Origin of the sequence: Bombilactobacillus bombi, assembly GCF_013607485.1 — a bacterium.
Lineage (GTDB): Bacteria > Bacillota > Bacilli > Lactobacillales > Lactobacillaceae > Bombilactobacillus > Bombilactobacillus bombi_A.
Window position 1 is genome coordinate 57672 of sequence record NZ_SCHP01000001.1, and the last position, 57671, is coordinate 115342.

Sequence of the window (57671 nt, forward strand, 5' to 3'; positions counted from 1 at the left end):
GGCCCTGCCAACTTCGAGGCCTCCCAAGAACCGAACAGCCAACCGGAACCAATTAAGGCACTTAAAGCCATCATAACAATCGAAAACAAACTCATCTTTTTTTGAATATGCATGGTTTACCTCATTAATTTTAATAGTATAGTTATGTATTACACTATATTGTGCCCAAACAACCACTTAAGGTCAAGGTGTTTATCTGCCCAGAAGAATAATTAACTTTAATAAATAAAAAAGACCAGAACCAAATTCTCGTTCTGATCTTGATGTCTAACTAACCACTGGCTAGTTTGTAATAGCACTACTATTAAGCGGCTTGTTTTACTGGTGTCGGATTACTATTATGTCCCCGAACCAAGAAAATTGCAGCAAAGAGGGCAAAACAGCCACAAATAATACCAAGAATTAAATAAGTTGAATGAAAACCTAACTTATCATAGCTGGAGCCAATTACGCCTGAAAAAATCGTTTGGGAAATCTGGACAGCTGAAACCGTACTTAAAGACTGGATAGTGGCAAATTCATTTTTGTTAAAGACTGAGAAAATGTAACCCATTGGGCAAATAAACCATAATGGTGTATATAAGCCACCAAGAAGTTGGGCAAAGGCTACAACTACCCAGTTTGTAGCAAAGGAAAAGAGTAACAATCTAATCGCCATAATAAAGGCCATAATTACTAAACCATTACGATAGCCAATTTTTTTGATGACAGCTGGAATTACTAACATCCCTATAAAGGCTAAAATCTGTTGCAAAGTTGTGGAATAAGAAAAGAGCATTACACCTTGATTATTATTAAAGAAAGTCTGAAAATAATTAGACACTTGCTGATCAGCAATTTGAGACAAAGGCACAGTTCCCAATAAAAAAACTACAAATACAATAAAGGCCTTAGAAAACATACTTTTTAAAATACCATGAAAATTAATTTTTTCATGTTCTTCATCTTGTAATACGCCCAAATTACTTTCATCATGTTTAACAAAAAACACTACCATAATCAAGAAAATTAATCCACTAACGGATAAGCTCCAAAAGAACTGTCTAGGAACGGTCAGTAATAAATAACCACAAATTAGAGGACCAATAAACCCAATGATAGTCACACCTGAGCGGACCCAACTGTATTCAAACCCGTTAACAAAACTAATTCTTTGTTCATAAGTTTCAATCGCACCGGTACCACCATTCATAACTAAGCCAAAAACCAGTCCCATGATAATTGACATTGCATAGGTATTGCCACCCCGCATTGGCAAAATGAACAATTCCATAAATGGTCCCATCAAAACTGATAAAACCGCGATAAATTGAATTAAATACTTTTTTTCCAGAATTTTGTCGCCAATATAACCGAAGATCGGCGCCGAAATCAATCCCATTAAAGACATCATTGAAAAAGATAAACCAACATTGGCGTGCGAAAATCCGGCATATTTTACCAACCACAGTGAAGAAAAGGTCCCCATTACTGGCCACATAAAGTTATAAGACATTTCAGAAATAATATATGACCAAAATTTATTGAAAGAATTATAGGGGCTTTTAATATTTTTTAAAACACCCATGTGTTACCCTCCTCATATTTAATGCAGTCTTACTTTAAAGTGATGGAAACAACACTTTTAGCAGGCAATTTAACTTGTAGCTTACCATCATTGACAGTTGCACCTTGGAAGTCTTGCAAAGTTACTGCATTAGGATTATCAAAGGTATTATGAGCATCCATTGTTTCACCAGTAATAATACTTGCTTCCGTAATCTTATTAAGTGGAGAAGCAAATGTGAAATCAAGATCTTGATCTTGACTGAGATCATAATTACCCAAACTAATAGTTAATTGACCATCTTTTTGCGAAGCAGTATAAGTAATATGATCTGGCAAAGTACCTTCGGCTTCGACTAAGTCAGCATCCATATGCTTTTGATACATATCAAATAGGTAGTAAGTTGGTGTTTTAAGCATTTGGTCATCTTTAGTTAAAATCATTGCTTGCAACACATTAACCATTTGCGCAATATTGGCCATGTGTACTCGATCAGCATGCTTGTGGAAAACATTCAAAGTGATAGCTGCTGATAAGACATCACGAATTGTATTTTGCTGATATAAAAATCCAGGATTGGTGCCCTTCTCAACGTCATACCAGGTTCCCCACTCGTCAACGATTAAGTCTACCTTCTTTTGTGGGTCATATTGGTCCATAATGGCTGAATGCTTAGTAACTAATCGATCCATAAATTGAGCTTTATTCATTGTGGAATACCATAAATCTTTGGTAAAGCCTGTTGCACTGCCCTTACTATGCTCCCAATCACCTGTTGGCAAAGTGTAATAATGTAGGCTAATTCCATCTAAAAATTGACCAGCATTCTTCATAACTACATCTGTCCAATGATAATCATCTTCATTTGGTCCACAAGCCACTTTATATATAGGATCATCAGGATTATATTGTGGTAAGAAGGTTTGATATTGACGATAGACATCGGCATAATATTCTGGCCGCATATTACCGCCGCCACCCCATGACTCGTTACCAATTCCAAAGAACTTAACTTTCCAAGGTTCTTTTTGACCATTTTGCCGCCGCAAATTCGACATTGGTGATTCACCAGACATGGTCATATATTCAATCCATTCTGACATTTCTTGCACAGTACCACTACCAATATTGGCATTAATATATGCATCAGCACCTAATTGTCTCAATAATTCAAAATATTCATGAGTTCCAAAAGAATTATCTTCAGTAACTGAGCCCCAATTAGTGTTTACAATTTTTTTACGTTGATCCTTAGGACCGATACCTTGTTGCCAATGATAAGTATCTGCAAACAAACCACCTGGCCAACGTAAAACTGGTACATGAATCGCTTTCAAAGCGTCCACAACATCTTTACGCATTCCGTTAACATTAGGGATCTTAGAATTTTCACCTACATAAATACTTCCATAAATACCGCGACCCAAATGTTCAGAAAATTGGCCATAAATATACTTACTAATTTTTGGTCCTTTTTGATCTGTGAGTAATTTAATTGTCATGATTAAACCAACCTTTTTAAATAAATTTGTTTAAATATAATTGCAATTATATTTGTCCAACGGTGTTTTTTTAATTATTTATCCGCTTAACAACTTTAGTATATCGCTTACATCCGCCATAAAAACCCCTCTAAAAATTAAACGTTATCCTTGATTTAGAAAAGGATTGGCGTTATTTTTAACCAAAAGGTTAAATGAGGTGAACAAATGGATTTAGATATTTCCGCGAAATCGCTAGCAGTTTTCACGGCTCTAGATAGTGACGTCCGACTGAAAATTATCCAACTATTAGCCCAGCAAAAAATGAACGTCACCCAAATTGCTTTAGCATTAAATTTAAGTAATGCTATTACAACAAAACATTTAGATAAACTTGAAGCTGCCAAAGTTATTAGAACAGAAAAAAAAGGAAAACAGCGCCTGTCTTCCTTAAATGTAGATACCATTAATATTAGATTTCCTAAAAAAATCTATTCTAAATTAAACCATTGGGAGTTAGAATTACCAATCGGTCAATATACTAACTTTAAAGTAGCCCCTACTTGTGGCTTGGCAGGCCCAAAGGGCTTTATTGGCAAAGTTGATGATCCCAGCCATTTTATGAATCCTCTCCGCTATCAAGCAGGAATGCTCTGGTTTGCCCAAGGCTTTGTTGAATATCAAGTCCCTAATTATTTAAAAGCACATAAAGAACTAGTCATGATTGAACTAAGTGCTGAATTAAGTTCTGAGTTTCCCTTTTCTAACAATCGCTGGCCTTCAGACATTACCGTTTCTTTAGATAATTACGAAATTGGTACGTGGACAAGCCCGGGAGATTTTTCCGACGTCCGCGGTCTTTATACTCCAAAATGGGTTTATAACGATATGAATCAATATGGAATGTTAAAATCGTTTCGCATTTCACGGCACGGTTCTTTTATTGATGGTCACCATTCGGCAGATACAACCATTGCCGATATTAATCTATCTAAGCCTAGCTGGACCTTGCGTTTTGAAGTAAAAGATGACAGTAAAAATCGCGGTGGCTGTACAATTTTCGGCAACAAATTTGGTAATCATGACCAGGGGATTAAAGGAACTTTTTACTATAGTCATAACTAATTTAACTTTGGCCCCTTTGAAACTGGCGGGGAGTCAAGTGATTATGCTCCCGAAACAGTTTAATAAAGTGCGATACATCTTCAAAGCCAGTAGCGGCAGCAATTTCTTGAATTTGCAATTCTGGTTTTGAAAGCATTAGGGCTTTAGCTTGGCGTAAGCGATAATCTGTTAAATATTGTAAGGGCGTCATGTTAAAGTAGTTCTTAAAAACTTTATTAGTATGCGAAACAGAAAATTGGGTTACGGCTTGCAATTGCTGATTAGTAATCTTCTGTGAATAATGGCGATGAATATAAGCCACTAAAGGCTGCACAATTGCCTTTTGCGAAAAAGTTAGCGGCGTTTGGGGAACTCTTTGTTGCAACAACAATAAAAAATTATAAATAATCTGAGATTGTAAAATAGTGGCGGCAGCATCATCTTGTTGAAAACAGTCATAATGCTCTTGCAAATATCCTGTGGTGGAAGCATCTAAATGAAAACGAGCAAAGGGTTGAGGAAATAGATAATTAACTATCGGTGCCGCCAAAGCCCCTGAAAAAGTTAAAAAGGCGGTCTGCCACGTTTGATTTGCCCACGGATAATATTGGTGAGCAACAAAGGGTGCTAACAATACACCTTCATGCGCTTTTAACAAAAAATGCTGTTGACCAATAATTATTTTTCCAACACCAGCTTCTGTCTGCAGCCAATGATAAAAAGGATAACCGTGACTGCGTCTAACGGGCGTTTGGGTCCAATGATAGCCGACAGTTTCGCCGGACAATGGTAAAGTAGTATTTAAGCGAGTTACAATCCGCATAGAATTTTTGCTCCTTTTATATAATCAACTAGACATATTTAAAATTTAGCAAAGACTAATTAAATAGTATTTAATACGCTATCATTAAATTGCTTTTATGAATTAAAATCACCTATTTTAAGCGAAAATTATCATATTAAATTGCCAAATAGTCTTCTATAATTTACCTTAAAAATTAGGGAGGACAATCATGCAGCCTAAATTATCTTGGCTAGATGACCCTGAAGTCTTTCGGGTTGGCCAACTAGAGGCCCACAGCGACCATCAATTTTTTCAGAATATAACCGAATGTCAGCAAAATCAGAGCAGCTTCGTGCAATCATTAAATGGCACTTGGCAGTTTAAGTTTTCACCTAATCCCCAAGTGCGTCCAAGTAATTTTTACCAAGAAAGTTTTCAGGCCGATAATTTTGATACCATACAAGTTCCGCAACATATTGAATTAGCTGGCTTCAGCCAAATTCACTATATCAACACGTTTTATCCTTGGGAAGGTAAGCAATTTCGGCGGCCGCCTTATACATTGGAAAATGAGCAGCTAGAAGCAGGATTATTCAGCCAAAGCGCTGATAATCACGTGGGTTCATACTTAAAGCGCTTTGACTTAAAACCTTCATTACAAAACAAAAAAATTCGTTTACGTTTTGAGGGGGTTGAAAGAGCTTTTTATGTGTGGCTAAACGGACATTTCTTAGGCTATGCCGAAGACAGTTTTACTCCGGCAGAATTTGATTTGACCCCGTATATAAAAAATAAAAATAACAAATTAGCCGTGGAAGTCTATAAATATAGTACCGCAGCTTTCATTGAAGACCAGGATTTTTTCCGCTTTTTCGGAATCTTTCGCGATGTTCAATTAATCGCCCAACCTTCAGTACACGTTGAAGATTTAACTATTAAGCCCACAGTAGACGCTGATGGAACTACCGGTAAAGTTCAGCTACAATTTAAAATTGCTCAATCGGACCCAGCAGAAATCAAAGTAGTTATTAAAGATCAGCAAGGTCAAGAAATTTTTAATACTCAAGCCAAGACCAACTCTCAACTTACTTTACCAGCGATTACTGTCAATGACCTTCATCTCTGGTCCCATAACCAACCCTATTTATACCAACTAGAGTTATCCATACTTAAAGATAATACCGTTCAAGAAGTTGTACCTTACCAATTTGGATTTCGCAAAATTGAAATTAAAAATAAAGTAATTTATTTAAATAACAAACGTCTCATTATTAAGGGAGTTAACCGCCACGAATGGAACGCTCATAGTGGCCGAGTAATTTCTAAAAATGATATGTTGGAAGATTTGGCAATTATGCAAGCCAATAATATTAATGCTGTTCGTACTTCGCATTATCCTAATCAAATCTACTGGTATCATCTATGCGATCAAAAAGGCATTTACGTCATGGCCGAAAACAATCTCGAATCACATGGATCTTGGCAAAAAAACAACGAGATTGAACCCTCTTATAATGTACCTGGATCCTTACCGCAATGGAAAATGGCTGTTTTAGATCGTGCCCGCAATAATTATGAATTACTGAAAAATCACCCTAGTATTATTTTTTGGTCATTGGGTAATGAATCCTTTGCTGGAACCAACCTCGTAGCGATGCAGCAGTACTATCAAAGTGTTGATGATAGTCGACTCATTCACTATGAAGGAGTGGTTAATAACCGCAAATATGAAAAGGAACTTTCCGATGTTGAAAGCCGGATGTATGCATCTCCGCAAGATATCGTGGACTATTTAGAAAATAATCCAACTAAACCCTTTATCCTTTGCGAATATATGCATAGTATGGGCAATTCCGTCGGCGGACTGCAGTCATACATGGATCTATTGGAAAAATATCCTCAATTTCAAGGAGGATTTATCTGGGATTTCATTGATCAAGCCTTATGGGTAAAAGATGAAGCCACCGGTAAGATGGTTTTACGCTACGGAGGCGATTTTGACGATCGCGTCTCCGATTATGAATTTTCCGGTGATGGCCTATTATTTGCGAATCGCCAACCCAAACCCGCTTTACAGGAGGTTAAATATTACTATGGCAAAGAATAATTTGCGGATTATTTATGGAGACGGTACTTTAGGGCTAAGCGGCAAGAACTTCCGCTATATCTTTAATTATGCGCGGGGCGGATTGGAATCTTTAGTTATAAACCAACGAGAATGGCTTTATCGCGAACCCTTACCGACCTTCTGGCGAGCAACGACCGATAATGATCGGGGCAATGGCTTTTCTAAAAAAGCTTTGCAATGGCTTGGAGCGGACCAATTTATCAATGTTAAAGATATTGCCATACAAGTCAATCATCAACCGATTTCCCTACCATTACCCCCGCAAAATAATGGTTATTCCAATCAAGAATGGGCGCAAGAAGTTAAAATTATTTTTACGTATCAAACTCTTACCATCCCATCTACTTATGTTACTGTCAGCTATCAAGTTGACGCAGGCGGTGAATTAGATGTTGACGTACATTATTATGGCAACTCCAAATTACCTGAATTGCCCGTTTTTGGTTTACGTTTTTTGATCCCAACAACTGCTTTATGGTACGAATATGATGGCTTAGCCGGCGAAACTTATCCCGACCGGATGGCTGGCGGCAAACATGGGACTTATCATATCAGCGGTCTACCCGTAACACCTTATTTAGTCCCACAAGACTGTGGTGTTCATATGCAGACAACCCGACTAACAATAGCCCGCAACACTGTTAAAAATAACATTCATACCAAAATTGAGCCTTTTTACCTTTCAATAATCAATCAAAAAACTCCTTTTGCTTTTAGCTGTTTGCCCTATACTGCTGAAGAATTAGAAAATGCCACCCATCAAGAAGAACTGCCACCAATTCGCCGAACAGTCCTCAATATCTTCGGCGCTGTCCGTGGCGTCGGTGGTATTGACAGTTGGGGTAGTGATGTCGAAGAAGCTTATCATATCTCCGCAGCTAAAGATATTCAATTTTCCTTTAAAATTATTGGTAAAAATATTAATTAATATTTCTAAAACAATTCTACTATTTAGTTAATCTTGAAAAAGAGTTGGAACTAGTTTTTCCCAGCTCTTTTTTTAGTATTTAATTTTGCCAGCTCTTCTTAATAAACTTTAGTTGTAATAACTTTTTATGTCTTTAAAAAAGTACTAGTATTTGTAAGTAAAGGAGGATTCCAATGAAAAATGTGACTATTAATCAACAAATACTGCCAGCTTTGGGCATTGGCACCTGGGAAATGGGTGAAAATCCCCAAACTTTCAATACCGAAATTGCTGCTATTCGAACGGCTCTAGATGCAGGCTTACGGGTTATCGACACTGCTGAAATGTACGGCAACGGACAAGCAGAACGCTTAGTCGGTCAGGCCATTCAGTCATATGAGCGTTCCCAGCTCTTTATTATTTCCAAAGTATTGCCACAAAATGCTTCCGCCCGCAAAATGCGCCGTAGTTTAGCCGCCAGCTTAAAGCGATTAAGAACTGATTATCTTGATCTGTACCTTTACCATTGGCGGGGATCAGTGCCTTTAGCAGAAACCATCGCTACTCTGCAAGCCCTCCAAGACGAAGGGAAAATCCGCGCCTGGGGTGTATCTAACTTTGATCTAGAAGATATGCAAGAGCTTTGGCAGTTACCCCAAGGAAATAATGTAGCAGTTAATGAAGACTTATACAATTTAGAGACTCGCGGAATTGAATATAGCCTCTTGCCTTGGCAAAAGCAACATCAAATACCCTTAATTGCTTATAGTCCATTAGGCCGTGGCCCGATTTTAGGCAATAAAATGGCCCAAAATCCTGCTGTTATCAAAGTTGCTCAGAAACATCAAGCCACCGTCTACCAAATCTTATTAGCCTGGGTAATCCAACAGCCACAAATATTAGCGATTCCTAAAAGCAGCAGCCCTAAACATTGGCAGGATAACCTCCAAGCTTTACAAATCAAATTAGCTCCTGCTGATTTAAAAATTCTAGAGCAAGCTTATCCTAAACCTGAACATAAAGAACCCTTAGCTATTTATTAATGAATTCAAAAAAGAGCGAAGACAATGATTGTCTTCGCTCTTTTAAAACTGTGCTATAACTTTGATACTATGCCAAATTACTCAAATAAATTAAAATTTTATTTAGATAATGCTCCCTATACTTTACGCCAATTTCCGCAAGTTGGAAATTGTCAACATAACAATAAAGCTCAAAACATATAAGGCCGCCAAGAATCCCATGACCACAATTAAAGTATAATGGTCCATCAAAAATCCAATCACCACTGAAGAAAAACCACCAATGGCTCGACCGACATTGACAATGACATTATTGGCTGTGGAGCGAATTTCTGTTGGATATAAGCGACTGATAATTGCTCCGTAGCCCCCGAACATTCCATTAGAAAAGAACCCTAAAACTGCCCCAGCAAATAGCATTGTCACTTCATTAAAGACTAAAGTAATTCCAAAAACTGATAAAGCAGAAGCAATAAGAAAAATGCCAAAAGCTTTACGTGGACCAAAGTAGTCTAAAATTCGGCCAAAAGTCATCATTCCCACGCTCATGCCGATAATAGTAGCAATCATCCATAAGGAAGAACCTGCTACGCTTAAGCCCAATTTTTTCTGCATAATTGTTGGCAGCCAATTCATCAAGCCAAAATAACCCGCTATTTGCACAACCACCATAAACATTAAAGAAACAGTCTGAACCCCTAAAGTCCAAGATTGGAAAAGTGTTTTGACTTTAACCTTTTTCTTAGCCGCAGGCTGGGTTTTTTGTAAAGCAATATATTCATCACTTTCATGCACATGTTTACGAATAAAATATGTTAATACCACCGGAATAACACCTAGTAAAAACAAGGCCCGCCAGCCTAGCGCTGGAATAATCATGGCGGCACCAATAGCGGCTAAAATTGAGCCAATCTGGCCGCCAATGGCAGCTATTGATGTCATCGTCCCAATATGGCGCTGATCAAAATTTTCAGCAATGAGGGTAATTCCCACTCCATATTCGCCCCCAGCACCAATCCCGGCTAAAAAGCGAAAAATATAAATCATTGTAATGTTATGTGCCCAATACATGGCAGCTGTCGCCACTGCAAAAATAAAGATAGTGTAAGAAAAAGTTTTAACGCGGCCATAGCGATCGCCAATAAGGCCAAATAAAACACCACCCGCTAACATTCCCAAATTAGTGATTGACGAAATCAAACCTGCTTGAGCTCCCTGCAAATGTAGGCTAGCAGCAATTGAAGAAAGCGCAAAGGATAGAAACATCACATCCATATTCTCCAAGGCAAAACCTGCCGAGGTTGAAGCAATCGTCCATTTTTGGTTAGAAGTTAGCGCGTGGCTTTTTGTTTGTGTTTGCTGTGTTACTACTGATTCCATAATTTCCCTCCAAAATGAATGCTCGCAGACATTCGTTATTTTTTCTGGCACTGCAATTAAATTGTTTGTATTATTACACAAAGTTAAAAAAATAGCAACGCTAATTTAAAAAAACAATTTATTATTCGTATTTGACGAATTATCAAAAATAGTTTAAGCTGACTCCAGCAAATTTGAAGAAGGGTGGTTAATTATGGGTCCTGTTTTTATTGCTTTAGATTTTGGAGAATTAAAGGCAGTTCAAAAATTTTTAGATTTGTTTCCTAATACTGACCAATTAGCAGTTAAAGTGGGCATGGAGTTATATTATTCTCAAGGTCCAGCCATTATAAAATATTTACAAGCGCAAAAAGTACAAATATTTTTGGATTTAAAATTGTACGACATTCCTAACACCGTGGAACAAGCGGCTTATCAATTAGCACTCCAAAAAATTGATTACTTGACTATTCATGCTGCGGGTGGCTCCAAAATGATTCAAAGTGCCAAGGCCGGCCTAATTCGCGGCAGCCAAGAACAACATCAAGCTGTCCCCAAATTATTGGCAATCACCAAGTTAACTTCATTTTCTCAAACTCAAATGCAAAAAGAACAACAAATTGCTGCCACTTTACCCCAAGCGGTCAGTCATCTAGCCCAGTTAGCCCAACAAAATGGTGCTGATGGGGTCATTTGTTCTGCTCAAGAAAATCAAATTATTCACCAAGTAACACAGCCAAACTTTTTATGCATCAATCCTGGCATTCGGCTGGCGGATAATTCTGCTGATGATCAGGAGCGGATTGCAACTCCCAGCAAGGCTAAAGCTTGGGGAAGTAACGGTTTGGTTATAGGCCGGCCTATTACTAAAGCTAATGATCCTGTAGCCGTTTATCAGCAAATTTTAAAACAATGGAGGAACTAATTATGACAACTATGGCAGAACAAATCGCTCAAGATTTACTCAAAATTAAGGCCGTTACACTTAGCCCACAAGCACCTTTTACCTGGGCCAGTGGCTTAAAAGCTCCAATTTATACAGATAATCGCCAAACAATTGCTTTTCCAGAAGTGCGCAATCACATTGCTAACGGTTTAGCACAACTTATCCAGCAATTTTACCCGCAAGCCACTGTCATTGCCGGGGTAGCCACAGCCGGCATCCCGCATGCCGCTTTAGTAGCAGACCGCTTAAATTTACCCTTGAGCTATGTGCGCCCTAAACCTAAGGATCATGGAGCAGGCAAGCAAGTAGAAGGCCAACTAAAAGAAGATGATCAAGTAGTCTTAATTGATGACTTGATATCAACTGGTGGCAGTGTCTTAAACGCGGCCAAGGCTATTCCTAAAAAAGCTCACATTCTTGGTGTAGCGGCAATTTTTAGTTACGATTTGCCGGACAGCCAAGCCAACTTTCAACAAGCCCAAGTTCCCCTAAAGACGCTCACCGATTATCCAACCTTGATTGCCACAGCACAACAACAAAATCAGATTACACAACAAGAATTAGAATTATTACAAAAATGGCATCAAGATCCGCATAATTGGCATTAACGCAAGAAAAACTCCGCCGGTGCTACACGGTTGTAATACCGCAAAAAGGCTTTGCCGGTCTGTTCTTCAGCAGCCAAGCTAATCACTCCAGCATTGCGGACTTGCATAACTTGACTAATATCCGGAATTCCCAAAACTGTTTGAACTAAGGAACGGGACACTGTACCATGACAGACTACTAAAATTGAATTATCACGGTTATTAGTCACTAAATCCTGCCAAAAATTACTTAGACGCAGGGATAAATGCTGGTAAGATTCACCATTGCAAAAATCACTATAGTTATCCCGTAAGTATCCTTGATCATCAAAAGCCTGAGGATATTGGGCTTGTACTTGATCTGCCAGTAATCCATCCCAATCGCCGTAGTCGATTTCTTGCAGACGCTCGTCTACTTCAATTTTACAATGACCATCATTGACAATTTGAGCAGTTTGAAAAGCTCGCTTCATGGGACTAGAGTAAACTCGAGCAATCTTGGACATGTCAAAACTTTCATGTAAAGCCTGCGCTTGAAGTTGCCCCGTTTGATTTAAAGGCAAATCAGTTGAAGCCCCATTAATTTTGCCGTCTTTATTTGTATCAGTTTCTCCATGGCGCACGATGTACACATTAATCATTCAATCCACTCCTAAAATATTTTATTGACAACTTACACAATTAGTTTTATTATAGCAAAAATACATCCTTTAACGATAGTTCTGTGAAACTATGAAGGAATTGCTAAGAGAAGATATTAGTGAACCCTCAAAGTCACAGACTTTGGGGGTTTTTATTATGGAGGGTAAAATGCCGACAGAAAGAGATATTTTAATGGACATTCCACAACGTCCCAGTTGGGGCCATTGGTTGGGGTTATCAGTGCAACATTTATTTGCCATGTTTGGTTCGACAGTTTTGGTTCCCATTTTAGTGGGACTTAATCCTGGGATTGCTCTATTTAGTTCTGGAGTCGGGACGTTGTTATATATACTGATTACCAAAGGCAAAATTCCCGCTTACATGAGTTCCAGTTTTTCTTTTATTGTACCCATGGTAGCTTTAATGAAAACTGTGGGCTACCCCGGAATTGCCCAAGGCACCGTTGCAGTCGGCTTAGTTTATCTTATCACTGCCTTAATTGTTGGTCTGATTGGTTCAAATTGGATTGATAAGGCTTTACCGCCTATTGTAGTCGGCCCTATCATTATGGTCATTGGCCTTTCTCTAGCGGGGACGGCCGCAAAAGATGCCACAATGAACGGCAGCCATTACGATATTAAATATTTCATCGTTGCGTTAGCCACAGCGTTAATTACAGTGTTCTTTAATATGTATCTCAAGGGTTTTTGGAGTCAAGTAGCTATTTTATTAGGCATTATCGTTGGTTATTTTATTGCTGTTTTATGCGGATTAGTTGATTTCAAGCCCATTGCTCAAACGCCTTGGTTTCAAGTGCCGAATTTTCAAATCCCTGGTATTAGCTATCATCTACACTTTTATTGGGGCGCTATCTTGAGTCTAGCACCGATTGCCTTTGTAACTATGACAGAACACATGGGCCACATCATGGTTCTTGATGGTTTGACTCATCGCAACTTTTTTAAAGATCCGGGCTTGAATCATACTCTGGCCGGCGATGGAACTGCTTCAATTATTGCAGGATTAATTGGTGGACCTGCTATCACTAGTTATGGCGAAAATATTGGCGTGATGGCCATTACCAAAATCTATAGTGTCTGGGTAATTGGAGGAGCGGCGGCTTTAGCAATGATTTTTGGATTTATTGGCAAATTAAGTGCATTAATCCAAAGTATCCCTTCTCCAGTTATTGGTGGCATTAGCTTCTTATTATTTGGAGTGATTGCTTCTAGTGGACTGAGAATTTTAATTGATAATCACATTGATTTTAACCAAAAACGTAATCTAATGATTGGTTCTCTTATTTTAGTCATTGGAATCGGCAACGCCTACCTACAGCTGGGACAATATCAATTTTCCGGCCTAGCTGTAGCAACTGTTTTAGGAATTGTCTTAAATCTGATTTTGCCACAAAAAGCTGCTAGCGAGAAATAAGCTTTTAATATTAACAAGGGGGTGAAGACATAATATTGTCTTCACCCCTATTCTTTCGGTGGTTTTTTAAATAAGCAAGGTTGGGCTTAGTTTATTTTACGTTTAGGATTTAAAATTCCTAAAGGATCAAACAGATTCTTTATTTGATGTTGGATTTGGTCAACATCATTACCTAATTCTTCAACTGTCCACTGATTTTTAGACATACCTACAGCATGTTCACCGGAGATCGTTCCCCCAAGACTCAAGGCTTTTCTAAACAACATTCTCACAGCTTCCTTCACACTTTCTGGAGCCTCTGGCTGCTCATTCCATAATAAACTTGGATGCAAATTGCTATCACCGACATGACCAGCAGTATAAATATCAACTTGCTGTTTTTGTGAAACTTCATCAATATAATCAACCATTTCTGCTAATTTAGATAAAGGCACTGCCATATATTCCATAATATGATATTTAGATTGTGCAAATACTGCCGGAAGCATATCTTGCCGCAATTTCATAATTGCTGGGCTTCTTTGTCATCAACATGAACTTGGGCATGGGGTACCTGCGCTTTTAAGTATGCTAAGATTTGTTCTTTAGTATAGGCTGTAAATACCGTCATTGCATACGCTTCCTTTCACATTATGAGCTTATTGTAGCATATACCTCATTATAAATATATTTTCACATCCATTACCATAAAGATATTTAAATACTGACAATTTTGTTAAAGCTTTGAGATAATAATTATTTCACAAGCATTAGTTGCATTAGCCACTTTTACTATTATATTCCGAATTTGAGTTACCTTAACTTTGTGCGTTGTGCTTGACTTATGGAATTATATTTAGTATCTTAAAGACGGTAAGCGATTTCAAACTGCATGAGTCTTTACTGCTCTTGAAAAGATGGAAACTTTGGAAAAATTAATCTCGCTTATGCTTTTAGTAAATTAATACTGTTTCAGCCTAATTGGTAGCCAAGTTTTGCTTGTATTAGAATTTTTGTAAGCGATTGCATTGGACTGAGGGCAAAATAAGTGAACTCTACTTAGTACTGAATGTTAAGTCCACAGTCCTTGAGTAACCGCCTTATGAGGATAAATAGGAGTTGGTTATTGGCAAAAATTAAAATGACTACCAAAACTGGATTTTGCCGTCTAAAACAGGTTCACAAAAGAATATTCACAGCTAATCAAAAGTAGCCAGCGGAACTTGTTTCTTTAAATAAACTTGGAGGCTATAGCATGACTTTTTCTCAAGCAACTCGTAGTGACATTTTAGAACATTTAAAAAAAGATCACTTAGATGTCTTAGCAATTGGTGGTGGTATTACAGGGGCGGGAGTCGCTTTGCAGGCCGCTGCCGCCCAATTAAAAACTGGTCTCATTGAAATGCAGGATTTTGCGGAAGGAACCTCTTCGCGTTCCACTAAACTAGTTCATGGCGGTATTCGTTATTTAAAAACTTTTGATGTGGAAGTAGTGGCTGACACCGTTCAAGAAAGAGCTGTTGTCCAAGGCATTGCTCCTCATATCCCACGTCCTAAACAAATGATTCTCCCTATTTATGATGAACCAGATGCCACCTTTAATATGTTTTCAGTTAAAATTGCCATGGATTTATATGATCGCTTGGCTCATGTCACTGGTAAATACGCTAATAAAGTGATTCCCAAAGAAGAAGTCTTACAGCTAGAACCAGATTTGAATCCACATAATTTATTGGGGGCTGGGGTTTACTTAGACTTTGAAAATAATGATGCCCGCTTAGTTATTGAAAACATTAAAGAAGCTGCTGCTAGTGGCGGACTCATGGCAAGTCATGTACAGGCCTTACAAATTAATCATGATGAACATGGAAAAGTCAACGGCGTCCGTGCTCGTGATTTATTAAATGGTGAAGAATTTGATATTCATGCCAAAATTGTTATCAATACGGCTGGTCCTTGGTCTGATCAAGTTCGAAATTTAGACAATAAATATCACGAAGCCGACCATATTCGCCCTACTAAAGGGGTTCATCTAGTAATATCTGATACGAGACTCAAAGTACCAACAGCGACTTATTTTGATACCGGTAAACACGATGGACGTATGATTTTTGTCATTCCACGCTTTAATAAAACTTACTTTGGTACCACCGATACTGACTATCAAGGTGATTTTAAACACCCAGAAGTCACCCAAGCAGATGTTGATTATCTATTAGAAATTATGAATCGCCGTTATCCTCAAGCACATCTAACACTCGCTGATATCGAAGCAAGTTGGGCGGGCTTACGGCCGTTATTGTCTTCTAATGGTAGTTCGGATTATAATGGTGGTTCTAAAAAGGTATTATCTGATAAAAGCTTCAATGAGCTCGTTACAGCCGTCACCCAATACAACGCTGGTAAAATTACCCGTAGTGATATTGAAAAAGTACTCTCGCAGCTGCAAACTGCTCAATCTGAAAAAAGTGCAAGCGCATCTTCAATTTCACGGGGCAGCTCCTTAACTGTTGACGCGGATGGATTAATGAATTTAGCAGGAGGCAAAATTACTGATTATCGCAAGATGGCTGCAGGAGCTATGAAAAAGATTAAAAAAATTTTGGATCCACAACTATCACAGCCTCTTCAACTGCCAGATTCAAAAAACCTACAGGTTTCGGGGGGACATTTTGATCCTGCTAAAGTGGACGAGACTATTAACGAATATGCCCAAGTTGGAATCAATCAGGGAATAAGCGCTGATGAAGCTTTTAAACTGGCCAATCTATTCGGCTCCAATGCACCTCAAATATTTGCGTTGGCTGACCGGCTGCCGGCTGCTCCCGGCTTGAGTTTAGGTGAAACACTAGCTTTGCATTATTCTTTAGATAATGAAATGACCTTAACTGCCGTTGATTATCTTTTGCGACGCACTAATCATTTGTTATTTGAAGCTGATAGCATCAATAAAATTAAAGAGCCAATTATTGACGAAATGGCACGCTACTTTAATTGGGATGCTGAGCAAAAACAACTACAGACACAAGCCTTGGATAAAGCTATTGCCAATTCTCAATTGCACTATCTTAAAAATGAAGTTCATTAAAAAAAGTTGCAAATACTAGAAAATTTACAAAAATAATCGTTGGTTTTTTCATTAGAATATAATACTCATGCTATTAATAGAATAACAACTAAAAATGACCTCGTAAGTCAGCTTAAATCTAACTTGCAAGGTCATTTTATTATTCTTCATTAACCCGGTAAGCTAAAGCAAAGTTGCCTAAAGTTGCAGAACCATTCTCTTTAACTCGCGGCATTTGTAAATACTTGTTCAGATCAGGTACATGAACATAACTATTTAACAATTGCTCAAATTGTTGCCTTACTTTATTCAAAAATTCCTCACTCATCACACCGCCGCCAAAGACGATATTATCCGGGCGCAAAATCATTGTCTGCTGGATAGCAGCTTGAGCTACATAATAAGCCATAATATCCCAAACATGATGATCCTTAGGAACTTGCGGTCCAGGGATGCCTAAGCGGGCTTCAAAAGTCGGCCCTGCAACTAATCCTTCCAAACAATCTTTATGATAAGGGCAAATGCCGGCAAATTCTAAATCATCGGGATGCCGTTTTAAAAATGTATGTCCCATTTCAGGATGACCAATTCCTTGCAGAATTTTACCATCTAAAACAGCTCCGCCACCTACTCCTGTGCCGATTGTATAATAAACTAATGAGTCAATTTTTTCATTATACAATTGAGAAGTGACATATTCCCCATAGGCTGATGCATTAACATCCGTTGTAAAATATATAGGAATATTTAATGCCTTTTTGATAGGCCCTACTAAATCTGTCTGACGCCATTTAATCTTAGGAGTATCAGTAATATAACCATAATGCGGATTGTTTTTTTGCAATTCCAGCGGCCCAAAGGATGCAATGGATAAAGCTGCTAAATCTGGAAATTGCTGAAAAAATTCAATAGTTTTTTTAATAGTGGTTTGTGGATCCGTGGTGGGAAATTGCGTTTTGTGCAAGACCCGGTAATCTTCATTACCGACTGCACAAACAAACTTAGTTCCGCCGCCTTCAACACTTCCTAATAACATAATCTCTGCCTCACTTTTTAATCTATTCACAAATTGATTATATTATTCAAACCCTTAATTGCAAGCTATTTTTGCTCAGAAGCAGTACCGTTTAACAAAAGATTCATCACTACCGCTGTCATACTGCCAATAACCATCCCGTTACTTAAAATAGTCTGTACCGAAGCGGGTAAAAAGTGAAATAGTTGCGGCTGAGATGTCACTCCTAAACCAATCCCCACTGAAACAGCAATTACTAATAAGTTTTTAGTGGTCATCTCAACACTTGCTAACATCTTAATACCTTGAGCACCGACCATACCAAACATTACTAACATCGCTCCGCCTAAAACTGAGGTAGGAATTAGGTTAGCAATTGCGCCTACTTTAGGAATCATACCTAAAATAATTAAGAAGAAAGCTGAATAATAAACTGGTTTTAATGTTTTAATACCTGAAAGCTGCACAATACCCACATTTTGGGAAAAAGTAGAATAAGGAAAAGTATTAAATAACCCACCTAAAATAGCCGCTAGCCCTTCTGAACGATAACCCTCGGCCAAATCCTTTTCATCAAGTTCAGCGCCTACAACTTCACTTAAGGCAAAATAAACCCCGGTTGATTCAATCATACAAGTTAAAGCCGCCAAAATCATCGTAGCAATCGAAGACCATTCAAATTTAGGCGTTGCAAAATAGAACAATTGCGGAATTTGAAACCAGTGAGCCGCACTGACTGGAGCAAAACCTACTTGCCCTAGTAACATCGCAACAACAGTTCCTACAATAATACCAATTAATACAGAAATTTGTTGGATAAATCCATGTGTCCAAATATTAATACAAATAATAACTAGCGCTGTAACTAAACCTAAAATCAAATTAATAGGCGCCCCAAAATCCTTAGCAGTACTATTGCCACCACCAATATTCTGAAAGGCTACTGGAATTAAAGTAAAACCCACTAAAGTGATTAATGAACCAGTTACCAAAGTTGGGAAAAAACGCCGTAATTTTGCAAAAATTCCCGAAATTAAAAATATAAATATTCCCGCGGCAATAATGCCTCCGTACATATATCCCGGTCCTAAAGTTTTGCCAATTTGCTGCAATGGTGCTACATACTCCACTGCACATCCCAAAACTACTGGTAAACCAATTCCGGTCCATGGCGTACGTTTAATCTGCAACAGTGTTGCCACACCACACATGAAAATATCAGCAGAAACCAGATAGGTCATTTGTTGAGCATTAAAGCCCAGTGCTCCCCCCACTAACAGTGGTACTAAAATATCGCCTGAATACATTGCCAACAAATGCTGCAGCCCTAATACGGCAGTCTTCATCACTGATTGCTGCTTTTCCAAAACATAATCCTCCTCAAGTTTAAAATTATGTTTACTAGAATAACATGTAAAAGCAGAATTTTAAAGAGGAAAATTAAAAAAATGTTCGTGTTTTGTCACAATCAAACTTTCATTAGTTTCCTATAAAATTATGGTAAACTGAAGTTAATAATCTTAAGGAGGATTTTTACTGTGCCACAGAAAAAATTATCAGCCTGTACTACTATTTTAGTAGGTAAAAAAGCGTCGCTTGACGGCTCTACAATGATTGCCCGCAATGACGATACTTTTCATGCAGTTGCTCCCCATAAATTTGAATATCATCAACCAACCACTAATGCCAAAGATCAAGTAGTTAAATCTTGGCTTAATGGCTTTCAAGCACCAGTGCCTGCTGAGAGCTATGGTTGGCCGGGAGTACCTAATGTTGACTACCAGCACGAAGGTTATTATGACGAAAGTGGTATTAATACCAAAAATGTTGCCATGTCAGCTACTGAAAGCACTTATGGTAATGAGCGTGCCTTAGCATATGATCCATTGGTTAAAGATGGCCTCGATGAAGATTGTATTGTACGGATGGTCTTACCTTATGTAGATTCTGCCAGAGCTGCCGTTCAAAGAACTGGTGAACTCATTCAAAAATATGGTTCGCCGGCAGGCAATTCAGTGTTATTTAGTGACAAAGATGACGTCTGGTATATGGAAATCGTAACGGGTCATCACTGGGTAGCCCAGCGTATCCCTGATGATGCTTATGTAATAGCTGCCAACCGGGTTTCCATTCAGCAGGTTGATTTTGACAATCCTCAAGATTTCATGTGGTCTGACAATATTCAAGAATTTGTTAGTGAACATCACCTCAATACAGACGCTGAAGGCTGGAACTTCCGTCATATCTTTGGTACTGATAACCAAAAAGACCGCCATTATAATAATCCTCGGGTTTGGTTCGGACAAAGATACTTTAACCCCGAAATTTCTCAAACTCCTGAAGATGGTGAACTGCCTTTTATCTGTCGGACTACTCATAAAATTTCTGTCGATGATATTGAGTATGTTTTGGGCTCACATTATAATGAGACTCCATATGATCCCTTGCAGTCTGCCGACAATCATACAAAATACCTATATCGACCGATTGGATTAAATCGGACGCAAAATTCCCATGTTTTACAAATTCGCAATGACGTGCCCGCGGAATTCGCCGCGATTATGTGGCTCTGCTTGGGTTATCCAACATTTTCACCTTATTTACCTTTTTACACTAATATGAATGAGACAGATCCGTCCTTTAATGATACAAGCATGACTTTTAACTTAAAAGATGCTTATTGGTTGTATAAAGGTATGTCAGTTTTGGTAGAATCCCACTACAAAGACTTTATCCAAGGAAATATTGATTTTCTAACAGAATGCCGGCGCAGTTTTCGCCAAGCAGTAGCTAAAACTGATAAAGCAGCAACTAAATATCAAGGCCCAGCATTAACTCAGTTTTTAACTGCCCAAAACCAAAAATTAGTCCAAGAAAATCGCCAGCAAACTTTACAATATATGAGTGATTTAATGACTCAAGGCATTAACTTATCACATCTGACTTTTAATATGGACAAGAATTTGTAGGAAAAAATTAATATAAATAAATCTTATTGGTATTACTATAAGTTTTTAGTTTTATTGTTCATCGAGATTTAATATTTTAAACATCAATATAAAGCCCCATAATATTAGGAAAATTCAACTAATATTATGGGGTTTTATAAGTAAATAGTATCCCAAATTAAAATTTTTATTGAGATTATTACAAGAAATCCATAGTGATCAATTTTAAAAAGGTTAGAAAAAATTGTTCTACATTTAACGTCTTAATTTTTGTAAGAAATACAAAAGTCTTACCATCAAAGCTCATACTAACTCCTTAATATGATTAGGTGTAGAAATACCTAGTCATATTGTCTTAAAAATTCTGAAAGTTTTGCCAATCCTATCTTTAAAGTATCCTCATCTGTACAATACCCTAAACGCGCATGGCCTGGCAAATCAAAGCGCTCGCCGGGAACCAAAAGGACACCCGTTTGTTTTAGCAAGCGTAAGCAAAATTCTTCTGTTGAAATAGGAATATCTAATTTGATACAAGAAGTAGAAACTGCTTGAGGAAAAACACAGCTTACACGTGGCTCTTGATCTACCCATTTTTTTAAAATTTGAAGATTATTTAATACTATTTTTCGATTACGATTCCATACTTGATTTCGATGCTGTAATATATATGTAGCTAACAAATCATTAAACACACCCCCACAAATCATTGTATAATCACGATATTTTCTAAAGTTATCACTCAATTCTTCATTCGCTACTACCCATCCAATTCTTATGCCTGGAAAAGAATAGCTTTTCGATAAAGAATTTGTTGAAATCCCCTTTTCGTACAAATCGACAATCGAAGTAAAACTATCAGTATCATCTAACGGTAAATAAACCTCATCAACTAAAACATATGCACCCACTGATCGTGCAATTTCAACTACCTTTTGTAAAAACTCATGGTCTAATAATGTTCCTGTAGGATTGTTAGCATTATTCAAACAAATTAATTTAGTATTGGGACGGATTAATTGTTTTAATTCATTAATATTAGGATACCAATTATCAGCTTCATTAATATTCCAAAAATCAATTTTAGCTCCTAACGATTTTGGTATATCATATAATTGTTGGTAGGACGGATATTCACTTATCACATGATCACCTGGTTCAATTAAGGAATACAAAGCCAAGTAATTAGCACCCGTAGCTCCATTTGTCTGTAATACCTGCGTGGGCTGAACATTATCATATAATTCACAAACTTGCTCTTTAAATTTAGGAGACCCCTCAATCCAACCATAATTCATTTTAGACTGTCCTAAATCTTTCAGAAATGTTTGATAATCATCATTATTATCAGCAAATAATTCATTTATTGTCATAGAAGATATTGTACTTTGCGAAATATCATATTTTGCAGATTTTTCCCATTCATTCAACCATGATTCAACGCCAAATTCGGCAATCTTCATAATAATCGCCCTCCTTTTTATTATATGATAGCTACATGCAAGCGAAAATTGCAAGCCTTTTCTTATAAACATTAATATTTGTGAATGCTTGCACAACATATTAAATGTTCTCATTAGGTTCTTGATGAAATCAAAACAAAAATCAACTATAAGAATAGTGGTTTATTTTATCCCTCATTTTTATATTATCTGACATTATGTAGAATACTTAGATTCTCGATACAAGGTTTTTAAAACATTTATTTTTTTTTTTTTATAAATCCTTTTTATCTTAAATCACATAATAATTAGCTACTCAAAACATGTTAATTATTACAATGTACTATAAAAATTAATTTTATATAATAAACAATTTTACTATTGAAAACGTTTTATGCATATTGTATACTTACAGTGGATTAAATAAAAAGGAAAAGGGGAATTTAAATGTTTAAAAATGTAATTGTTCGTATCCCATCCAAACATGTTTCTGATGGTATTACTAGTGCTAATGAGGGTAAACCTATATATGAAAAAGCGTTAGTTCAACATGAAAACTATGTTAGTGCTTTAACTAAGGCAGGAGTAGATGTTACTGTATTAAAACCAGAAGATGAATTTCCTGACTCCTGTTTTGTAGAAGACGTAGCATTATGTACGAAAAAATGTGCAATTATCACTCGACCGGGGGCTTCTAGCCGTCGAGAAGAAGCAGCTTTGCCTGATATGATTAAAACCTTACATCATTTTTATACTCATGTAGAACAAATTAAGGAACCTGGAACTATTGAAGCCGGAGACATCATGATGGTAGGTGATCATTTTTATATTGGTTTATCTGCAAGAACAAATCAAGAAGGCGCTAATCAAATGATTAGTATATTAGAAAAGTACGGCTTATCAGGAGAAACAGTGCCATTAAAAGAAGTATTACATTTAAAAACAGGATTGGCATATTTAGAAAATAATAATCTTTTAGTAGCGGGTGAATTTAAAAACGATCCACGCTTTGCTGATTTTAATAAAGTTGAGATTGATCCTGATGAAGCATATGGAGCAAATTGTATTTGGGTTAATGACTACGTGTTAGTTCCTGAAGGCTACCCAAAAGTTCAGAAGAAAATTGAAGCATTAGGCTATAAAGTATTAATTGTCGATACTTCAGAATTTAGAAAAATTGATGGTGGATTAAGCTGTCTATCTTTAAGATTTTAATCCATATGTGCTTAGTTAAATAGTTCATTGAATATTGGAATGCTGACATATTTTTATGTGTTGAGTATTCCAATTTTGTTAGGAAGTGAAAAAAATGAGTGACAATCAAAAAATTGGAGTCATTCCTTTAGTAGGTTTGATTATTGGTGCAATTGTCGGTGCTGGAATATTTAATTTAATGAAAGAAATGGCACTTACTGCTTCAGTCGGAGTCACAATCCTTGGGTGGACTATTACTGGAATAGGAATGGGATCCCTGGCTTTATGCATGCAGAATTTAAGTAACAAGCGGCCTGATCTTAATGCAGGCATCTTTAGTTATGCCCAAGAAGGGTTCGGAGATTATATGGGATTTAACTCCGTATGGGGATATTGGGTCTCTGTAATTATTGGTAATGTTGCTTACGGAACATTGCTATTTAGCGCGTTAGGCTATTTTTTCCCGATTTTTGGTAACGGTCAAAATGTTGCATCTATTATTGGAGCATCAATTGTTTTATGGATAATTCATTATTTAATTATACGTGGTTTAAATAAAGTTACTCTACTTAATACCGTTGTAATGATTGCGAAATTAGTGCCGATAATTTTATTTATTGTATGCATTTTATTAGTATTTAATAGTCATATATTTTTTTATGATTTTTGGGGAACATTTAAGCAAAGTCATCCATTTTCAAGTGTGTTAAAACAATTAAAAGGTACTGTTTTATCAACTGTCTGGGTCTTCATTGGTGTAGAAGGAGCTGTTGTTTTCTCTGGAAGAGCTAAAAAAGCTAGTGACGTTGGAAAAGCTACTATTTTAGGATTTGGTACAGTAGCTTTAATCTATGCATTGGTAACAGTTCTCTCGTTTGGAGTAATGACTCGGACTCAGTTGCAACATTTGCCTAATCCTGCTATGGGATATGTTCTTGAAAAGATCATTGGTAAACCTGGTGCTTTTATTATTAATTTAGGAGTTATTATTACAATATTTGGGGCATGGATATCCAATACTTTATTAGCAGAAGAAGTCTCTTATCAGGCAGGAACACGCAAGTTATTTCCAAAAACTTTTACTAAAGAAAACAAACATGGAATGCCAAATAACGCAACATTTATCACTAATTTATTAGTTCAACTTTTATTAATAAGTTTCTTATTTACAGATCAAGCATACTCACTTTTATCTAAAATATCATCTGCAACTATTCTTCTATCTTATATTTGTGTGGCATTATACCAATGCAAATTTACATGGTATGAAAAAAAAGATAAAAAAAGAACAAAAAATTTATTTATTGGAACTATTTCCATTTTATATTTTATTTGGTTAATCTATGCTTCAGGAATTTTTTATTTTCTGTTAACCATTTTATGTATTTTATTAGGAGCTATCATGTTTATTTATGTTAAACATAGCAATCGCGAAATTATTTTTAAACCATTTGAAAAGATAATCTTTGCCGTTATTATGTTATTTTCTGTTTACGCAATAATTAGAATAATAAGCAATGTATAATACCTCTAAAAATGAAAGTAATAAATTCAATACAGCGATTTTTATAAGCTAATAAAAGTGCTACTACACTGTAATTAGCTATATTAAAAATATAATTAATCTAAAAATGATTCCTATTAATGTCTATTGCAATAATTATCATTTTTCTAGGAATCATTTTTGTTTTCTTAGATTAATGCTATTAGAGTTAATTATAGAGTATATATATAGTAAGCTTAATCATCAACTAGTATATTTTTAACTTCCCCAAAGAAGTTTTTTTAATGCAAGCCTTCACAAATTGTAATAAAATGATTAACTGGAGGTATTTTATGAATTCAAAACAAATGCGCCGCAAGGGCGCACTTTTAGCGCTTATTGCATCAATGCTTTGGGGTATTTCTGGTACAGTAATGCAATTTGTAGCACAATCCACTACTGTACCGGCAACTTGGTTTATTGGTACTAGAACTTTAATTACGGGGATTATTCTGTTGTTAATTGTCGCTGGCAAAAAAGGCTGGCGTAATTTATTTCAGATTTTTCATAATGGAAAAAGTATTTTTCTATTGCTTTTATTTGTCTTTTTAGGTCTATTAGGCAATATGTATACCTTTTTTTATAGTGTACAGCTAGGAAATTCTGCTGCCGCCACAATTTTGCAATATTTAAGTCCACTTTTCATTTTGCTGGGAACTTTGATTTTTATGCGTCAAATTCCTAGTAAAATTGACATTATCAGTTTTGGAATTGCTTTAATTGGAGTTTTTTTACTCATTACTAGGGGTGACATACACCACTTAGTAATCCCTTTTGACGCTTTCATTTGGGGTATTCTTTCAGGTCTCACCGCCGCTTTATATATCATTTTCCCCAAACTCTTAGTGGGGATGGATTATTCTCCTTTAGAAGTGACAGGCTGGGGTATGTTTTTAAGCGGCATTATTTCCCAATTTGTAAGACCCATTTGGCAGCTACCGCCGCACTTTAACTTACAAGCGGCTTTAGGTGTAGGAACAATTATTCTTTTGGGTACTCTATTAGCATTTTTAATTATGATTGCTGCGACCCAATATGTGTCTTCAGCAATTGTCAGCATTACTGATGCTGTCCAGCCTTTTGTCACTTTCGTTTTAAGTGTAATCTTTTTTCAAGCACACTTTTCATTTACAGAAATTCTAGGTGCCTGTTTGGTAGTGCTATCAATCTATCTATTAAACCGCTTTTCCGATAAATAAGCCCCTGAGGCCATCTTTTTATTTCAAGTAAATGTTGAACTCGTTTTCAGATAGTATTAAAATAAAGAGTGGTGTTACGAGATTATTTTTACTTTAGGAGGAAACAGTATGAAAATTGTTAGTTATAGCATTCGTGATGACGAAATGCCTGCTTTAAAAAATTGGGAACAAGCTCATCCCGAAGTTGAGGTTCAGATAGAACATGAACTTTTAACTCCAGAATCTGCTCAAAAAGCTCAGGGTGCTGATGGTGTAGTTGTTTACCAACAAAAACCATATACTCGTGAAACTTTGCAAGCTTTACATGATGCTGGCATCAATAAAATGTCCTTACGTAATGTTGGTGTTGACAATATTGACATGGAAGCTGCTAAAGAATTAGATTTCCAAATTACTAACGTTCCTGTTTATTCTCCAAATGCCATTGCTGAACACGTGATTTGGACAATGGGACGGCTTTTACGTCGGGAACCTGAATATACTGCCAAAATTGCTAAACGTGATTTACGCTGGGCTCCAGAAATTGGTCAAGAAATGCGGATGCAAACTGTCGGTGTTATTGGTACAGGTCATATTGGCCGTGTTATTATCGACATTCTTAAGGGCTTTGGTGCTAAAGTTGTTTGTTATGATATTTACCCTAATGCTCAATTACAAAAAGAAGGTTTATATGTTGATAGCTTAGATGAATTATATGCAAAAGCTGACATCATTACCTTGCATGTACCTTCTGTCAAAGAAAACATTCATATGATTAATGACGACTCCATTAGCAAGATGAAAGATGGCGTTATTATTGTAAATGCTGCTCGTGGTGACTTAATTGATACCGATGCACTTATTCGCGGCCTAGATAGTGGTAAAGTTGGAGCTGCCGGATTAGATGTTTACGAAAACGAAGTAGGTGTTTTCAATGAAAACTGGGAAGGCAAACAATTCCCTGACAAACGTTTAGAAAACCTCTTAGAGCGTAAAAATGTCATTGTTACCCCACATACAGCCTTTTACACTCAAACAGCGGTTAAAAATATGGTTGAAATTGCCCATAACTCAAACGTTCAATTAATTAAGGGCGAAAAGCCTGATAACCTAGTTAAATTCAACTAGAACTTACAGTTCTAAGCATATCAATTGGCTAGTAGTAAATTTATTAGTAAAATATTAGTATTAAGGAGGCTGGGACCAGACATTGGACCAGTCTCCTTATTTAATATCTTGACTAATTATTTAGAGGGAAACTACTTTGAAACCACAATTATTAATCCAAACAAAAATCCTTAATCCCCTACCGATAAAACAACTGCTTGCTTGGTTGCACCAGCAAGGATCACAATTAAAATTTGTCTGGGAAAATCCTTCCAAGGACTATCTATTGCTCGGCTGCGGCCAAATTATACAAATTTCACCTCAAAAAGCTGTTAGCTTTGCAGACTTAAATACGCTCTTAAATCAGGGCCGCCACCAAATTGTTAATTTGGATGCAAAAACTGCTGCCCATCTAAAAGTAGTAGGCGGTTTTCCTTTTCTAACAACTGTTGTCCCTAATTCATATTGGCAGAATTTACATAATGGCCGCCTCTGGATTCCCCAAATTATAATTGAACAAACACCTAGTCAGACCTCTTTAACAGCCATTGGCTCAGATTTTACTGCCTTAAAAGTCCAACTACAAACTATTACACAACAACTTACAGCAATAACACCGTTAGCAGCACAGTCTTATAATTTATCTAACTTTAAAGAGTTAGCTGTTTCGGCTTATCAACAACGACTCCAAGCAGTCCTTAAACTTATTGCTGAAAATAAACTACAAAAAGTTGTGCTTGGACGTTTTGCCACTGCCCAAATTCCTCCTGCCATTTCCGAGGCTATTTGGCTACAATTACGCCAAAGTCAGCCGCAAGTGTATCATGTACTTCTTCAAGATCACACAACAGCCTTTCTAAGTGCTACACCAGAAAGACTCTTGGCCATCAACCACCAGCAATTACAAACAGCTGCCGTGGCTGGCAGTATTCGTCGGGGTACGACACCAAGCCAAGATAAACAGCTTCAACAGCAGCTTTTACATGATACTAAGAATTTAAAGGAACATGCTTTTGTCAGCAACTGGCTGCAACAAGCTTTGCAGCAATTGCATTTGCAAGTTGAAGTCTCTGCCCAGACGCAAATTTTAACAACAGCCACTATTCAACATCTTTATACACCCATTCAAGCCCGCGGAAATATGGATGTAGCTAGTATTTTAGCAAAATTACATCCAACCCCGGCCTTAGGCGGTATACCAAAAAGTTCAGCTTTAAATTGGCTTCAAGAATCCGAAAGTGAAGCCCGCGAAATGTTTGGCGCTCCTATTGGTTATTTAGCTGCTGATGGTCAAGGTGAATTTGCCGTCGGTATCCGCAGCGCTTTACTAACACCGCTCCAATTGCGCTTATTTGCTGGCTCAGGCATTGTGGCGGGTTCACAAATCAATACGGAAACTCAAGAAACTGCTAAAAAATTTCAGGCAATTTTGTCAGCATTTCAAACACCAAAGGAGTAAATTATAATGCAGCCCATTCAAAAAGCATTAACGCAACAAATCATGACCATTTTACAAGCTGGATTCCAGCAAGGTTTAAAAGATGTAATTTTATCGCCAGGTTCACGTTCTACGCCTATAGCAATACTATTAGGGAAAATGCAAGATCAGGATTTAATTAATTTATATGTTGATGTGGATGAACGTTCAGCGGCTTTTTTTGCCTTGGGTCTAGCCAAAGTCAAAAAGCAGCCAGTGTTGTTAGTTTGTACCTCCGGTACTGCGGCGGCTAACTATTATCCAGCAATTTGTGAAGCTTATGCAAGCAATATCCCCTTAGTGATTTTAACAACTGATCGTCCGCCTGAATTACAAGACATCGGTGCCGCCCAAACACTTAAACAAGTAGATCTTTATCATCACCAAGTTAAGCAGGCTTGGAATTTACCAGCGATTGATCTAGAAAATCAAAAAGCAGAAATTAAGTATTCCCATTATCTTATAAAAAAGGCTTTTCAAACTGCCTTACAATGTCCTGAAGGCCCCGTACACTTGAACTTGCCCTTGCGTAAGCCCTTAATGCCCGACTTAAATCCCGACTTTTCAGATTTTCATCCTTCACAGTCGTTGACTTTATCAACTACTATAACGCCTTCAGCTTTACAAGCTTTGCAGGATCAACTACAAAATAAACGCGGATTGATTGTAGCAGGACCGCAAATAGGAACAGATGCCGAACAAGAAGCTCTAGTTGCTTTTGCCCATAAAATGAACTGGCCGCTCATTGCTGACCCTCTCAGCAACTTGCGCTGTTATCCAGAAACTATTACTCAAGGAAAATGGATTTGCCAATTTTTTCAACAGCTCACAACCGATTATTATCCGGAGGTGATCTTGCGTACTGGTGCCACTTTAGTAGCAGCGGAAATCTCTACTTGGCTGCGACAGATCCATTTGCCAATTATTTATCTCGACAGTAATCGTGCTTATTTAGATGATACCTTGAGTACTACCATGGCTTTACCCCTTAGTCCGGCGGCCATTTTGCCAAAATTAAACTTACAGCCTGCTTCCCCGCAGTGGCTGCAGCGCTGGCAACGATTAGATCAGCAAATAAAGCACCTTTTAGAGCTTAACTTACAATACAAGTCTTTCAATGAACCACAAATCGCGCAAACTATCAGTGCCAACTTACCTTCTCAGGCACAATTATTCATCAGTAATTCTTTACCCATTCGAGAAATAGAGGCATTTAGCGGCCATTTTCAGACTGGTGTTCAACTCTTTGGCAACCGGGGGTTAAATGGCATTGACGGTGTAAACTCAACGGCTTTGGCGATGGCCGCGGCTAAGAGCAGTCCTGCCTATTTATATATTGGGGATTTAGCTTTCTTTCATGACTTAACAGGATTAATGATGGGGGTAAAATATCACTTAAATTTGACCATTCTTATTCAAAATAATAATGGCGGTGGAATTTTCTCCTTTTTACCACAAGTTCAAGCAGCTGATCAATTTGAAAAGGTTTTTGGCACACCCCAAAATCTGCAATTAGCCGCTCTGGCCAAATTTTATCAAACTCGTTATATTAACTGTACTAATTATCAAGAATTACAACAGCTGTTGTGCCAAAAGCCGCAGGGCATAACCCTGGTAGAATTGAATACTCAACGCAACCAATTAACTTCTATCGAGCATCAGCTCAGCCAAAAAATCAAAGCTAGTTTAAGGATTTAAGAGATGCAATTAACTATTAATCAAGCAGTTTATAATATCAATATTGAAGGTCAAGGTCAGCCAGTTTGGCTTTTGCTGCACGGATTTATGGGCAGTCAGCACGATTTTGAACAAATTAAGCCGTATTTAACAACCACAGTAATTACTTTGGACTTACTAGGACACGGCAAAACCAAAGCACCACTGACGCCCAGTCGCTTAACTTTTAAGCAGCAAACTCAAGATTTGGCCGAGATATTAAATACCTTACACTTCTCAAGTGTTAATATTTGTGGTTATTCCATGGGTGGACGTTTAGCCTTGGGCCTAGCCTTTTCTTTTCCGCAATTTTGCCGACAATTATTTTTAGAAAACTGCACTGCTGGCATTATCAATTCTCAAAAGCGGAAACAACGCCAACAACATGATCAATTCTTAGCACAAAAATTACGCCAAGAACCCTTAAGTGCTTTTATCCATTATTGGGAACAGCTACCCTTATTCCAATCACAAAAGACGTTGTCTCCTGCTATTCAACAGCAGATATATCAACAACGTATTCAACAAAATCCTCAAGGTTTAGCCGCTAGTTTAGAAGGTATGGGAACTGGTGTTATGCCTAATTATTGGCCGCAACTGGAAAAATTTTTTTTACCTGTTACTTTAATTACAGGCAACCTCGATACTAAATTTAGCCAGATAACCCAACAAATGCACCAGCTTTTTCCTCATAGTCAACGTTTTGTTGTCGATCAGGCAGGACATAATGTTCACTTAGAACAACCGCAAGTTTACAGCCAGATTCTTAAGGAGCAGCAATATGCAAATTAAGTCCTTAAAATTATTACCCGTCAGTTTAACTTTTAAACAGCCTTTCGTTTCTGCACACGAAACTTTATCACAGCGCAATCTGCTCCTTGTCCAAGTTGTTGATGAATTAGGTAATCAAGGTTTAGGCGAATTAGAAGCCTTTGAACAGCCATATTATAGTAGTGAAACGTTAGTGGGAGCCAAGAAAATTATTGAACACACATTAGCGCCTACACTCACTAATTTTTGCTTTGATAATCCCTGTCAAATTCAGACCCTGTGGCAAAAAGTACGTGGAAATAACTTTGCTCAAGCTGCTGTTGAAACAGCTATTTGGGCAGCTTTTGCACAACGCCAGCAGCAGCCCTTAAGAACTATTATTGCCCAAAGCGCTGGCAGTAGTACAAATTCTAGCATTCATACAGGTATTAGCCTAGGTTTAAGTGATTTAAAAACAACTACCAACCAAGTACAGCAAGCTTTAAATCAAGGCTATCAAAAAATCAAGATAAAAATTAACGGCAATGCCGACTTGAAGCGTTTGGCCAGTATTCGACAGCGTTTTATTCACGCCCCTCTAATGGCCGACGCTAATGGTTCGCTAACGTTAACTCCTGATTTAGCTTCTAATATTGACCAACTTAATTTAATTATGATTGAAGACCCCTTCGGTCCGCAAGATCTCCGTAATTCTCATATCTTACAAAAGCAAATGTCTACGCCAATTTGTTTTGATGAACCGATTACCAGCGTAGCTGCAGCCTTAAACGCCTTATATTTTCAACAATGCCAAATTATCAGCTGTAAAATCAGTGCTTTAGGCGGTATCACACCTGTCATTCAATTAATTCAAGCCCAACGTCAATATCATTTTCCTCTCTGGTGTGGAGCCATGCTTGAAGGCGGCATCGGCCGCGCTTTAAATTTGGCGGTAGCTAGTTTAAACAATTTTAATTTTCCTAGTGATATTGCAGAAACCAAGCGCTACTACCAAAAAGACTTGACCCAAGAAAAATTTGAATTACAGGAGGGAAAAATAATTTTGCCCACAGCCACCGGTTTAGGAGTACAGCTTTTACCCAGTTATCAAAAGCAATTACACAATTTACCATCATTAATTTAAATTATTTTTGTAAACGTGCTTTCCAATATTGCGGAGCAATTTGTTGATTAAACACATCATCAGCCCACACAAATTTTCGGTAAGGAACGTGCTTATTTAAACCGCTTTTTCCTTGCAGGTATTGCGGATTTTGTACACGCTCTAAACTGACGGCATAATTGGCATGCATGATCACTTGATAGCTAGCAGCAGCCACCAAAATCGCTAAAGTTGCTATGCAGAACAATAAGCGATTAATTTTGATTAATTTCATTGCTCTTTGAAAAAAACTAATCAAAATTAAATACATAAATATATAAGCCGGAAACACAGCCCGACAATTGATGGGTGAAGCCACAAATACCAAAGGTCCCACAAAAAGCCCTACGGTTAAGTAATAAAGCCATAGCCACCGATCTTTGGGGAAAAACTGATAAATAAATGTGCCCACATATATTACTAAAAAAATACTCATTACAGCATCTATATTAGCCAAAGTCGGACTTAATAAATATTCATAATTATGATCTTTGGGAACACTCAAAAGGTGAGCTCCCAACAGCCAAAAGTACAGTAAAAAAATTCCAGCAACTGCTAAATAACAAACTTTTAATAATCTATTAATAGCAGAACGGTTAATGATAATAAACATTGCTGCTAACAATAAAGTCAAAAATAATGTATTTAAACTTATCAGCCACAAATGATTATAATTGGAATAAAGTTGCCAAATTTTATGTAAATCAAAAGTAATCTTCCGATAAGGAACATTCAACCGATATCCTGGATAGGAAAACATTATACCTAATGAGCTCAGGGCGCCGATTAAGTAAGTAATCTGATAAGATTTTTTTGAAGTAAACCAGAATAGCACTAAAATTCCTAAAATAACTTGAACGACCGTCAATGTTTCTAAAAATAATCCCGCACAAAGACCAATTATCAACGTTATAACACTATATATTTTACCCAGGGACTGCTGTTCACCTTTTTTTACTATAACAAGGTATAAAAGCACTAAGGCAATTGAGGGAACATAATTACTAAAACCAGCGTTCCAAACTAAAATTGCATTCAAAAAAGCATCATTTAAAGTGAAGATGAACCCCGTTGCTAATACTAGACTCCACCAAGTTTTACCGCCTAGTTGCCATAAAGACCAAATTAATAAAGTCCAAGCACCCCCAAAAACTAAAACTGCAAGCTTTAAATGCCGCATCGAAAAAATTTCTAAAAGATTGCCTAAATACCTCCCATTTAAACTTCCACCATATAATTTTGGTGCTCCCAAAAAATGATGATGTAATAAATAATTTCCAGATTCCCCCCACCAAAAAAAGTCATCACCACTAGGAATTAAAAAGTATCGAAAAAGAGCAAAATAACAAAAAATCACTCCGAAAATTAATATATAAAGCCAATTTTGCTGCCATCTTAGTAATAATCTTGATTTTATAGTTTTCATAATACTTTTATCATAATAAAAAACTTGTTAAGAATCAAAATAAAATTAAAAAAAATTTCATTAAGGTGATAAATAATCGTTGCCAAAAGATATTAGTTTTATTTACTGACTTTTACAGAAAATAAAAAGCCAAAACTGTCATTTGTCTTGGCTTTTTTATATTTTTAAGCAATAATGCCCTCTGTAAAATTAAAATCTTATTTTTTAGCTGTTTTTTTAGCTTCAGCTTTTTTCATATCATTTAGACCATTCATCAGAAATGATAACACTTCATCTGTATGTTGACGACGTTTAGCAGAATTAAGTTTGGATGTTGGGCGGCGACGTCCCGTAACACCTTTATGTGTATTAACCATGATGTGTCCTCCTCCCCACAATGTATTAACCTCTATATTTTAAGAGAAAACGGCACAATATTCAAGCATAATTAACATTTCTCCCGAAAAACTCCGTAACTCATTTAAATCTTGAAGTAACTTTTACTACCCAATTGCTAAAATTAAAATTATTTCATTAAAAATAATACCTTGAAGCTGTATTTTATTAGTTAGTATGCTAACATAAGAAATGGAGGTGAGGCCTATGCCCGAAAATGTGATACATTTGATTAAGATTGTCTCTAATCAACTATCCAGAAAAATGAATAAATTTGCAAAACAGTTTGGCCTAACTGGTGTGCAAATTCAAATCATTGATTACTTAAACCATTTACCGCAAAATCAATTTGTCTATCAAAAAGACATCGAACAAGAGTTTAATATTCGTCGTTCGACAGCAACCAGTGTTTTGCAGAAAATGGAAGAAAACCAACTTATTATGCGCAATGTATCACCATCAGATTCCCGAATTAAAATTATCTCAGCATTACCCAAGGCCGAAGAATTACAGCCGCAAATTTCCAAATTTTTGGCAGCTACCAATACGGAATTATTAAATAGTATTAGTACTTTTCAACGTCGCGGATTTTTAAAAGCTTTAGATAAGATTTCCGCAGAGTTATCCACAGACGAAAAAAAGGAGCATGAATACGATGCAGAACATCATCTTTGATTGTGATCCAGGTAGTGACGATGCTATTGCTATTTTAGAAACATTCGCCCATCCTGAAGCTTTTAGCGTTTTGGCAATGACAACTGTCGGCGGCAATGGTGTGTTAAAGAATGTTACAAAAAACTTGCAACATTTACTCTGGTTTTTAAAACAGACAACCCCCCTGGCACCTGGGCAAGCAACACCGATTATTAAGAACCTGAAAAACGCTACAGAAATTCACGGTGAAAGTGGCCTTGCTGGGCCTACATTCCCTGAAGCTGCAGATAGTTACCCTTTGGCAAGCCATAATGGCATTACTTTATTGCACGAAACTATTCAAAAAAGTACTACTCCAATTACTGTAGTAGCAACTGGTCCTTTAACCAATATTGCACTACTCTTAAAAGTTTTCCCGGAAGATCGGGATAAAATTCAGAAATTAGTCATTATGGGTGGTGCTCTAAAAGGCGGCAATGTCACGGAACTGGCAGAATTCAACTTTTATGTAGATCCAGATGCTGCTCATATTGTTATGCAGTCAGGTTTACCGATTGTTTTATGTGGTTTAGATGTTACCTTAAAAACTGGCTTAACATTTGAACAAATTACTTCATTAGAGGGTCAAGGTCCAGCCAGCCAATTGGCCTATGAAATTTTAATGCCTTATTTTACAGCCGAACAAGGAGAAGGACTCAAAATGGCAGCAATTCATGATTTAGCTACTATCACTTATCTTCTTGATTCTAACATTTATCAAGGCCAACATTATGCTTTAGAAGTAGATAACAGTTGGGGTTCAAAACGAGGACATGTGCAAATCTCTCAAAATGGCAGCAAAAATGTTTTGGTTTTAGAAAAAGTTAATACTGCTAAAACCGGCCAGTTATTATTAGACTCTTTAAAAATTTTAGATGAAAAATTAAGCTAAATATAGTTCCTATCATTTACAGAAAAGCAATACTAGTTTATAATCATTATAAACTAGTATTTTTAATGAGGAAGCGAGCATATGCATTTTAGTAAATTAATGATTATTTTTGGTATTGGAATTGTAGCTCTGATTTTAGAATTTGGCTTTCACCTAAATTTATGGGCCCAAATTTTAATTAGTGTAGTTGGTTTATTTTTAGCGGCCTCAATGACCGTGGAAATGATTAAAACCTTACGGTCAGGAAAATACGGTGTTGATCTTTTAGCGATTATGGCTATTCTTTCAACTCTAGCTGTAGGTCAATATTGGGCAAGTTTGATTATTTTATTGATGTTAGTTGGTGGCGATACCTTAGAGGACTATGCTGCTAATAAGGCCGGCAGTGAACTCAAAGCCCTTTTAGAGCATGCTCCCCAACAAGCCCATATTGTTCAAAAAGATGGCACCATTCAAGATGTTGAATTAGAAGATGTGCCTGTGGGTGCACAATTAGTAGTCAAGCCTGGAGAACAGGTACCTGTTGACGGTATTGTCACTAAAGGCAGCGGCAGTTTTGATGAGTCTTCTTTAACAGGTGAGTCTAAGCCAGTCGAAAAATCCGTCCACAGTGAGTTAATGTCTGGTTCCATTAATGGAACCAGTGCTGTTGAATATCGTGCTACCAAGTTAGCAGCCGATTCGCAGTATCAAAAAATTATTCGTTTAGTTAAAGAATCGCAAAATCAACCAGCACATTTTGTGCGTTTGGCTGACCGTTACGCGGTGCCATTCACTATTGTGGCTTTGATTATTTCCGGAATTGCTTGGTTTATTTCCGGTGATCCTAACCGCTTTGCGCAAGTCTTAGTAGTAGCTTCACCGTGTCCTTTAATTTTAGCGGCCCCGATTGCTTTAGTTTCAGGTATGAGCCGTACTAGTCGCAACGGAATCATTGTGAAAAGTGGGACCTCCATTGAAAAAATGGCACTTTTAAAAACTATCTATTTTGATAAAACAGGAACTATTACGAGTGGTGAATTAGCTTTGAATCAAGTCTCACCTGCTCCCGGATTTACATCTGATCAATTACTGGAATATGCAGCCAGTGCTGAGCAACAGTCCAATCACGTCTTAGCTATTTCCCTGTTAAAAAATTATCATAACCAGTTGTTGCCTCTTAAAAATCTTGAAGAAAAAACTGCTCAAGGTGTTCAAGCCCAAATTGGTGAACACATTATCAAGGCTGGAAAAATGGAATTTGTCAATCCCGGTCAGCAATCAGACAACAATGATCCGACTATTTTTGTAGCCGTTGATAATCAATATGCTGGCAAGATAACTTTCATTGATACTATTCGCCCTGAAGCCCAGACAACCATTTCGCAATTACGTAAATTGAATATTAGTCATTTAAAGATGTTAACTGGTGATAATGAAGCCACAGCCCAAAGAATTTCACAATACGCAGGTTTAAATGAATTTCAAGCTAATCTATTACCTGAAGACAAAATCAAAGCTTTAAAAGCGACCCCTAAAAATCAAAAACCAATGGCTATGGTTGGTGATGGTGTTAATGATGCTCCGTCTTTGGCCGTTGCTGATGTTGGTGTTGCTATGGGTGCTAAAGGTTCAACCGCCGCTAGTGAATCTGCTGATGTGGTAATTTTAAAAGATGATTTAAGCCGTTTAGTGCGGGCAGTCGTCATTTCTCGTGAAACCATGTCCATCGCTAAACAAGCCGTGTTACTGGGAATATTTATCTGTACAGCACTAATGTTAGTTGCCGCTTTTGGCATTATTCCTACTATCATGGGAGCTTTGTTACAAGAAGTTATTGATACAGTTTCCATTTTGTGGTCTTTAAGAGCTCGTCGTGGCAAAACTAATTTTAATCATAATTTATCTGCCAGTACTCCAGCAGCCTAAGTGCAATTAATGACAACCATAAACTATAAGTAAAATACAAATTAGTTTTCTTAATAAACATCAAAAAAGATTTTAAATGGGCAGTTTAATTTATTCTTCAAAAGCAGTCAGGAAATAATAATTTTTTTCTGACTGTTTTTGTGTAAGCTTTTCTAAGCATAATTGTTTAGTAACTAGCATTATAGTTCAGATCAGCTATAATAAAAATTAAAGGAGATAAAATTATGGCTCATTTACAAATTATTCAAGGTGATATTACTAAAATCCCAGCAGATGCAGTTGTTAATGCCGCTAACACGCAATTAAGCGGCGGGGGTGGCGTCGATGAAGCTATTCACCAAGTCGCTGGCATGGAAGCACTAAATCAGGCCTGTGCACAGCTGCATGGTTGTGCCACTGGACAAGCTAAAGTTACACCCGCATTTAATTTGCCTGCTAAAATTATTATCCATACACCAGGTCCTATTTGGCAAGGCGGTCAACATCACGAAGCTCAGTTATTAGCGGCTTGTTATAATAATAGCTTACGTCAAGCTAGTGCCCATCACTGCCACAAAGTCTTATTTCCTTCTATTAGTACAGGAGTTTATGGCTATCCCCTAGCTTTAGCGGCACCAATTGCAATTAAGACTATTCAAGCATTCCCGGCTACTATGGAAGTACAAATGGTTTGCTTTGATCAAATAACCTATCAAGCTTATTTGTCAGCCTTAAGAGATTTATCATGATGTCGCTGCCAAATAATATAATAGTTAGTCAAAAAGGCCACCGCAATAACCCCTAAAATCCCTAAAAGCAGTTCTAAAACGGCTGATCCCAAAATTGCATTGTTCAAAATAGTTACAGGTGTATAGTGTAGTTGAATTAACCATAGTCCCAATGTCAAATAACTACCAAAAAAACCAAATAGCAAGGTATTCAGCGCTGTGGCAATATTTTTGCGGCCAATTTCTAAGCCCGCATGTAGTAATTGCTGATCGCTAATTTGGGGCTGATATAAAATAATTTCCCAAACACCCGAACTGATGGCTATACTAGCTTCAGCCACTGCACCTAAAGCACTAAATAACAACACTACGACCTGAATTTGAGGAAAAGAAATTCCTATTGGCAACAAGAACTGTTCAATTTCATCAGTATCTTCAATAGAAAATCCTTGACTAAATGAAAAATGAACTGCCACAAGCGTTATTGCTAACAATCCTAGCAAAACCAACAAGCTGCTGGCTAAAGCACTTTGGCGGATGTGACCATTAGAAGTATTGGGATAAATAGCTAAAAAGACTAAACCTACTGCAAAAAGTATACCAACCACTAAGGGATTAAATTCATCAGCAATCAGCATCATTACTGCCATTAAAGCAAAAAAACTCCCGCCCAAACTGATAAAAATATTTATACCCTTGCGACCAGCGACCAGCACTAATAATATGAATAAAGTCACTGTTAACCAAATCATAGATTTTTACTCCGCAATAAACTAGCTGCTAAAAAAGCGGTCAAAGGTACTGCCAATACTATCCCGATTGCACTAATTACTGTCTGCGTATAACCTAAAGTTAAGGTTCGCGACAAGCTAAATTGCAAGGTATTACCATTGCGCAAATAAAGGATAATAATAGGAATTAATTCTGCCAAAAATAGATAAAACAAAATATTAATTAAAGGACCAATAATTTCACGCCCCACGTGCATCCCTGAAGTAAATAACTGATGTTTAGTAATTTGGGGCTGCTCTTGTAAAAGTTGATACACAGAAGCAGTAATATCAGTTGTTTCATCCATACAAGCACCTAGAACTCCCAAAAGGGTTTCTGCCAAAAAAATCCATTGAAAGGGTTGAATGCCATAATTTAGTGTTTCGTAATGGATACCCTGATTATTACTCAATTGTAAAATTATTGTACTTACAATAACTGCAAAAAAGGTACTCAGCCAAGTAGCACCAACACTGATTAGAGTTTGGCGTGAATAGCCAAAAATTAAAATTAAAGTTAATGGTGTCACTAAAAGAGTTAAAAGAATTGTTAAAAATAAAATATGCTGATTATGCCATTGTGTAGCAATTATTAATAGACCCGCAAAAAGCCCGCAATTTAGCACCGCACTTAAAACCGCCCGCAAGCCATGGATTTTTAGTAAGCCCAATAAACTGATTAAAACAATCCCTAATAGTATCAACAGAATTCCGTCTCTTTTGGGGCTAATAATCGTTAAATGACGAAGAGAATGGTTATTGCTTAAAATAAGGTGGCAGCCCACCCGATATTGATTAGTATTTGCTTGCGATTGATAGTAAGTGTTGTCACGTACCAGATAGCGGTGGCGATATTTGCCTGTAAGTAAGCGCAAAGTAAGTCTTTGCGTTATTTGAGTATCTTGATTATGATATTGATCTTGGACAGTTTGCTGGTGAACAATTTGGACTCGCTCGACGGTAGCCACATTTTGTGACCAATAATTTCTTTGAGATAAACATACGATTAACAACCACAGGCCTGCAGCCACCATAATCCAGCTACTCCTTTTTTTTGGTGCCACAATCTTCACCTCTTTAACAGTAATATTGCCAATTAGTAGCACTTTTAGCGCTGGTTATCTGCACATCAACCTAAAAGTCAATTATAATACAAAAGCACTCTGTTAGAATATACTAACAGAGTGCTGCTGGAATTAATTAAATTTGCTGCTATGATAAAGGGAAGATAAATAATTTCTACGATTATAAGAGAATATAATTAGTGGGTAAAATAATTTTAGTACCAGCCGTGAGTCATCCAAAATTGTTGTGCGCCTTCCCAAGAACCATAACGTGCGGCAACATAGTTGTTGGCAACTCGTTCTTGATTAGCTGGGGAATAGTCACCATGCAAATATGAAGCATCTAATTGATATTTACCATAATAACGACCGTTTTGTGCGGAGTAAGAACCACCAGATTCTCGACTCGCAATCCATTCACGTGCACTCGAATAAATACCAGCAGCGTTGTTAGAATAGTTATCATAACTGATTTGAGATGAAGGCTGAGTTTGATAAGAATTGTTGGCAACCGCTTGTTGAACACTACCAGCAGCCGGTGTATCTTGCACTTGGCTGTTAGTAGCAACTGAAACTTGTCCATCATCTTTGATGAGCAATTTTTGTCCGACATAAATCATATTAATATTTTGAATGTTGTTATCAGCAGCAACTTGATTCACAAGACTTAAATCATTTTTTAATTGCAAAGAAATTCCAGATAAAGTATCACCTGGCTTAACCGTATAAATACTATCTGCTTTAGCAACATTAGAAAACCCGAAGAAAGAAATCATACCTAAAGCTGTTGCAAATGCGACTTGTTTAAATTTCATATAAATAATTACTCTCCTTTAATTTAAAAACACGATAATCACAGAATCATTAACAACGCTCACCAACAGCTCTTATACTAACAGACTAATATTACGGAATTATTTCAATCAAATGATAAATTTTGGGTTATATTACAAGAATATTACAAAAACACGGTTATTTATGATAAGCGGTACCGGCATTAATCATAAAGGCCCGATAAATTTGTTCTGACAAAACCAGCCTCATTAGTTGATGAGGTAAGGTAAAACGTCCAAAAGAAATTGCTTGATTGGAACGCTGGCTAACTTGCGGGCTTAAGCCTAAAGAACCGCCAATGACAAAAACAATTTTACTATGGCCATAAGTTAATAAATCTGCAATTTTAGCCGCAAAAACTTCTGATGTTAATTCTTTTCCTAAAATTTCTAAGGTAAAAACATAGTCCTCGGGGCTAATTTTTTGTAATATACGTTCGCCTTCAATCTTTTTAACCTGTTCCATTTGCGCTGTACTTAAACTTTCAGGGGCCTTTTCATCTGGAACCTCAATAATTTTCAAATCACAATATGGCCGCAAACGCTGCGCATATTCTTGAATACCTTGTTTAAAAAATTTTTTCTTAATTTTTCCTACTGCAATAATTTTTATTTTCATTAATAGTTTTCCACCGTTTCATTGTTGTTCGATTTTTAGTTATTTGCCTATTTATCAAGGGTTTGAAAGGGTTTAACAAATAAATATTTCCACTTATCAACAGGTTTTCCCCAGATAAGTGGAAAACTTTTTTCCACCTAGTGAATCCAGTTATACACATTATAAACAACTTTTTCCACATAAATGTGTATAACTTTTACCATTCATTATATTTTATCATCATAATTTTAAAATAAAATCCGATTATTAAAATCTATCCAACAAAAAAACGTAAAGCCTGCGCCTTACGTTGATTTCGTCAAGAGCTTATTTAGTTTACCTTAGTTAGTTTAACATCTGCTGTTTGTGCTTTACCATTACGGTAGAACTGTAATTTAATCGTATCGCCCAAATTATGACTATAAAGTTGAGTATGCAAGTCAGCCACATTTTTAACTTTCTTATTATCTAAACCTACAATTACATCATATTTACGCAAACCAGCTTGACGAGCTACTGAATTAGCACTCACTGAACCGATTAAAACTCCTTCAGTGACATTATCAGGCAACTTCAGCACACTCCGCTGTTGACTTCTGGAGACTTGATCCAAGTCCACTACCTTAATTCCTAATTGTGGCCGTTGAATTTTACCATTTTGCACAAGCTGGTTAATAATTTTAACTACTTCATTGCTAGGAATTGCAAAACCCATTCCTTCAACCGAAGTGCCATCTGTGCTTGCAGCCAATTTCATCGAATTAATACCAATAACTTGTCCGGCAGCATTTACTAATGGACCACCAGAATTACCAGGGTTAATTGCCGCATCAGTTTGTAATACTGTTGCTTGACCCGTTACTTGACCCGTTTTTTCATCCGTAGTATCAACTGTCCGGTTTTTAGCGGAAATAATACCCTCGGTTACTGAGGTTGCATACTTGCTGCCTAATGGTGAACCAATAGCTATTACTGACTCGCCAGGAGTTACAGCATCTGAATTGCCAAAAGCTGCTGTACTATGGATTTTATCAGCTGAAATTGACAAAACTGCCAGGTCAGTAATTGAATCAGTTCCCACTTTTTTAGCAGCCACCTTAGTACCATCACTTAAAATAACCTCTAGTTTTTCCGAACCGGCTACTACGTGATTATTAGTAACAATATAGGCGTTACCATTTTGCTTACTATAAATTACACCCGAACCTTCACTAGATTCTTGAAGTTTGCTTTTATCGGTCTTAGAAGAATCATCATCCCCATTACCATACAAACTGCCAAATAAGGCACTTAAACTATCATTATTTTCTTGTTGACGCTGATAATTAATTACCGAAACTACCGAACCCTTGACCTTCTTAAAAGCATTTGTCATTTGATTATTAGATTTAACAGTGACATTACTAATCTGCGTGGTTCCCGCTTTACCATTAACCGGAGCACTTTGAGTAGGGTTAGTAGAATTATTGGTATTATTGCCCCAATGGCTAAAGCCATAAAAACCTAAACCAACACCAATAAAGGCCGAAATTAAAGCCACAATGGCGATTTTCCAGAGTCCTAAACTATTTCTCTTCAAACTAACACACCCTCCACTACTGTTATTATTGTTAGAACTAGTTAAATTGTAGCTGAAAGATATTTTTAATTCCAGCTTGTTTATATTGTAGCCAATAAATTTGAAAATTGCATGAAGATTCTTAAATTGTTAGTAACTTTGTTGCCTGCTGGGGGTCGGTGTCATGTAAGGTAAAATCATAATCTACACCTAAATCAGCCGCCATTAAAATTTGCGCTACCGTTTGGTGAGCGAGAGTTTTGTAATTATTCTCAGGGCTTAAATGTCCCAAAAAGACTTGCTGGGTCCGATTACCAATCACATCGATAAGCGCCTGCGCTCCATCATGATTAGACAAATGTCCTTCATCACTAATAATACGTTGTTTCAAAGACCAAGGATAACACCCATCACGCAACATCTGTAAGTCGTGATTGCACTCCATTAAAATTGCATCCGCATTTTGAATTATATATTTCATCCGATCAGATACATAGCCGGTATCAGTTAAATCTACAAACGATTTACCGGCATAATGAATATTATAAAATTGAGGATCGATAGCATCATGAGAAACACTAAAACTTTCAACATCGATACCACCAAGGTTGAAAACCGTATTAGCAGCTAATAGATGCTTTTGTTTAGGCGGTATTTGACCAATTTTAGGGGCCATCGCCTGCCAAGTTTTCTGATTAGCATAAACATCTAAGCCATAACGCCGGGCCAAGACGCCAACGCCTCGAATATGATCGCTATGTTCATGAGTTACTAAAATTGAATCTAATTGAGTAATATCTTGGCCAATACTGGTTAATAAGTTTTTTATTTTTTTACCAGATAAACCAGCATCAATTAATAATTGCTGCTTAGGAGTCTTGATAAATAGACTATTGCCTTGACTGCTGCTGGCTAGAATACTTACTTGCATTACATCATTCATTCACTGTCACCTGTCGCTTTTGATCATCCTTAATAATAGCACCACTAAAGGCGTTAATTTTACTAATTTGCATTGTCTTGGAATCTTTCGTAGTAAAACCAACATACCACATCGGAATATAAATAGTATTACTTTTAACCTTTAATAGTCGGCCGTAGGCTAAAGCTGTCCACTTAATTTGCGAATTGCTGGGAATATCATTATTCGTATATAAGCTATCAACGGCATGTCGTTCACTGATAGTAGCTTGTTTTTCCCGTAAAACTGTAATGTCATCAATATAGCGCTGCTGATAGCTTACCAAACGGTTATCTTCAATTTGAAAGGTAATACGTCCATCAAATTCGTAAAATTGACCAATTTTTCGATCCTCAATATAGACAATGTTACTCTTAGTTGATAATTTCGGTTCATAATGATATTGCTGGCCAAATAAAACATTTTGCTGTTTAGCTAGAAAACGATTAAGTGTTTGTTGGGGGTTTTGCACTGACAATAAAATTGGTGAATCTAAAATACTATTCAGCTGATGCTTTTCTTCATTATAGCTGACACTTTGGTTACGCAGTTTGTCTTGATTAATCCTTAAAACTGGACTATCTTTGCTAGCCAAATAATATCCTTGTTGAGATGAATTACTTAATTTTTTATCAATTGCAATATTGTCTTTATCCATTTCTTTAGTTAAGCTAATATGTCCTGAATTATTAGTGATTACTACGGCATTACGACTTTTTAAATAAGAGGTAAAAAGGAAAATATCTAATGCAATAAATACGGCCAGAAAAATCATTTCAATTTTCTTAAAATCCATAATTACCCCCCCTTAACTAATCCAATCTTCATAAGTTTTCCATTGATCATTAATTTTGACGTAATAAGATGGTGTTAAATCTACTATTTCGTGATTTTGACTGTCATCACTCCATTTATACCCAATGACAATCTTTTGAATATTATGGATATTAAAACCATTATCTTTTAAACCCATGATAATATCCGTAGTGGCTGGTAACCGTACTCGTTTTTGTTCAGCAGGAACTGGTACTTGAAGGATTTTTTTAGAAAAAAATAATGTTTGTCCATTGGTTGAAAAATCAATCTTTACTGAACCAGTTTTACTTTGTTGAAAAATAGGAAAACCTTCGACATAGTTGCGAAAGAGCAGACTTTGATTTTTGCGATCATAACTATATAAGTACAAACCATTTAACGGATTACCAATTTTAACTAATGAGCGATAAGTTTCATCAAATAAATCCGGAACATTTTTTGGCACATTGGTTTTGGAATAATCACTAAATGCAACTTCATCATTTTTATTATTGACTGCTAAAAGTCGATACATCCCACTACGATAGACTGTTTGGTTGTCCACTTTATGAGAAGTAATGTCAGCTCCCTGCTTAGAGTTCAGCAGATTAGAAATATAATTATTATTATTTTGAATAGTAATTAAATAACTTACTGGCTTTAAATTGATAGGCTTCAAATACAGCAACTGCACACCATGAGCATTCACTTGCGTATTCACTGGTACCGAAAAATTATTATCTTGGATTAATTTTTGAATTTGATTGTAATCCAACTTTTGTTCACGAACCCGATAAATCGCAAAATTATGATCATTTAAAAAATAGAGATAATGTCGCTGATTTTTTAAAGTTAATATAATACGCTGTATTTCATAGTCATGACGTTGCTGTAAGTGTTTTTGTGCAGTTAAATGCGCCACAGTATTAATAGTAATAGCGGTTGGATAAACTAACTGCAAAGAATTTTTTTGATGGAGCAATTGTTGATAACGGAGACTGTCGTTAACCGAAATTCGTTCAAAATTACTTAAACGAGCCTTCTTAAACTGGGTAAAAAGTTCACGTACCGTACTATATTTATAATTGTAAATTAGGCGTTGAGTCTTTTGCTGACTGATAATAATCTTAGTTGGTGCAAAAATTTCATTCATCGCCTTAGTGGTCGCCAGGGTGCGACGGTTCACAGTTTGCACCGTTCCTGATTGGACCCCTTGTTGATATTTAGCATTATTTGTCCAAATTAACCAAGATAAAACCAAACTTATAACTATGGCAATAATGAGAAAAAACCTTAGCACAATGTTGCTAAAGCGCTTCATCCCAATCACCCCCAGTTTCATTAGGATCATATGGCAGCGAAATATAAAAAGTTGAGCCATGGTTTTCCATACTATTAACCCAGACGTGTCCTCCTTGTGCTTCCACAACTTCTTTAGAAATAGATAAACCTAAACCAGTACCGCCTTGCTTGCGGGAGCGGGCTTTATCAACTCGATAAAAGCGGGCAAAGACCTTCTTTAAGTCTTTACGGGGAATGCCTAAACCTTGATCACTAATACTCAGAATAATATAACGTTGCGTATCAATTAATCGACACGTAATAGTACCGCCATCTGGCGAATACTTCAGAGCATTATTCATAATATTATCAATAGCCTGCGTCATCTTATCCGGATCAATCTCTACCCAAAGATCTTTTTTAGTAAAAGTCCGCTTGATGGTATATTTTTTAGTATCTTTGCCAGCTGCCGCTGCTTTTTCTTGGTTATTTTTAATTAACATATCAAAGCGATCCAAAATAAAATTAAAAAATTCGTTGAAATTAACTAATTCCACGTTTAATTTGGCAGTTCCCTGATCAAAACGTGATAAATCTAACAACGAATTAACCATCCGAATCATGCGTTCAGTTTCTTCTTGTGTTACTTTTAAAAATTGCGGTGCTAAGTGAGGGTCTTTCCAAGCGCCATCGTTAAGAGTTTCAATATAACTGCGTAAGCTCGTTAAGGGTGTCCGCAATTCGTGCGAAACATTAGAAACAAACTGCCGGCGATCACGGTCAATTTTTTGCTGTTCAGTAACATCATGCAATACACAGATTACACCCGTCACAAAACCAGTATTGCGCTTAATTAAAGAAAAATCCGCCTGTAAAATCAAATTATCGCCATCACTATCCGCTTCAGGCTCAATAATTCGTTCATCTTGATTCGCTAATAAATCATCAAAAGAAGTTGTCGCACTTATTTCTAATAAATCTACCAATTGCATGGTGAAGGCTGTTTTTTGATCAACATTAAGAAACGATTGGGCAGCTTCATTAATAATTGTTACTTTACCATGGCGATCAGTTGCTACAACACCATCGGTCATTTGTGTTAACACACTGTTCAGCCGATTACGTTCAGCATCAGAATTTTCCTGTTCTTCTTCTACTCGAACTGACAGATTATTTACGGCCACTGCTAGTTGTCCCAATTCATCTTCACTATAAACCCGAACTTGACCAGAATAATCACCCTTGGCCATCCTAATTGCCTGTTTGCGCATTTCTGCAATTGGCCGCGTAATTGCGCGCGCAACCACAATTGAAATTAAAGCCCCTAATAAACCGGCAACCAACGAGGCAACAAAGAAAATAAAGACAATGCTATTAATGCTTTTGTATACTTGATCCATATCCGCCCGAATATATACAGCTCCTACAACTGTATTACTATCACCATTCGAACTGATTAAGGGCGTGATCGCCAAGTAATAACTGCCGTCACGGTCATTATGAGATATTTGTGTGGTTTTGCGACCTGAATAAATGACATCTTTAATTTGCGCATTAGTCGTCCTTTGTCCGATAATGTTTTGATTGCTGCTATTTCTGACTGCTACAATCTTACCTTGACTATCAATGACTTCAATATCCGAATTTTGAATATTACTAATGTCATTAATGGTTGAACGTACATTACGTCGTGAATGAGCTGAAGAACTCGCCAGATTATTAGCTAATGATGTTGTCACATAAGAAGGTAATTGCACTTGTGCTTCAAAAGTTTCAATATTCTGTTGTTCCAAACGATGCACAAAATAAGCCCCAATAATTTCAATAGTAATTAATAATAACAGCATAAAAATAGCCGCAATCTTAAACTGGATTGAGCGAAAAAAGCTAATTTTATTATTCACTAATTATTTCCCCAAAATAATCTTTCTTGTATTTATCCTTACTCATTATCTTCTTTATTTGTCTCGGCTTTGAGATAATACCCCACACCCCGACGCGTAATTAAATACTCAGGATGACTAGGATCATTTTCAATTTTTTCCCGCAAACGTCTAACTGTGACATCAACAGTACGTACATCACCAAAATAATCATAGCCCCAGACTGTCTGCAACAAATTTTCTCTGGTCATAACTTGCCCTAAATGCTGAGATAAATAGTGTAAAAGTTCAAATTCACGGTGTGTTAATTCGATTTCTTTACCCTTTTTAGTAACTGTATAGGCATCTGGCAGAATCATCAGCTCACCTACTTGAATATTAGGGTTGGCCTCGTCACTATTGTTATCTAAATTAACCTTTTGACGGCGCAAATTAGCCTTGACGCGAGCTACTAATTCCCGATTAGAAAATGGCTTTGTGACATAATCATCAGCTCCCATTTCTAAACCTAAAACCTTATCTAATTCTGAGTCCTTAGCTGTCAACATAATAATCGGTGTATCTTTGGTCTTACGCACTTGGCGCGCCACTTCCAGACCATCAATTTTCGGTAACATTAAATCTAGAATAATCAAGTCAGGATTCTCTTGTTCGACTTGAGTTAAGGCAGCTTCGCCATCAAAGGCAATGACAGTTTCATAGCCTTCTTTTTCAAGATTATATTTAATGATATCGGTAATTGGCTTTTCATCGTCGACAATCAATATTTTATTTGTCATTAGGTAAATTGCCTCCTTACTTTAGTTTCAGTATACTATTTTCTAGAAGAAATCGAAAAATAAAGTTGCCACATTTTTAAATTTATGCTATTATATTTTTTGTACTTAATTGGGTGGTTAGCTCAGCTGGCAGAGCAACGGACTCTTAATCCGTGGGTCCAGGGTTCGATCCCCTGACCACCCACTAATTGATAGATAAAAGCTGATATATAACTGTAAAAGGTTGATATATCAGCTTTTTTAGTTTTTAACTTTAAAAACTATTTATTTTTATAGTCAAATTTCATGTCCAATAATACTTTATACCGAATCATTGTTCCAACTAGGTATTTATTTCTTCTAAATCTAGTTGACCATGAGATAAATATCTATTTTTTATCCTATTCTAGGCTTTCAAAATAGATTAATCGTAGCAATAAATACACCAATATTCTAATATAAGTGTCTGTTAAGCATTTAACAGAAATTGTTTTACTGTGTCTAAAACGATTAATAATAACATTATGTGGGGATTGTTTTGATGACGTCAACTATCAGTTTTTATTGATTATCTTTGTCATCGCTAATACCTCTTTCATGGCAAATTTTTACCGATAATTACAATCTGAAGAAAATTAAGGACAATTTTGCTCAGCTATTGTCTCGATTAATTTGTTTATCTTTATGGGCTGTGCTAAATTAAAAGTTATTAATATTATTAATCACTTAGAGAGGTCGCTACTGAATTATGAAAAGAAAAATATTTTCAGGATTAATGTTGTTAATTTTATGGTTAGTTTTACTTCCTGTTACTATTGTTCATGCCCAAAAGGTCTACCAAATTGGTACTGATGTCACTTTTCCGCCATTTGAATTTGCCAATAATGATGATAATTATGTTGGCATTGACATTGACATATTAAAAGCTATTGCCAAAGAAGAGGGTTTTAAAGTTCAGATTAAACCTGTAGGCTTTAACGCAGCAGTCCAAGCAGTTGAAGCTGGACAAATGGATGGTATTATTGCGGGGATGAACATTACTCCGGAAAGAAAAGTCAAATTAGACTTTTCCACCCCTTATTATCATTCTGGAGTAGTGATGGCTGTCAGACATAACAGCTCTCTTACCAAACTAAGCCAGCTTAAGGGTCAAAAAGTAGCAATTAAAACAGGCACAGCTGGAGCCGCATATGCCAACAGTATTAAAAGTAAATATGGTTTTAAAACTGTCACTTTTGATGATTCCAATAACATGTATCAAGATGTAGTTACCGGCAATTCAGTAGCTTGCTTTGAAGACCAGCCGGTAATGCAGTATGGAATTCATCACGGAACTCCACTTAAGATAGTTACTGCACCTGCCAATACCGGCGATTATGGTTTTGCCGTTCGTAAGGGCCATAATCAAAAGCTGCTCCAGCAGTTTGATGCCGGTCTGAAAAAGATTAAGGCCAATGGTACTTATGATAAAATTAAAGCCCACTATCTTGGCACTAAACACCACAAAGCTCCAGCTCAGCCCCAAGAAGATCGCAGTTTCTTTGGTTTAATTAAACAAAATCAAGCAGCCCTGCTTAGTGGTTTAGGAGAAACAATTTGGCTGACAGTAGCGGCGATTTTATTTGCCACGATTTTTGGCATTATTATTGGTCTTTTAGGGGTTGTACCCAATAAATTCTGCCAAGGTCTCTCCACTACTATTATTTATATCTTTCGTGGCTTGCCCTTGTTAGTTTTAGCTTTATTCATCTACACGGGTATTCCCAGTTTGACCGGACAAAAAATTCCTGCCTTTCTAGCAGGAATTATTACCTTGACCTTGAATGAAGGTGCTTATATTGCCGCCTTTGTCAAAGGAGGCATTCAAGCGGTAGATCCGGGGCAAATGGAAGCTGCCCGCAGCTTAGGTTTACCGTTTGGCAAGGCCATGCGGCGGGTAATTTTACCGCAGGGTATTAAAATCATGATTCCATCTTTTATCAATCAGTTTATTATTACTTTAAAAGACACTTCTATTTTATCGGTCATTGGACTTCTAGAGCTTACCCAAACGGGTAAAATCATCATTGCCCGTAATCTAGAGGGCTTTAAAATCTGGGCAATTATTGCCTTGATTTATCTTATCATTATTACCCTACTGACTTGGCTATCTAATTGGGTTCAAAGGAGGATGCAGTAATAATTATTTCCCGGGAAATAACTTCTAAAATAAATATTTATAATTTCAACTTATTAGTAGATATTTTTCAAATATCATTATTAGAACTATTAAAGGGTAAAATTCTTCCTGTTCCTACTGATACTAAGACTTGTAACCTGACTATTTTATTGCCATGACAGCTATCAGTTTATCAGTTTAAAAGTTTGTCCTTTTGTCACCTTGTTCTTCCCTGCCTATTTTAGAATAGCTAAATAGAAACAAAAGTTGAAAAGATGAAACCAAAGCTGAGCAAATTCTGAAAACACAATTTTAACTTAATAAATGTTCTTATTATTTTAGGATTATATGCTGGCGGTCCTTTTACTCATAATTAGTATTCTTATAATTAGTTGATTTTGCTTACTCGATTTATGGAATATGGGTATCATATTGAGTTTTGTAAAAATAGTTTACCGTTACTATAAAAAATCCCTCAAGCACTTCAAAGTCTTGGGGGATTTTTATTTTAATTATTTTTGTTTAGCAATAGCTTGAACAGCATTTCTTCCTGACAAGACACAATAACCAGCATGCGTTCCATATCTTGACACCGTAAGTATCACCATGAATTATAAATGCTTTGATGATATACTAGAGAAAAAATTTAGACTAGGGAGATTATTAAATGGATGTTCGAGTCTTAAGATACTTTTTAGCGATTGCACAGGAACATAACATCTCACACGCAGCCCATTTTTTGCATATTTCCCAACCAGCACTTTCACGGCAAATTAGTGATTTAGAAACTGAATTGGGCGTTAAATTATTTGAACGAGGACCACGCAGCATTAAACTAACATCACAGGGACATTATTTACGTGAACGTGCTCAAGAAATTATCTCTTTAGTGGATAAAACCGAATACAATTTACAAGCCAGTCAGTTATCCATTAGTGGAGAATTAGATATTGGTGGTGGGGAAAGCATTGGCATGCAGCGAATCATGGATGTTATTAGTGAAATTATTCAAGACTATCCCAATGTTCAAATTCATTTACACAGCGGTGATGCTGCGGATGTGGAGGCTAAGTTAGATGCTGGCACTTTAGACTTTGGAGTTATTATGGGTTTTAAACCCCTCCAGCAATATAATTCTCTTCGTCTACCTGATAAAAACTATTGGGGAGTAATTTTACCAGCAGCTTCCCCTTTAAAAAATAAAACCGCGATCACACCACAAGATCTCCTTGGCTACCCTTTAGTAATCTCCGAGCAGGCTCAGCAAGCCGATCGTTTTCAAGATTGGTGGCGACCAGTTTTTGAGAAATTACACATAGTTGGCACTTATAATTTAATCTTTAATGCTGCGCTTTTAGTCAAGAATCAAGGCTGTTTAGCCTTAAGCTTTGAACATCTCATAGATTTACGCAATTCCCAATTAGAATTTCGACGTCTAAAACCAACCGTACTTGAGCCAATTACTATTATTTGGAAGCAAAACCAAACGCTCTCAAGTGTGGCCCAATTATTCTTACAGCGTCTAAAAACTAATATTGCTGCACAAGCTTAATTTTCAATAAACTATTGTTAGTTGTAGTTAATTGTGAGAAAATGCTAATGTTATTAATTAAAATAAACCAATGGCGAGGCTCTCTTACTTATGAATAAAAAAATTGGATTATTATTAAGCCTGCTTTTTTTGTGGTTCTTTATCGGCCCCTTAAAAACCGTTCAGGCACAAAAAGTTTATCAAATTGGTACTGACGTAACTTATCCGCCATTTGAATTTGCCAATAAAAACAACCAATATATAGGCATTGATATCGACATTATTAAAGCAATAGCTAAAGAAGAGGGCTTTCAAGTTCAGATTAAACCTGTAGGCTTTAACGCAGCGGTCCAATCAATGGAGGCTGGACAACTTGATGGTGTTATTGCCGGGATGATGATTACTCCAGAAAGAAGGGTCAAATTTGATTTTTCCCAGCCTTATTTTAATACTGGTATCATCATGGCTGTCGGCAAAAATAGTTCGATCAAATCTTTTCGCCAATTACGTGGACAAAAAGTTGCTTTAAAAACTGGTGCGGCCGCAGCCGCATATGCCAACAGTATTAAAAGTAAATATGGTTTTAAAACTGTCACTTTTGATGATTCCAACAATATGTATCAAGATGTAGTTACCGGCAATTCAGTAGCTTGCTTTGAAGACCAGCCGGTAATGCAGTATGCCATCAAACAAGGCACACCTCTCAAAATTCCGCTTAAACCTGCTAATAAAAGTACTTATGGTTTTGCCGTTCGTAAGGGTCATAATCAAAAGCTACTCCAGCAGTTTGATGCCGGTCTGAAAAAGATTAAGGCCAATGGTACTTATGATAAAATTAAAGCCCACTATCTTGGCACTAAACACCACAAAGCTCCAGCTCAGCCCCAAGAAGATCGCAGTTTCTTTGGTTTAATTAAACAAAATCAAGCAGCCCTGCTTAGTGGTTTAGGAGAAACAATTTGGCTGACAGTAGCGGCGATTTTATTTGCCACGATTTTTGGCATTATTATTGGTCTTTTAGGGGTTGTACCCAATAAATTCTGCCAAGGTCTCTCCACTACTATTATTTATATCTTTCGCGGTTTGCCCTTGTTAGTTTTAGCTTTATTCATCTACACGGGGATTCCCAGTTTGACTGGACAAAAAATTCCTGCCTTTCTAGCAGGAATTATTACCTTGACCTTGAATGAAGGTGCTTATATTGCCGCCTTTGTCAAAGGAGGCATTCAAGCAGTAGATCCGGGGCAAATGGAAGCTGCCCGCAGCTTAGGTTTACCGTTTGGCAAGGCCATGCGGCGGGTAATTTTACCGCAGGGTATTAAAATCATGATTCCATCTTTTATCAATCAGTTTATTATTACTTTAAAAGACACTTCTATTTTATCGGTCATTGGACTTCTAGAGCTTACCCAAACGGGTAAAATCATCATTGCCCGTAATCTAGAGGGCTTTAAAATCTGGGCAATTATTGCCTTGATTTATCTTATCATTATTACCCTACTGACTTGGCTATCTAATTGGGTTCAAAGGAGAATGCAAGCATGAGTATAAAAGTACAAGTAACTAACCTTAACAAAAATTTTGGCACCAATCATGTTTTAAAAAATGTTAATTTAACTGTACAATCTAATGAAGTTGTAGTTATCATCGGACCCTCTGGCTCTGGTAAGAGTACCTTTTTGAGAACTCTCAATCGCTTAGAAGATCCAACTTCAGGAAACATTGTTATTGACGGCACTGATATTGCCCAACCCAATGCTAATATCAATCAAGTACGCGAAAATGTGGGCATGGTTTTTCAACATTTTAATCTTTTTAATAACTTATCAGTTGCCCAAAATATTATGTTAGCACCCCAAGAATTAAAAAATTTAGATGAGCAAAAAGCAGCAGCTCAAGCACATCACTTATTAAAAATGGTTGGTTTAGAGGAAAAATTTGCTGCGCCAATCCAATCACTTTCTGGCGGTCAGCAACAACGTGTAGCTATTGCGCGGGCTTTGGCTATGAACCCCGATTTAATGCTGTTTGACGAACCAACCAGTGCGTTAGATCCTGAAATGGTGGGCGACGTTTTACAAGTTATGAAAAAACTGGCTCAACAAGGAATGACGATGATTGTAGTTACTCACGAAATGGGCTTTGCCAAAGAAGTGGCTGATCGAGTATTATTTTTTGATGATGGTCAAATTTTAGAAGAAGGCACCCCGACAGCTATTTTTGATCATCCCCAAAATCCACGTTTACAAGAATTCTTAAATAAAGTTTTAAATGTATAATAAAAAGCTCTCCTAAAACTATGAGCTAGGAGAGCTTTTTATTACTCTAATGTCAAATTAGCACTTAAGTCCTTATAAAAGGCAGCATACGTAGCATTTTCATAAGGTTTCAGCCAAATAGAACCAAAACCTAAAACTATCAAATTTAAAATCTCCCAACCTAAAAAGCTCAATTGCAAGACAAACAAGCGCCATTTTTGTCCTTTCATTAATTGGCGGCTGCGCGTAATACAATCAAAATAACTGATATCACTATTAGGATTCTGATCGGTCAAATCTTTAAAGATATAAGATGCCTGAGAGTAGGAATACTGTTTTACAATTCCCGGAATAATTAATAGCAATGACCATAAAAACACAAAAATGTACGTTAAAATTTCAATCACTAAAGCTCCTAAAAAGTAGCGCTTCGAAAACACGCTAAAAGCACCCTGCATTAATTTATCAGGATGTTCTTTAGTGCGTAGCCAATCAATCGTTGTAAACATAATACTCATATTAATTAAAACAACCACCAGTGACCAAATTAAACTACCACCTGATCTGGCGCCATAATTATAGTTAGTACTACCACCCATTTTAGCAGAAGAAAAATAGGAAAATAAGGCAACAATACCTATGCCTGCAAGGATTAAAACCATACGCATAATAATAGCTAAGATGATTGGTATTAAATTAAGCTTAATGGCCGTTATCCATTGTCCATGATATAAATTTTTTACCTCGCGTTTTAATTCGGCACGAGTTTTTAAACGTTCTTGCATTCCAAATCCTCCTTTAGATCGCTTTCACAGTTACTGAGTGCTTTAAGTATAGTCCATAGGCAAATGAAACACCACCTATTTTTCTTTTTCCAAATGACTATATCTCGATAACTCAATTTGCGATATAATTATGACATCACTAAAAAAGGAGGTATAATATTATTGTTATTTAAAAAAAGAAGGGTTAACTTGTATAAGTTTATTAGCTACAATTTAGCCCTAGCAGCTTTAGCTATCGGAGCTTATAGCGTTAATACAGCTCAAGCTGTTCAAGCTGATACTAATACTGTCAGCAGTAATGTAGCACCGGCTAACTTTACTGTTACTCAGTTAGCGGGAGTTGTTACAGTTAAAGACCAAATGGCCCCACTTTACAATGCACAAGGTCAACTAATTAAGGGGCGCAGTCTATCACCACATTCAGCTTGGCGCACCAATTCCCTACGGGTTAGCAGTACTGGACAAAAATATTATCAAGTTTCTAGCGAAGAATACATCAGTTATGACCAAGTAACCTTTCAATCTGGAAATGTCGACGGTACTGCACATCCAATTGAAAACGAAATCAAAGATGGTTCCGGCAACGCTTTTGTCTGTATCATCAAAGGTTCTGGTGTAATTTTATATAATGGCTACGGCGCACAAGCCCAAAGTTCTGGGCGGACACTAGAGAGTGGCAGTGCTTGGGCAGTAGTTAACCACGTATATGCCAATGGACATTATTGGTATGAAGTAGGCGATAATCAATGGGTTAATGATAGTTTTGTAGTAGTAGTGCATGCCAATGATTATCAGCCAGCAGTTTATTTACGCAATGTGCCCTTAATTGCTCAACGTCCTGAGTTGCCTAATGGCTGTGAAATCACAGCGGTAACAATGATGTTACAATATGCTGGTGCTAAAGTAGATAAAATGCAACTAGCACGTGAAATGCCACGGAATCATGATCCTAATTACGGTTATATAGGTGATCCTTGGAACGGTACGGGTGTGACGATTTTCCCACCAGCATTAATGAATTTAGTTCAAAAATACACACCCAACCATACCGCCAAAAACCTAACAGGTTTAAGCTTTGACGCAATTAAATACCAATTGAGTTTAGGTCATCCAGTGGTAACTTGGAATACAATGCATGGTTTTCCTTATCATGCTTTAGTAGTTGTCGGCTATGATAACAAATATGTTTACTATAATGACTGTTGGACCAATGAAAGAACTGCTTTACCTATCAATACCTTTATTCATAACTGGAATAGTCAAGCTCAAAGAGCTATAAGTTATTAAAAGTGAGGAAATAAGGATGAATAAAAAAATACTTACTACAATAGTAATTAGTGCCAGCCTTTTAAGCGCAATTAATTTGGCACCTAAGGCACAAGCTGCCAATGTCAATCCTGCTAACGGTGTGGTAACTACTGTAAAACTAGCACAATTATATAATGATAATGGACAAGCCATTGCTGGACGGCAATTAATGGCTAATACACCTTGGTTAATTAATGGCACCATCGACATACCAGATGTTGGTACTTTATATCGAGTTTCCGATCATGAATTCGTTAAATCTGAAGATGTGAATTTACAGCATGGTGTGCCCCAAAAAGGTGTAGTCTGGGCTGGAAAAAATGGTGCTGTCACTTATCATTATCAACATGGTACTTATGAAGCAATTAATAGCAACTTAGCCGCCAATAGTGCTTGGCAGTATAACTATACTGATAACGCTAACGGTAAAACATGGTATCAAGTTGCTACTAACACTTGGATTAATAGTGATGATGTTGCTACTCCTAAATATACTAATCCCGCTGGTTGGTATCCTATTCACAACTCGCAAATTACTCAACAGCAAAAACCTGGATATGACCTTTATAATGGCGTAGAAGGTATTAAAGTCTATAAAGTACGTCAATTCTTTG

The 57671-nt window shown here is 36.8% G+C and carries 49 protein-coding genes, 1 tRNA gene and 1 pseudogene (2 of these 51 cut by a window edge); 28 read left to right on the forward strand and 23 right to left on the reverse strand.

The window, feature by feature from the left end; translation table 11 throughout:
* From EQ827_RS00250 to EQ827_RS00260, 3 genes are all read right to left on the reverse strand, one after another.
* Positions 1 to 113 carry the beginning of an APC family permease gene (locus EQ827_RS00250; protein WP_181188983.1) on the reverse strand. The gene continues 1498 nt to the left of window position 1, outside the view, so 113 of the gene's 1611 nt are visible here — the first part of the coding sequence; it begins with the start codon at positions 111 to 113; its stop codon lies off the left edge, out of view.
* Between the two features lie 191 nt (positions 114 to 304).
* Positions 305 to 1567, reverse strand: coding sequence for an MFS transporter (locus EQ827_RS00255; protein ID WP_181188984.1), 1263 nt, complete (start codon positions 1565 to 1567; stop codon positions 305 to 307).
* A gap of 29 nt (positions 1568 to 1596) precedes the next feature.
* Positions 1597 to 3048 (reverse strand): alpha-N-arabinofuranosidase, encoded by a 1452-nt coding sequence (locus tag EQ827_RS00260; RefSeq protein WP_181188985.1) that lies wholly within the window; start codon positions 3046 to 3048, stop codon positions 1597 to 1599.
* 207 nt (positions 3049 to 3255) lie between these two features.
* Between EQ827_RS00260 and EQ827_RS00265 the strand changes: the two genes are divergently transcribed.
* Entirely contained in the window at positions 3256 to 4152 is an 897-nt protein-coding gene (locus EQ827_RS00265; protein WP_181188986.1) for an ArsR/SmtB family transcription factor, read from the forward strand.
* Position 4153: 1 nt separating this feature from the next.
* On the opposite strand, the gene EQ827_RS00270 is transcribed toward EQ827_RS00265, so the two are convergent.
* On the reverse strand, positions 4154 to 4954 hold the full coding sequence (locus EQ827_RS00270; RefSeq protein WP_181188987.1) for an AraC family transcriptional regulator: 801 nt from the start codon (positions 4952 to 4954) through the stop codon (positions 4154 to 4156).
* Between the two features lie 190 nt (positions 4955 to 5144).
* Here EQ827_RS00270 and EQ827_RS00275 point away from each other — a divergent pair, with 190 nt between their 5' ends.
* The 3 genes from EQ827_RS00275 (at position 5145) to EQ827_RS00285 (ending at position 8993) form a co-directional block, all read left to right on the forward strand.
* Positions 5145 to 7022, forward strand: coding sequence for a glycoside hydrolase family 2 TIM barrel-domain containing protein (locus EQ827_RS00275; protein WP_181188988.1), 1878 nt, complete (start codon positions 5145 to 5147; stop codon positions 7020 to 7022).
* Entirely contained in the window at positions 7003 to 7971 is a 969-nt protein-coding gene (locus tag EQ827_RS00280) for a beta-galactosidase small subunit (RefSeq protein ID WP_373563499.1), read from the forward strand. The genes EQ827_RS00275 and EQ827_RS00280 overlap by 20 nt, the downstream gene beginning before the upstream one ends.
* Positions 7972 to 8144: 173 nt before the next feature.
* The gene (locus EQ827_RS00285) at positions 8145 to 8993 is read left to right on the forward strand and encodes an aldo/keto reductase (RefSeq protein ID WP_181188990.1); all 849 of its coding nucleotides are present in this window, start codon (positions 8145 to 8147) and stop codon (positions 8991 to 8993) included.
* Between the two features lie 123 nt (positions 8994 to 9116).
* On the opposite strand, the gene EQ827_RS00290 is transcribed toward EQ827_RS00285, so the two are convergent.
* Positions 9117 to 10352 carry an MFS transporter gene (locus EQ827_RS00290; RefSeq protein ID WP_181188991.1) on the reverse strand — a complete coding sequence of 412 codons (1236 nt, stop codon included), beginning with the start codon at positions 10350 to 10352 and terminating at the stop codon, positions 9117 to 9119.
* Between the two features lie 193 nt (positions 10353 to 10545).
* On the opposite strand from EQ827_RS00290, the gene pyrF reads away from it, so the two are divergent.
* Positions 10546 to 11256, forward strand: coding sequence for an orotidine-5'-phosphate decarboxylase (gene pyrF, locus EQ827_RS00295; RefSeq protein WP_181188992.1), 711 nt, complete (start codon positions 10546 to 10548; stop codon positions 11254 to 11256).
* 2 nt (positions 11257 to 11258) lie between these two features.
* Positions 11259 to 11885 carry an orotate phosphoribosyltransferase gene (gene pyrE, locus EQ827_RS00300; protein ID WP_181188993.1) on the forward strand — a complete coding sequence of 209 codons (627 nt, stop codon included), beginning with the start codon at positions 11259 to 11261 and terminating at the stop codon, positions 11883 to 11885.
* On the opposite strand, the gene EQ827_RS00305 is transcribed toward pyrE, so the two are convergent.
* Complete coding sequence (locus EQ827_RS00305) at positions 11882 to 12505, reverse strand: histidine phosphatase family protein (RefSeq protein WP_181188994.1); 624 nt, start codon at positions 12503 to 12505, stop codon at positions 11882 to 11884. The two genes, pyrE and EQ827_RS00305, sit on opposite strands and share 4 nt — an antisense overlap.
* A gap of 169 nt (positions 12506 to 12674) precedes the next feature.
* Between EQ827_RS00305 and EQ827_RS00310 the strand changes: the two genes are divergently transcribed.
* The gene (locus EQ827_RS00310; RefSeq protein WP_181188995.1) at positions 12675 to 13940 is read left to right on the forward strand and encodes a uracil-xanthine permease family protein; all 1266 of its coding nucleotides are present in this window, start codon (positions 12675 to 12677) and stop codon (positions 13938 to 13940) included.
* Between the two features lie 86 nt (positions 13941 to 14026).
* On the opposite strand, the pseudogene EQ827_RS00315 reads toward EQ827_RS00310, so the two are convergent.
* A pseudogene (locus EQ827_RS00315) lies at positions 14027 to 14464 on the reverse strand (FAD-binding oxidoreductase); the annotation flags it as partial.
* Positions 14465 to 15174: 710 nt separating this feature from the next.
* Between EQ827_RS00315 and glpO the strand changes: the two are divergent.
* A complete protein-coding gene (gene glpO, locus EQ827_RS00320) occupies positions 15175 to 17007 on the forward strand; it encodes a type 1 glycerol-3-phosphate oxidase (RefSeq protein ID WP_181188997.1) in 1833 nt (610 codons plus the stop codon).
* 139 nt (positions 17008 to 17146) lie between these two features.
* Here the strand turns inward: glpO and scrK are convergent, their stop codons facing one another.
* Together scrK and EQ827_RS00330 are read right to left on the reverse strand one after the other, a co-directional pair.
* Entirely contained in the window at positions 17147 to 18022 is an 876-nt protein-coding gene (gene scrK, locus EQ827_RS00325; protein WP_181188998.1) for a fructokinase ScrK, read from the reverse strand.
* Positions 18023 to 18087: 65 nt separating this feature from the next.
* Positions 18088 to 19347 (reverse strand): nucleobase:cation symporter-2 family protein, encoded by a 1260-nt coding sequence (locus EQ827_RS00330; protein ID WP_309109316.1) that lies wholly within the window; start codon positions 19345 to 19347, stop codon positions 18088 to 18090.
* 192 nt (positions 19348 to 19539) lie between these two features.
* Between EQ827_RS00330 and EQ827_RS00335 the strand changes: the two genes are divergently transcribed.
* On the forward strand, positions 19540 to 20970 hold the full coding sequence (locus EQ827_RS00335) for a C69 family dipeptidase (protein ID WP_181189000.1): 1431 nt from the start codon (positions 19540 to 19542) through the stop codon (positions 20968 to 20970).
* A gap of 320 nt (positions 20971 to 21290) precedes the next feature.
* Here the strand turns inward: EQ827_RS00335 and EQ827_RS00340 are convergent, their stop codons facing one another.
* Positions 21291 to 22409, reverse strand: a complete 1119-nt coding sequence (locus EQ827_RS00340) for an aminotransferase (RefSeq protein ID WP_181189001.1) — start codon at positions 22407 to 22409, stop codon at positions 21291 to 21293.
* A gap of 426 nt (positions 22410 to 22835) precedes the next feature.
* Here EQ827_RS00340 and EQ827_RS00345 point away from each other — a divergent pair, with 426 nt between their 5' ends.
* The 8 genes from EQ827_RS00345 to menC all read left to right on the forward strand — a co-directional run bounded on the left by EQ827_RS00345 (position 22836) and on the right by menC (position 32497).
* The gene (locus EQ827_RS00345; protein WP_181189002.1) at positions 22836 to 23603 is read left to right on the forward strand and encodes a dimethylarginine dimethylaminohydrolase family protein; all 768 of its coding nucleotides are present in this window, start codon (positions 22836 to 22838) and stop codon (positions 23601 to 23603) included.
* Positions 23604 to 23697: 94 nt separating this feature from the next.
* A complete protein-coding gene (locus EQ827_RS00350; RefSeq protein WP_181189003.1) occupies positions 23698 to 25107 on the forward strand; it encodes a basic amino acid/polyamine antiporter in 1410 nt (469 codons plus the stop codon).
* Between the two features lie 311 nt (positions 25108 to 25418).
* Entirely contained in the window at positions 25419 to 26324 is a 906-nt protein-coding gene (locus tag EQ827_RS00355) for a DMT family transporter (RefSeq protein ID WP_181189004.1), read from the forward strand.
* 108 nt (positions 26325 to 26432) lie between these two features.
* A complete protein-coding gene (locus EQ827_RS00360; RefSeq protein ID WP_181189005.1) occupies positions 26433 to 27431 on the forward strand; it encodes a D-2-hydroxyacid dehydrogenase in 999 nt (332 codons plus the stop codon).
* Between the two features lie 136 nt (positions 27432 to 27567).
* Positions 27568 to 28869 (forward strand): isochorismate synthase, encoded by a 1302-nt coding sequence (locus EQ827_RS00365; RefSeq protein WP_181189006.1) that lies wholly within the window; start codon positions 27568 to 27570, stop codon positions 28867 to 28869.
* A 6-nt stretch (positions 28870 to 28875) separates the two neighbouring features.
* Positions 28876 to 30585, forward strand: coding sequence for a 2-succinyl-5-enolpyruvyl-6-hydroxy-3-cyclohexene-1-carboxylic-acid synthase (menD, locus tag EQ827_RS00370; RefSeq protein WP_181189007.1), 1710 nt, complete (start codon positions 28876 to 28878; stop codon positions 30583 to 30585).
* Between the two features lie 3 nt (positions 30586 to 30588).
* Positions 30589 to 31395 carry a 2-succinyl-6-hydroxy-2,4-cyclohexadiene-1-carboxylate synthase gene (menH, locus tag EQ827_RS00375; protein WP_181189008.1) on the forward strand — a complete coding sequence of 269 codons (807 nt, stop codon included), beginning with the start codon at positions 30589 to 30591 and terminating at the stop codon, positions 31393 to 31395.
* A complete protein-coding gene (gene menC, locus EQ827_RS00380; RefSeq protein WP_181189009.1) occupies positions 31385 to 32497 on the forward strand; it encodes an o-succinylbenzoate synthase in 1113 nt (370 codons plus the stop codon). Before menH ends, menC begins: the two co-directional genes overlap by 11 nt.
* A gap of 1 nt (position 32498) precedes the next feature.
* Here the strand turns inward: menC and EQ827_RS00385 are convergent, their stop codons facing one another.
* Positions 32499 to 33941 carry a hypothetical protein gene (locus EQ827_RS00385; protein ID WP_181189010.1) on the reverse strand — a complete coding sequence of 481 codons (1443 nt, stop codon included), beginning with the start codon at positions 33939 to 33941 and terminating at the stop codon, positions 32499 to 32501.
* Between the two features lie 197 nt (positions 33942 to 34138).
* Positions 34139 to 34297: a hypothetical protein gene (locus EQ827_RS00390; protein ID WP_181189011.1), complete on the reverse strand. Its 159-nt coding sequence runs from the start codon at positions 34295 to 34297 to the stop codon at positions 34139 to 34141.
* 226 nt (positions 34298 to 34523) lie between these two features.
* Here EQ827_RS00390 and EQ827_RS00395 point away from each other — a divergent pair, with 226 nt between their 5' ends.
* The 4 genes from EQ827_RS00395 (at position 34524) to EQ827_RS00410 (ending at position 38537) form a co-directional block, all read left to right on the forward strand.
* Complete coding sequence (locus tag EQ827_RS00395) at positions 34524 to 34991, forward strand: MarR family winged helix-turn-helix transcriptional regulator (RefSeq protein ID WP_181189012.1); 468 nt, start codon at positions 34524 to 34526, stop codon at positions 34989 to 34991.
* Positions 34972 to 35901, forward strand: coding sequence for a nucleoside hydrolase (locus EQ827_RS00400; RefSeq protein WP_181189013.1), 930 nt, complete (start codon positions 34972 to 34974; stop codon positions 35899 to 35901). The genes EQ827_RS00395 and EQ827_RS00400 overlap by 20 nt, the downstream gene beginning before the upstream one ends.
* Before the next feature lie 81 nt (positions 35902 to 35982).
* Complete coding sequence (locus tag EQ827_RS00405) at positions 35983 to 37809, forward strand: heavy metal translocating P-type ATPase (protein WP_181189014.1); 1827 nt, start codon at positions 35983 to 35985, stop codon at positions 37807 to 37809.
* Positions 37810 to 38033: 224 nt separating this feature from the next.
* Positions 38034 to 38537, forward strand: coding sequence for a macro domain-containing protein (locus tag EQ827_RS00410; protein ID WP_181189015.1), 504 nt, complete (start codon positions 38034 to 38036; stop codon positions 38535 to 38537).
* Here the strand turns inward: EQ827_RS00410 and EQ827_RS00415 are convergent.
* From EQ827_RS00415 to yycF, 10 genes are all read right to left on the reverse strand, one after another.
* Positions 38507 to 39268 (reverse strand): YibE/F family protein, encoded by a 762-nt coding sequence (locus EQ827_RS00415; RefSeq protein WP_181189016.1) that lies wholly within the window; start codon positions 39266 to 39268, stop codon positions 38507 to 38509. The genes EQ827_RS00410 and EQ827_RS00415 overlap by 31 nt on opposite strands.
* Positions 39265 to 40350, reverse strand: a complete 1086-nt coding sequence (locus tag EQ827_RS00420; protein WP_181189017.1) for a YibE/F family protein — start codon at positions 40348 to 40350, stop codon at positions 39265 to 39267. The genes EQ827_RS00415 and EQ827_RS00420 overlap by 4 nt, the downstream gene beginning before the upstream one ends.
* A 215-nt stretch (positions 40351 to 40565) precedes the next feature.
* Positions 40566 to 41165 carry a LysM peptidoglycan-binding domain-containing protein gene (locus EQ827_RS00425; RefSeq protein WP_181189018.1) on the reverse strand — a complete coding sequence of 200 codons (600 nt, stop codon included), beginning with the start codon at positions 41163 to 41165 and terminating at the stop codon, positions 40566 to 40568.
* A gap of 157 nt (positions 41166 to 41322) precedes the next feature.
* Complete coding sequence (gene rlmH / locus EQ827_RS00430) at positions 41323 to 41802, reverse strand: 23S rRNA (pseudouridine(1915)-N(3))-methyltransferase RlmH (protein ID WP_181189019.1); 480 nt, start codon at positions 41800 to 41802, stop codon at positions 41323 to 41325.
* A 310-nt stretch (positions 41803 to 42112) separates the two neighbouring features.
* A complete protein-coding gene (locus tag EQ827_RS00435; protein WP_181189020.1) occupies positions 42113 to 43360 on the reverse strand; it encodes a S1C family serine protease in 1248 nt (415 codons plus the stop codon).
* A gap of 121 nt (positions 43361 to 43481) precedes the next feature.
* Entirely contained in the window at positions 43482 to 44282 is an 801-nt protein-coding gene (locus EQ827_RS00440; protein ID WP_181189021.1) for an MBL fold metallo-hydrolase, read from the reverse strand.
* Entirely contained in the window at positions 44275 to 45096 is an 822-nt protein-coding gene (locus tag EQ827_RS00445) for a two-component system regulatory protein YycI (RefSeq protein WP_181189022.1), read from the reverse strand. The genes EQ827_RS00440 and EQ827_RS00445 overlap by 8 nt, the downstream gene beginning before the upstream one ends.
* Positions 45097 to 45108: 12 nt before the next feature.
* Positions 45109 to 46416, reverse strand: coding sequence for a two-component system activity regulator YycH (gene yycH / locus EQ827_RS00450; protein ID WP_181189023.1), 1308 nt, complete (start codon positions 46414 to 46416; stop codon positions 45109 to 45111).
* Positions 46403 to 48280 carry a cell wall metabolism sensor histidine kinase WalK gene (gene walK / locus EQ827_RS00455; RefSeq protein ID WP_181189024.1) on the reverse strand — a complete coding sequence of 626 codons (1878 nt, stop codon included), beginning with the start codon at positions 48278 to 48280 and terminating at the stop codon, positions 46403 to 46405. The genes yycH and walK overlap by 14 nt, the downstream gene beginning before the upstream one ends.
* A gap of 38 nt (positions 48281 to 48318) precedes the next feature.
* A complete protein-coding gene (gene yycF / locus EQ827_RS00460) occupies positions 48319 to 49038 on the reverse strand; it encodes a response regulator YycF (RefSeq protein ID WP_181189025.1) in 720 nt (239 codons plus the stop codon).
* 111 nt (positions 49039 to 49149) lie between these two features.
* On the opposite strand from yycF, the gene EQ827_RS00465 reads away from it, so the two are divergent.
* From EQ827_RS00465 to EQ827_RS00485, 5 genes are all read left to right on the forward strand, one after another.
* A tRNA-Lys gene (locus EQ827_RS00465) sits at positions 49150 to 49222 on the forward strand.
* A 543-nt stretch (positions 49223 to 49765) separates the two neighbouring features.
* Positions 49766 to 51196, forward strand: a complete 1431-nt coding sequence (locus EQ827_RS00470; RefSeq protein WP_181189026.1) for an amino acid ABC transporter substrate-binding protein/permease — start codon at positions 49766 to 49768, stop codon at positions 51194 to 51196.
* Between the two features lie 646 nt (positions 51197 to 51842).
* Positions 51843 to 52727, forward strand: a complete 885-nt coding sequence (locus tag EQ827_RS00475) for a LysR family transcriptional regulator (protein ID WP_181189027.1) — start codon at positions 51843 to 51845, stop codon at positions 52725 to 52727.
* A gap of 90 nt (positions 52728 to 52817) precedes the next feature.
* Positions 52818 to 54251, forward strand: a complete 1434-nt coding sequence (locus EQ827_RS00480; RefSeq protein ID WP_181189028.1) for an ABC transporter substrate-binding protein/permease — start codon at positions 52818 to 52820, stop codon at positions 54249 to 54251.
* Positions 54248 to 54985: an amino acid ABC transporter ATP-binding protein gene (locus tag EQ827_RS00485; protein ID WP_181189029.1), complete on the forward strand. Its 738-nt coding sequence runs from the start codon at positions 54248 to 54250 to the stop codon at positions 54983 to 54985. The genes EQ827_RS00480 and EQ827_RS00485 overlap by 4 nt, the downstream gene beginning before the upstream one ends.
* Positions 54986 to 55026: 41 nt before the next feature.
* Here EQ827_RS00485 and EQ827_RS00490 read toward each other — a convergent pair whose 3' ends face one another.
* Complete coding sequence (locus tag EQ827_RS00490) at positions 55027 to 55749, reverse strand: DUF975 family protein (protein ID WP_181189030.1); 723 nt, start codon at positions 55747 to 55749, stop codon at positions 55027 to 55029.
* A 189-nt stretch (positions 55750 to 55938) separates the two neighbouring features.
* Here EQ827_RS00490 and EQ827_RS00495 point away from each other — a divergent pair, with 189 nt between their 5' ends.
* Both EQ827_RS00495 and EQ827_RS00500 read left to right on the forward strand, forming a co-directional pair.
* Positions 55939 to 57036, forward strand: coding sequence for a C39 family peptidase (locus tag EQ827_RS00495; RefSeq protein ID WP_181189031.1), 1098 nt, complete (start codon positions 55939 to 55941; stop codon positions 57034 to 57036).
* A gap of 16 nt (positions 57037 to 57052) precedes the next feature.
* Positions 57053 to 57671, forward strand: partial view of a C40 family peptidase gene (locus tag EQ827_RS00500; protein WP_181189032.1) — the 5' portion only. 614 nt of this gene lie beyond the right edge of the window; the window shows 619 of its 1233 coding nt (coding positions 1-619); the start codon lies at positions 57053 to 57055; its stop codon lies beyond the right edge, outside the window.

Bases quoted from the DNA above. Each gene is read 5' to 3' on its own strand.
- EQ827_RS00255 (WP_181188984.1), bottom strand. From the start codon at position 1,567: ATGGGTGTTTTAAAAAATATTAAAAGCCCCTATAATTCTTTCAATAAA.
- EQ827_RS00260 (WP_181188985.1), bottom strand. From the start codon at position 3,048: ATGACAATTAAATTACTCACAGATCAAAAAGGACCAAAAATTAGTAAG.
- EQ827_RS00265 (WP_181188986.1), top strand. From the start codon at position 3,256: ATGGATTTAGATATTTCCGCGAAATCGCTAGCAGTTTTCACGGCTCTA.
- EQ827_RS00270 (WP_181188987.1), bottom strand. From the start codon at position 4,954: ATGCGGATTGTAACTCGCTTAAATACTACTTTACCATTGTCCGGCGAA.
- EQ827_RS00275 (WP_181188988.1), top strand. From the start codon at position 5,145: ATGCAGCCTAAATTATCTTGGCTAGATGACCCTGAAGTCTTTCGGGTT.
- EQ827_RS00285 (WP_181188990.1), top strand. From the start codon at position 8,145: ATGAAAAATGTGACTATTAATCAACAAATACTGCCAGCTTTGGGCATT.
- EQ827_RS00290 (WP_181188991.1), bottom strand. From the start codon at position 10,352: ATGGAATCAGTAGTAACACAGCAAACACAAACAAAAAGCCACGCGCTA.
- pyrF (WP_181188992.1), top strand. From the start codon at position 10,546: ATGGGTCCTGTTTTTATTGCTTTAGATTTTGGAGAATTAAAGGCAGTT.
- pyrE (WP_181188993.1), top strand. From the start codon at position 11,259: ATGACAACTATGGCAGAACAAATCGCTCAAGATTTACTCAAAATTAAG.
- EQ827_RS00305 (WP_181188994.1), bottom strand. From the start codon at position 12,505: ATGATTAATGTGTACATCGTGCGCCATGGAGAAACTGATACAAATAAA.
- EQ827_RS00310 (WP_181188995.1), top strand. From the start codon at position 12,675: ATGCCGACAGAAAGAGATATTTTAATGGACATTCCACAACGTCCCAGT.
- glpO (WP_181188997.1), top strand. From the start codon at position 15,175: ATGACTTTTTCTCAAGCAACTCGTAGTGACATTTTAGAACATTTAAAA.
- scrK (WP_181188998.1), bottom strand. From the start codon at position 18,022: ATGTTATTAGGAAGTGTTGAAGGCGGCGGAACTAAGTTTGTTTGTGCA.
- EQ827_RS00330 (WP_309109316.1), bottom strand. From the start codon at position 19,347: ATGAAGACTGCCGTATTAGGGCTGCAGCATTTGTTGGCAATGTATTCA.
- EQ827_RS00340 (WP_181189001.1), bottom strand. From the start codon at position 22,409: ATGAAGATTGCCGAATTTGGCGTTGAATCATGGTTGAATGAATGGGAA.
- EQ827_RS00345 (WP_181189002.1), top strand. From the start codon at position 22,836: ATGTTTAAAAATGTAATTGTTCGTATCCCATCCAAACATGTTTCTGAT.
- EQ827_RS00350 (WP_181189003.1), top strand. From the start codon at position 23,698: ATGAGTGACAATCAAAAAATTGGAGTCATTCCTTTAGTAGGTTTGATT.
- EQ827_RS00355 (WP_181189004.1), top strand. From the start codon at position 25,419: ATGAATTCAAAACAAATGCGCCGCAAGGGCGCACTTTTAGCGCTTATT.
- EQ827_RS00360 (WP_181189005.1), top strand. From the start codon at position 26,433: ATGAAAATTGTTAGTTATAGCATTCGTGATGACGAAATGCCTGCTTTA.
- menD (WP_181189007.1), top strand. From the start codon at position 28,876: ATGCAGCCCATTCAAAAAGCATTAACGCAACAAATCATGACCATTTTA.
- menH (WP_181189008.1), top strand. From the start codon at position 30,589: ATGCAATTAACTATTAATCAAGCAGTTTATAATATCAATATTGAAGGT.
- menC (WP_181189009.1), top strand. From the start codon at position 31,385: ATGCAAATTAAGTCCTTAAAATTATTACCCGTCAGTTTAACTTTTAAA.
- EQ827_RS00385 (WP_181189010.1), bottom strand. From the start codon at position 33,941: ATGAAAACTATAAAATCAAGATTATTACTAAGATGGCAGCAAAATTGG.
- EQ827_RS00390 (WP_181189011.1), bottom strand. From the start codon at position 34,297: ATGGTTAATACACATAAAGGTGTTACGGGACGTCGCCGCCCAACATCC.
- EQ827_RS00395 (WP_181189012.1), top strand. From the start codon at position 34,524: ATGCCCGAAAATGTGATACATTTGATTAAGATTGTCTCTAATCAACTA.
- EQ827_RS00400 (WP_181189013.1), top strand. From the start codon at position 34,972: ATGCAGAACATCATCTTTGATTGTGATCCAGGTAGTGACGATGCTATT.
- EQ827_RS00405 (WP_181189014.1), top strand. From the start codon at position 35,983: ATGCATTTTAGTAAATTAATGATTATTTTTGGTATTGGAATTGTAGCT.
- EQ827_RS00410 (WP_181189015.1), top strand. From the start codon at position 38,034: ATGGCTCATTTACAAATTATTCAAGGTGATATTACTAAAATCCCAGCA.
- EQ827_RS00415 (WP_181189016.1), bottom strand. From the start codon at position 39,268: ATGATTTGGTTAACAGTGACTTTATTCATATTATTAGTGCTGGTCGCT.
- EQ827_RS00425 (WP_181189018.1), bottom strand. From the start codon at position 41,165: ATGAAATTTAAACAAGTCGCATTTGCAACAGCTTTAGGTATGATTTCT.
- rlmH (WP_181189019.1), bottom strand. From the start codon at position 41,802: ATGAAAATAAAAATTATTGCAGTAGGAAAAATTAAGAAAAAATTTTTT.
- EQ827_RS00440 (WP_181189021.1), bottom strand. From the start codon at position 44,282: ATGAATGATGTAATGCAAGTAAGTATTCTAGCCAGCAGCAGTCAAGGC.
- EQ827_RS00445 (WP_181189022.1), bottom strand. From the start codon at position 45,096: ATGGATTTTAAGAAAATTGAAATGATTTTTCTGGCCGTATTTATTGCA.
- yycH (WP_181189023.1), bottom strand. From the start codon at position 46,416: ATGAAGCGCTTTAGCAACATTGTGCTAAGGTTTTTTCTCATTATTGCC.
- yycF (WP_181189025.1), bottom strand. From the start codon at position 49,038: ATGACAAATAAAATATTGATTGTCGACGATGAAAAGCCAATTACCGAT.
- EQ827_RS00470 (WP_181189026.1), top strand. From the start codon at position 49,766: ATGAAAAGAAAAATATTTTCAGGATTAATGTTGTTAATTTTATGGTTA.
- EQ827_RS00475 (WP_181189027.1), top strand. From the start codon at position 51,843: ATGGATGTTCGAGTCTTAAGATACTTTTTAGCGATTGCACAGGAACAT.
- EQ827_RS00480 (WP_181189028.1), top strand. From the start codon at position 52,818: ATGAATAAAAAAATTGGATTATTATTAAGCCTGCTTTTTTTGTGGTTC.
- EQ827_RS00485 (WP_181189029.1), top strand. From the start codon at position 54,248: ATGAGTATAAAAGTACAAGTAACTAACCTTAACAAAAATTTTGGCACC.
- EQ827_RS00490 (WP_181189030.1), bottom strand. From the start codon at position 55,749: ATGCAAGAACGTTTAAAAACTCGTGCCGAATTAAAACGCGAGGTAAAA.